Genomic DNA, 57,155 nt, shown 5'->3' with positions numbered 1-57,155 from the left:
CCGCGTCGCGCAGCGTCGGCCCGTCGCCACGGAAGGCGTCGGCCGGCAGCTGGGACAGGACGCGCGCGGCAGCCGCCTCCACCTGCTCGCGCAGGTAGTCCAGGTGGTCGTCCACGGAGAGCAGGGCCCGGGCCGTGTCGCGTACCGACCACACGACGAGCACCACCACGCGCAGTGCCGCGCCCTCCGCGTCGACCACGGCGATCGGCTCGCTGCGCCAGTGCCGCAGCCGTACGTCGATCCGGCGGCGCAGCACGAACGGGCTGATCCAGACCAGTCCGGTGCGCCGCACGCTGCCCCGGTAGCGGCCGAACAGCGAGAGCACCCACGCGGAGCCGGTACGGCCACGGGTGAGCCCGCCGAAGGCCAGCACGGCGACCACCGCGCAGCCGCCGAGCGCGGCCCACTCCCACGGCAGCAGCTGGACCGTGCGCAGCGGCCGGGCCCGCCACAGCAGCGCGGCCGCGGCGCCGAGCGCCGTCAGACCGACGAGGACGGCGCACCAGCCGGGCAGCGCGGGGCCGTTGCGCTCGACGAGCTCGGGCTCGTCGGGCGGCGGACGGTGCGGCAGTTCACGCGCGTCGGCGGTCCGCTGCCGGGACTCCGGCCGCTCGGAGGAGGACCCGGGCCGGGCCGGCCGGGGCACCGCCGGGAGGACCGCCGCCAGGTCCGCCGCCAGGTCCGCCGTCGGGTCCACCGTCAGGTCCGCCGTCAGGGACGTCGTCGTGGGCGACGCCGTGGGTGCCGTCGCGGGCGTCGGGTCGGCGCGGAACAGGTCGTCCATCGGTATGCCGTCGGCGTGGAAGCGCACGCGCACGGGCAGGGGCCGCTTCTGTTGCTCGGTCATCAGGCCCTTCCGGCCGTCACTCGACGAGGCGACGAGGTGACGACGTGTCGGATGATCTTCAGAAACCATCGTCACAGGGGTTAATGTCCGGAATGCCGCGACGAAAGTCCTGAACCGGACGGACTTTGGTCCTCCGGCGCTCCTCCGGCGCCGACTCGGCGGCGGCCCGTTGTCAGTGCCTCCCCCTACCGTTCAGGACATGACGACGAAGACCTATCTGGAGCTGTCGCAGGACGGCGGCGGCGCGCACAAGTTCTACGAAGTGACGGTGGACGGCACGGTGGTGTCGGTCCGTTACGGACGGATCGGCGCGGCCGGACAGACGCAGACCTCGACCTTCCCGACGACCGAGAAGGCCCAGGCCGCGGCGGCGAAGAAGATAGGGGAGAAGGTCCGCAAGGGATACGCGCCGGCGGTCCAGGGTCAGCGCGCGCCGCGCTCGGTCACCCGGCGCGCCGTCACCTCCGCGCCGTCCACCGCCCGCGCCGTCGCGCCCGTCCTGTGGCGCTTCCGCACCGGTTCCGCGGCCTTCGGCATCCACGTCGACGACGAGCGCTGCTGGGTCGGCAACCAGGCGGGCGAGGTCTTCACCCTCGGCCACACCGGCGAGGTCCTGGCCCGTTTCAGCCTGCCCGACGGCGTCAAGTGCCTGGTCGCCGACGACTTCTGGATCTACGCGGGCTGCGACGACGGCCGGGTGTACGACCTGTCGTCCAAGCTGCCCTTCGCCGCCTACGACATCGCCGCCGACGTCGACATCTTCTGGCTCGACATCCACGAGGGCGTGCTCAACGTCGCCGACCGCTCGGGCCGGCTCACCGTCATCGACCACGAGGACGAGCACCAGTGGTCGCGGGGCGGCCGCGGCGAACACGCCTGGATGGTGCGCGCGGACGCCGACGCCGTGTACTACGGCGACAGCCGGGGCGTCACCGCCCACACGCCCGACGGCGGGCAGGAGCTCTGGCACACCGCCACCGAGGGCGGCGTCCTGTTCGGCTGGCAGGAGGACACCGCGGTCTACGCGGGCACCGGCCGCCGCAAGGTGCACCGCCTCGCCAAGAAGGACGGCAGGACGGAGGCGGTGTACGCCTGCGACAGCGTGGTGTACTCGTGCGCCACCTCGCCCGGCGGCCGCTTCGTGTTCGCGGGCGACAGTGCCTCGTCGGTCTACTGCTTCGCCGAGGACGGCACCCGGCTGTGGAAGCTGGGCACCGGCGGCGGTTCGGCGCTCTCCATGCAGTACCGCGACGAGCGCCTGTACCTGGTGACCACGGACGGCTCGCTGCTGTGCGTGGACGCGAGCGAGGCGGCCATCGCCGCCGCCCAGCAGGGCACCGTCCCGGTCGCCCAGGACGTCAAGCTCGCCGCGGCCCTGCCCACGTACGCCCCGGCGACCACGGTCGCCGCCGTCGACGCGGTCAGCACCGTGCCGGCCGGGTCGGTGGTCGTGGAATGCGTCCAGGAAGGCGGCCGGATGCGGGTCCACGTGGTGACCGAAGGCTACGAGCCCGGGTGGAACGTGCAGTTCCCGCGCGCCATCCGGCAGCCGGGCGCCCGCTATGTCGTCGATGCCCTGCACCCGGCGTCCGGCGGCTTCTACCGGGTCCGCGGCGACATCCGGCGGCTGCTGTGAGCGGCGGGTTCGAGGCGGCCACCGGGGACGGGCCGCCGCTGCCCGGATCCGACGCGGAGCAGCGCTCGCGCGAGGTGCGGGCGGCGGTCGAGGGCCTGCGCCAGATCCGGCGCGTGACCGGCCGTCAGGGCGAGGACCCGGCCGCCCGGCCCGCCGAGTGGGAGCGCCGGCAGCCGGTGCGGGCGGTGGCGCTGGTCCTGGAGGCGGCCGGGCAGCCGCCCTCGGCCCTGGACGCCTCCGGCACCCGCGTCGCCACCGGCTATCGCGTGACACCGGGCGACCGCCCCGGCACCGCCGTCGTGGAATGGCTCGGCCCGCCGGGATCCGGTGCCGCCCAGGAGGAGGAAGCCGCCCTCGGCGCCTGCGCGGCGGCCCTGGAGCGGTTCGGCTGGGACGCGCTCCTCTACCGGGGCCCGCGCCGGCACCGCTTCCTGGAGGTCGAGCCGGCGGGCACCCCCTAGAGGGCTTCCGACGGAACAGGGTGGCTGGACAGCCCCTGAAGGGGGCAGGGGAGTGTCCGGTCGGCGTGCGTCAGGCGATCGAGGCGGAGACGATCGCTGCCACGGCCAGGTTGCAGGAGGCCGTCACCCACACCGCCGGGTGCGGCTCCGGGTCGACCAGGGTCGCACCCAGCTTGCCGGGCGTGACGAGGTCGACGACCAGGAAGGCGACGGCCATCAGCACGAGGCCCAGCAGACCGAACGCGGCGGTGGACAGCAGGCCCTTGGCGAAGTCGTCGTAGGTCGTCCAGATCGCCGTGAACACGATGCCGCCTATGCCGAGCAGCGCGGAGCTGAGCAGGATCGACGCGTTGCGGTTGCGGTCCTCCCAGATCTGCCGGCCGAGCTTGCCGGGCGTCAGGATGTCGACGAGGACGATGCCGAGGATCAGCAGGACGACGCCGAGGGCGCCGTACGCGGTGGTCCGGCCGAGACCGTTGACGATGTCGCTCATGGGATGCCGGCTCCGGAAGGAAGTGATCGTGAATGATCGCGGTCAAGGACCGGCAAAATGTAGCGCAGGGTCAGAAGGCCGTGGTCGGCGGGTCGTGGAGGCGCGACCAGTCGGACAGGGCACGCCGGCCGGGCGCGGGCTTGCGCGTTCCCCGGCCGGGCGCGGGCGTGCGCGGTTCCACCGCCCGGTCCGGTCTCAGACGCCGGCCGGGATCCGCTTGGCGCGCGAGCGGACGGTGAAGGCCGTCACGATCTCCGCCACGCCCACGACGAGCAGCCAGATGCCGCCGAGCACGGTGAGCACCCGCACCGACTCCAGCGGCGACTCGATCAGCACCACACCGGCCAGCGCGCTGATGACACCCAGAGCGATCTGCCAGCCGCGGGCCGGCATGTCCGGGTCCGAGGCGGCCGCCACGATCTGGGTGATCCCGCGGAACAGCCAGCCGATGCCGATCCACAGCGCGAGCAGCAGGATCGACTGCGTCGCACCCCGGAAGCAGAACAGGCCGAGCAGGATTCCCAGCGAGCCGCTGATGAACGCCATCACCCGCAGCGAGGTCCGCACGTGCGTGCCGAAGGCGGTGACCAGTTGCAGCGCGCCGCTGACCACCAGATACAGACCGAAGAGCACGCCGACGATGGTCAGCGTGGCCTTCGGCCACACCAGCACGAGCACGCCCAGGACCAGGGAGACGACACCGGCGATCAGCAGCGCCTGCCAGGCCACGCCGGCCAGCAGGCCGAGCGGTCCGGCCGGCACGTCCTCCCGCGCCGGCCGGTCATGAGTCTGCGACATGGTCTTGCTCCACTCCTCTTGTCGCGCCCTCGGACGAGGGCGCCCGGCGGCCCGTCTCCGGGTCGACCACGGCGCTCTCACTCAAGCAGTACGGGACGAACGCCGCAAAAGATGACCTGTATGGACGATCAGCGCATCCGACGGAGCCGTGGTCCGGCGCAGAGTGGAGAGCGACTGTGCAGGGCGCGCGCACCCGCCGCACCCGTATCCGCAACGGGAGACCAACATGACCGCATTCAACCGACGCGACCTCGGGTTGCTCGTCCTCCGGGTCGGCACCGGTGCCGTGCTCGTCGCGCACGGCGCGCAGAAGCTCTTCGGCTGGTTCGGCGGAGGCGGGATCGAGGGCACCACCAAGGCGATGGAGGCCATGGGCTTCCGCCCCGGCCGGCAGAGCGCCGTCGCCGCCGGCCTGGGCGAGGCGGGCGGCGGCGCGCTGCTCGCCCTCGGCCTCGCGACGCCCGCGGCCGGTGCCGCCGCCGCGGGGGCCATGGCCGGCGCGGTCTCCGTACACGCCCCGTCCGGCTTCTTCGCCATGAGCGGTGGCTACGAGTACCCCGCCTTCCTCGGCTTCACCGCGGCCGCCATCGGGGTCACCGGTGCCGGGCGGCTCTCGCTCGACCACGCCACCGGACACGTCCTCGACCGGCCCTGGGTGGTCGCCACCGCCTTCCTCGGCACGGCGCTCGCCGCCGCGGCCGTCGTCGGCCGCCGTGCCGAGGCCATCGCCTCCCCGCAGCCCGACGACTCCTCCGCCGAGGACTCCGGCCGGGCCGAACCCGACGACGAGCCCGAGCCGGAGCACACCAGCGCCCGCGAGAGGGAGAGCTGACACCGTGAAGGCCATGGCCATGCCGGAGTACGGGGGCGCCGACGCCCTCACCCTGATGGAGCTTCCCGATCCCAAGGTCGCCCCCGGCGAGGTCCTGGTGCGCGTCGCGGCTGCCGGCGTCAACCCGGTGGACTGGAAGCTCGCCGCGGGCGGCCTCGACCCCATCATGGTGTCCCACTTCCCGATGATCCCCGGCTGGGACATCGCCGGTGTGGTCGAGCGCAACGGGCTCGACTCCACCGAGTTCGCCCCCGGCGACGAGGTCATCGGCTACATCCGCAAGGACAGCGCCGAGCACGGGGGTTACGCGGAGCAGGTCGCCGCCCAGGTCCGCATGCTCGCCCGCAAGCCCCGCGCGCTCAGCTGGGCCCAGGCCGCGGGCCTCCCGCTCGCCGGGCTCACCGCCCTGCAGTCCGCCGACCGGGTCGGGGCGGGCGCCGGGGACACCGTCCTGGTGCACGCGGCGGCCGGTGGCGTGGGTTCGCTCGCCGTCCAGATCCTGACCGCCCGCGGCGCCCGGGTCATCGGCACCGCGAGCCCCGCCAACCACGACTTCCTGCGCGGTCTCGGCGCCGACCCCGTCGCGTACGGCCCGGGCCTCGCCGACCGGGTCCGGGCCCTGGCCCCCGACGGCGTCGACGCCGCGCTCGACTTCGTCGGCGGCGAGTCCGTCGACGTCTCCCTCGACCTGCTGCGTTCCCCGGACCGGCTCGCCTCCGTCACCGACCACCGGGCCGCGGCCCTCGGCGGCCACTACGTCTGGGTGCGGCCCGACGGCGCCGGCCTCACGACGCTCGCGGCGCTCGCCGACGAGGGCCGGCTCACCGTCTTCGTCGAGAAGGTGCTGCCGCTGCCGGATGCCGCGGAGGCCTGGCGCCTCAACAGCGAAGGGCACACGAGGGGCAAGCTGGTGCTCTCGGTCGGCGACGGGTCCTGAGGAGCCCGACACCTGAATACTGTGCGGGAAGATCCGGAGCCGATCCGGCGCTACGGGGAGAGCAGGGGGAACCGCGCATGCGGGTACGCGAGGCACGCGAGGGACGCGACGAGCGCGAGGGACGCGACGGAAGGGACCGGTGCCGGTCATGAAGATCGATCTCACGGACACCAACTCCAGCAAGATCAACAAGGCGATCCTGGAGGCCCGCCGCGCCGTCGGTACGCCCGCCGTCGGGATGGTCCTCACGCTGGTGATCGTCACCGACGAGGAGCACGCGTACGACTCGGTGAAGGCCGCCAACGAGGCCGCGCGCGAGCATCCTTCGCGCACCCTCGTCGTCATCAAGCGGCACGCCCGTTCCCCCCGCGCCCGCAACGAGCCCCGGCTCGACGCCGAGGTCCGGGTCGGCACCGACGCCGGAGCCGGCGAGACGGTGCTGCTCAGGATGCACGGAGAAGTGGCGCGCCGCGCCGACTCCGTCGTCCTGCCACTGCTCCTGCCGGACGCGCCCGTCGTCGTCTGGTGGCCGGTCGACGCACCCGAGGTCCCCTCCAAGGACCCGCTGGGCGCGCTCGCGCAGCGCCGGATCACCGACACGTACGCCGTCGAGGACCCGATCGGCGCGCTCGCGGCCCGCGCCGCCTCGTACGCGCCGGGCGACACCGACCTCGCCTGGACCCGGCTCACGCCCTGGCGCTCCCTGCTGGCCGCCGCGCTCGACCAGGCCAGGACGACGGTGACCTCGGCCGCCGTCGAGAGCGAGGCGGAGAACCCCAGCGCGGAACTCCTCGCCCGCTGGTTCGGCGACCGTCTCGACGTCCCCGTGGAGCGGGTCGTCACCGACGGGCCCGTCGTCACGGCCGTCCGGATGGGCACGCCCGACGGCGAGATCCGCATCGACCGCCCCGACGGCCCGGTGGCCCATCTGTCCATCCCGGGCCAGCCGACGCGCGTGATGGCCCTCAAGGTCCGCACCACGGCCGAGCTCATCGCCGAGGAACTGCGCCGCCTCGACCCGGACGAGGCCTACGCGGCGGCTCTCCGGTACGGGCGGTAGGCGGCGGCGGGGACGGCGAGCCCGCTACGGGAGCGCCGTCCCCGGTTGCGTGCGGCCCGCTGCGGGAACGCCGTCCTCCGGCTCCGTGAGCCCGCCGCGGGAACGCCGCCCTCCGTCTCCGTGCGGTCCGCTTCAGTCCACGCGCCGGAAGACCATCACGAAGTCCGCCATCTCCCGCACCCGGGGCAGCTCCGGGTCCGGCAGGGCGCGCAGCCGTGCGCAGGCCTCCGCCACCAGGTCCAGGTCCTCCTCACGGACCTGCCAGGCGCCGGTGAAGAGCCGGCCGCCCCCGATCGAGCGGGCCATCTGGTCCGGTGACACGCGGAAGACGGCGGGACGTTCGCTCGCCCTGCCCTCGTAGCGCAGCCCGTGCGCGGCGGCGATCGGTTCGAGCAGTCCGGGAGCGTCCTGGCGGGTGCCCCCGGGATCCAGGCGGTCCTCGAGCTCGCCCACGATCCGGCCGATGTCGTCCGTGGGGCGCATGCCACGGGCCGGTATCACCAGATAGCGGCCGCCGGGCCGCAGCACCCGCGCCACCTCGGCGAACACCGCGCGCGGGTCGGGTCCCGCGTGCAGCAGCCAGGTGGACACCGCCTGCGTCACCGACGCCGTGCGGACCGGCAGCCGGCCCGCGTCGCCCACCGCCACCCGGGCGCCGAGCCGTTCGCGGGCCCGTGCCAGCATCCCGGGGGACAGGTCGACCCCGAACACCCGGTGGCCGCGCGCGGTGAGCTCGGCCGCCACGATGCCGGTGCCGACGCCGATGTCGAGGACCGCGGCGGCCGGGTCGAGCAGCGGGGCCAGCTGGTCGGCGAAGCCGGCCGCCCGGGCGGTGCCGCCGCGGGAGGCGTCGTAGTCGGGCGCGATGGCGTCGAACGCGGCGGTGCCGCCCGCGGCCGGTGCCCCGCTCACGCCTGCCCGCTCGTCGGCACAGGGCTGAAGCTGACCGGCAGCGTCGCCATGCCGCGCAGGATGCCCTCGCGCCGGGTCAGGTCCTCGTCCGGGTCGGTGAGCCGCAGGTCGGGGAAGCGCCGCAGCAGGGTGCCGAGGGCGATCCTGGCTTCGGCGCGGGCCAGCGGCGCACCGAGACAGAAGTGAACGCCGTGGCCGAAAGCGAGCTGTTGCGGCATCTCGCGTCGGGCCACGTCGAGGATGTCGGGCCGGTCGAAGCGGGCCGGGTCGCGGTTGGCGGCGGCGAGCCCGATGATGATCATCTCGCCGGCCGGGATGGAGACGCCGCCGATCTCGTAGTCGTCGACCGTGAAGCGGGCGACGCCGCGACTCACCGGACCCTCGTAGCGCAGCAGTTCCTCGATCGCGCCGGGCAGCAGGCCCGGGTCGTCGCGGAGCGCCGCGAACTGCTCGGGGTGGCGCAGCAGCGCGTGGACGCCGTTGGCGATCAGGCTCGCCGTGGTCTCGTGTCCGGCGAGCGTCAACAGGATGGCCATGGCGGTCAGTTCGCGGTCGCTGATCCGCTCCTCGGCCTGGGCGGCGCACAGCGCGCTCAGCAGGTCGTCGCGCGGCTCCTTCTTCCGCGCGGCGATCAACGGCTCGTAGAACTCGGTGAGTTCGGCGCGCGCCCTGGCTCCCTTCGCCAGTCGCTCCGGGGTGTTCGGCGGCATGATCAGGCCCACCGCGAGCCGGGCGAAGTCCGGCTGCCCCTCGGCGGGTATGCCGATCAGCTCGCTGAGCACGGCCATCGGCAGCGGCAGGGCGAACTCGGCCACCAGATCGGCCGTTCCGCGTCCGGCGAAGGCGTCGAGGTGGGCGTCGGTGAGCGCCTGGATCCGGGGCGTCAGCTCCTCGATCCGGCGGGCCGTGAACGCCCTGGACACCAGGTTGCGCAGCCGGGTGTGGTCCGAGCCGTCCGCCACCAGCATGCTGGCCATCAGCACGTTGGTGCGCTCCTGGTGGGCCATCTCCTCGGCGAGGCCGTTGACCCCGGCCGGGCTGCTGCTGAGCCGCGGGTCGGTCAGTGCGGCCACGGCCTCGTCGTAGCCGGTGACCATCCACACTTCAAGGGTGGGATTCAGCCGGACCCGCTGCACGACACCGTGCTCCCGGATCCGTTCGAACAGCGGGTAGGGATCGGGCTGTTGGGCGACATTCAGCGGCACGTCGTGAACGATGGTCCGGCTCTGATCCGACATCCGTCACTCCCCGTGATCATGAGAAAGATCTGTGGCAGGTAGTCATACCAGCCACGGAAGTTGCGTGGTAGCGTCACCGGCGATCAGCACGGAGGATTGTCCGCGGAACGGCGTCGCCCACCGGTGAAACGTTTGTCCCGCACAGCTCAACCGACAGCATTTACGGCCTCAACCAGGCCTTACTGCGCAGGGGGAGACGTTTCGTGGCACAGGTCGACCAGACGGTGGACGCCGATCCGATACGCGGACTGGCCCGCCCCGGGGTACTCGGGAACCCGTACCCGGCATATGCCCGACTGCGCGAAACCACCCCCGTGTTCTGGCACGAACTCCTCGGCTCCTGGGTCCTCACCCGCCACGCCGACTGCCTCGCCGTCCTCACCGACAGCACCCGCTTCGCCTCCGACTGGCGCCGCGCCGGCGAGGACATCCCCGCACCGCTCCTGAGCGTCCAGACCCTCGACCCGCCCGAGCACACCGCCATCCGCCACCTGCTGCTCGACGGCTTCCGCGCCCAGGACCGCCACGCCCTGCACGAGCGGCTCGACCACCAGGTCCGCGAACTCCTCGCCGAGCTGTCCCGGCGCCCCTCCTTCGACCTCGTCGGCGAACTCGCCGAACCGCTGGCGCTCCGCTTCGTCACCGCCTTCCTCGGCGTGCCCGCACCCGACCTGGCCTGGTTCGTGCCCATGTCCCGCACCGTCGTCGACGGCATGGACGCCGGCCTGTGGCCCGAGAAGCACGAACCGGCCGTCGCCGCCCGCGCCGAACTCGCCGAGTACGCCGGCGGCTGGCTCGCCGACCCGCCCGAGGACGGCCTCATCGCCTACGTCGCCGCGCACGCCGACGCCAGCGGCGTCGACCCGGCCGTCCTGCGCAACAGCCTGCGCGCCGTCCTCCACGCGGGATACGAGTCGGCCTCCCGCCTCCTCGGCAACGCCGCCGCGGCCCTGCTCACCACACCCGGCGCCCTCGCCGCCTTCCGCACCGCGGGACCGGCCACCGGCGTGGACGAACTCGTCCGCTACGACGCACCCGTCCAGGCCGACGCCCGGGTCTGCGTCACCGACACCGAGATCGGCGGCGTCACCGTCAAGGCGGGCGACCCGGTGACCCTGCTCCTCGGCGCGGCCAACCGCGACCCGCTCCGCTTCGCCCACCCCACCGAGCTGCGACTCGACCGCGCGCCCAACCCGCACCTCGGGTTCGGCCGCGGGGCCCACGCCTGCCTGGGCGCGTCCATGGCGATCCGGCTCGCCGGATCGGTCCTCGGGACCCTCGCCACGGACCACCCCGGCGCACGGGCGGTCGCGGAACCACGCCACCGGCGCAACCTCACCCTGCGCGGACTCGACCGCTTCGAGGTGACGCTGCGCCCCGCCACGGGGGAGGAGGTACGGCCATGAAGTACTGGCACTGAGCCCGATGAGGCCGAGGTGACTGCCCGCCCTTCACCGGGGGAGGAGGTACGGCCATGAAGTACTGGCACTGAGACTGAGCACCGCGAGGCCCGCCCGCACGGCCGGCCCCGCGCCGTGAACCACGGCCCCCGCGCCCACCGAGGTGCGGGGGCCCTCGCGCCGTGTCACCGGCCCGGCCGGTAGTAGGCCTCCACGGGGGCGCGTGCCTCGTCGGGGAGGGCGGGGCCCTCCTGCGGCACCGTCGGCCAGGCCCCCGACGGCGGGTTGAGGGCGACGAGCTGCTCGGTGGAGAGGGCGTAGACGACCCGGCCGATGCCGGAACGGACGATGCCGCCGTCGCACATGCCGCACGGCTGGCAGCTGGTGTACAGGGTGGTGCGGGCCGCCGTGTCCGGATCGAGTTCGCGGGCCGCCCAGCGGGCGAGCTTCAGCTCCGGATGTGCCGTGATGTCGTCGTCCCGCCGGACCGTGTTGTGCGCTTCCGCGAGGACCGTGCCGTCCGGTCCCGCCAGCAGCGAACCGTACGGCGCGTCGCCGAGGGCGACGGCGTGGGCGGCGATCGCGAGGGCGCGCCGCAGCAGGGTCTCGTCGGCTTCGGTGATCACGATCGGTCTCTCCAGTGCGTGGCGACGGTGGTGAGGGCCTGCCATGCCGCGTCGGGACGGCGGGTCTCCTCAGGGTCTCCGTGGTAGGGGTCGAGTACGACGGTGTCCGCGCCCAGCCGACGGAGCTGGTCGAGATCGTCGAGGATCTGCTCCAGGGTGCCGACGCCGGCGGGGCGGTCCGGTGCGTCGACCGGTGTGCCGGTCAGCCGCAGGGCGATGCGGGGCGCGAACGCCGGCAGCGCGTGGCTCCGCAGGACCGCGCGCATCTGCGGGAGGGACAGCCGCAGCGGATGCCAGGCGTCGCCGAACCGGACGGCGCGGCGGAGGGCCGCCTCGCTGTGGCCGCCGATCCAGACCGGGATCGGGGCGGTGTCGTCGCCGCCCCGGGGCGGCGCGTGCCAGGTCTCCCGGAGCGTGGCCAGGTACTGGTCGGTCAGCCGGCCGCGGGCGCCGAACGGCACACCGAGCGCGTCGAACTCCTGCCGGGCCCATCCGACTCCCACTCCGAGGACGAATCGGCCGCCGCTGAGGTCGTGGAGGTTGGCGGCCATCCGGGCCACCAGCATCGGGTGCCGGTAGGGCAGGACGAGGACGGTCGTGCCCAGCCGTAGGCCGGTGGTGAGGCCGGCCAGCCAGGACAGCGTGGTGAACGGCTCGTAGAACGGCTCCGGGTAGCGGTCCGCCACGTCAGGGGTGACGGCCACGTGGTCCGACACCATGAGGATCCCGAAGCCGAGTCCCTCGGTGATCCGTGCCCATTCGCGGAGGACTCCGGGATCGGTCCCGGGACCGAAATTCGGTACGTTGACGCCGAGTTGCATGGCCCGAGGCTATCCCGGCGATCACAACACCATGAAGAGCCACTTCCCGGTGCCGACGGCGTTCTTCCGTGGAATTGCTGGTAGTTTCGCGTGATGACCGCGAATCTGGACGACGTCGACTGGGCGATCATCGAACAGCTGCAACGGGAGGCCCGCCTCTCCCTCAGCGAGCTGGGGCGGCGCGTCAACCTCGGCCCCTCGGCCACCACGGAACGCGTGCGGAACCTGGAGGCGCTGGGAGTCATCACCGGCTACCACGCCCAGGTCGACCTGACGAAGGTCGGCTACCCCGTCCTCGCCGTCGTCCGCCTGAAGTACCCGGGCAACCGCCACCAGCCCTTGCGCCGCCTGCTCGCCGAGCGGCGGGAGATCCTGGAGTGCCTGCGCACGACCGGCGACGACTGCTACACCCTCAAATTGGCCGCGACCTCCATGGAGCACCTGGAGACGCTCATGGACGAACTCGCCGGCTTCGGCAGCACGACCACGAGCGTCGTCTACAGCCAGACCCTGCCCTACCGCGGACCCCACCGCCCCTGACCGGCAGCCGACCCGCCGCGGTCCGGCCGACCCACGCAAACGCGCCGGGCCACGCGAAGCCCGCCGAGAGGCCACGGACCACGGACCCTATCCGGGCAGCAGCCGCACCCGCCCTTCCGGCAGCTTGGCCCACCAGTGGCCGTACCGCCCGTACAGCCGCGGCTCGCGCGCGGCGAGCAGCGCGTACAGCGCCCGCGCCTCCTCGGCGAGCGCCTCCCACACGGGCTCCGGCAGACCGTGGAACGCCGTCGCCTCGATCCCGCCCTCGACGGGCCGCCACACGCCCGCGACCCGGCCGTCCACCAACAGGGTCGGCAGCACGTCGCCGTTGATCCTCGTCACCACGCGCCGGTACTCGGACGGGATCACCCGGCTCCGGTCCGCGTACGCGAGGAGCACGCTGTCCCACATGCCGAGGAGGCGCGGCGGCGCCGGCGTGTCACCGGCCGGCCGCTCCGCGCCCACCAGGTCGAACAGCTCCGCGCCGTCCGGCCCTTCGAGCCGCTCCACGACTCCGCCGACGCCGTCGAGCTCGCGCAGCGCCCGGCGGACCGGCGTCCGCTGCACCATGGCGAACTGTGCCACGTCCGCCACCGACGCCGGCCCGAAGCCCGCCAGGTAGCGCAGCACGAGCTCCCGCAGGGCCTCCGGCACGGCCTCGCGGCCCGCCGGCAGAAAGCCCGTACCCGCCGTCACGTACGAAGGCCGGTCGCCGAACGACCAGGGCCCGCCGGTCGGATGGTGGTGCAGCGGCGCGTACCCGCGCAGCCCCCACCAGGCGCCGTCCCGGGCCTCCGCCCCCACCCGCTCCTCCAGCCAGCCCTTCATCTCCGCGCTGCTGCGCGGCACTTCGGCGAAGGCGAGGAACCCGGGCAACAGCTCCTCGGCGTCGGCCGGCGTGAGGCCGGCTTCCGCGAACCGGAAACCGAGCCGTGAGCCGTACAGCGTCTGCTGCATCGCCCGCCGGAACACCCCGTAGTCCTCGGCGTGCACCGCGTGCAGCGTGATCCGCATCAGGGTCGCCTTCACCACCTCGCGGCGGGCGAGGACCGCGTCCATCTCGGCGGGGTCGAAGCCGGCGAGCCGGTTCCACAGGGCCACGTACGGCGAACCGGGCTGCTGCGCCTGCAGCGCGACGACCCGCCGCACCCCGTCGGCGACGCCCAACGGCGCGCGCTCCAGGAGCAGCTGGCGGTGCAGGGTGGCCCGGTTGAGCTCGCGTGCGGTGATCTTCACGCCTCGTATTGTCCCGGGCCGGAGGAGAGGGATGAGAAGGTGGGGCTCGGGGACGGAAGGGGCGAGGGGGAGGGCGCGTGACGGAGCTCGACGAGTTCGTCAAGGAGGAACTGGCCCGGCACGACTGGACCGCGCTGGCCTGCGGCTGCGGCGACGACGCCGGGCACATGCCGCTGCTGTTCGAGGCGATCCTGACGGCCGGGACGGAGAATGAGCTGCGAGGGTACGACCTCGACGGGCACGTCGTATGGGACGGCGACGTCTTCGCGTGCACCCCGGCGGCCGTCGGCGTCGTCATGGCCGCGCTCTCCGGCGAGCCGTCGGCCCTCGCGCGGGACGGACTCGTCTACGCGCTGTGGCGGATCGCCACCGCCGAGTTCGCCCCGCCGGAGATCACCGACCGCGTCCGTGCCGCCGTCACCGAAGGCCTCTGGCCGCTCGTGCGGATCGGGCTCGACGGGCGCCCGCACGTCGCCGACTCCGTCGCCACCGTCATCGATCGGCTCGACATCGACGGCGAGCGCGCCCGGCACTACCGGCGGCTGCTCGACGAGCGCGCCGCCTCCAAGGGCAGACGCTGGAAGTCACGGGCCTGACCGGCCGACGCGCCACGCCCGGCCAACCCTTCGCTCCTCCGTTTCCGCAGCTCGTACGCTCGCTACGCGCGTCACCGAGGCACACCCGCTACGCCCCGCACCACGGCACCGACCACCTCACCAACAACCTCACCCTCCACCACAGCCACCACCGCGCAATCCACCTCACCAACCACCTCACCATCCACCACAGCGACCACCCGCACCGACTCATTCGCATCCAGGGGGAACCTCACCATGGCGAAAATCCTCGTCGCCGCCACACCCGTCTCCGGTCACCACGGCCCGCTGCTCCGCATCGCGAGCCACCTCTCCTCGGCCGGCCACGAGGTCGTCTTCCTCGGCGGCGCCCGCTTCGCCGACGACGTACGGGCCGCCGGGCCCGAGTTCCGCGCCCTGCCGCCCGAGGCGGACTACGACGACCGGGACTTCTCGGCCCGGTTCCCCGAGCGCGCGAGCGTCCCGGCCGGGCCCGCGCAGACCATGTGGGACGTCATGCACGTCTTCGGCAACCCGACGCCCCATCAGCACCGCGCCCTCCAGGAGATCCTGGACGGTTTCCCGGCCACGGCCGTCCTCTACGACAACCTCTTCTTCGGCGGCGTCGCCCTCTCCCTCGGCTCGGCCCCGGACCGCCGGCCCGCCACGTACAGCGTCGGCATCTCGCCGCTCGGCGTGGAGAGCCGGGACACCGCGCCGCACGTGCTCGGCCTGCTGCCGCCCGTCGACGACGCCCAGCGGGCGGAGTACGCGGCCATCGCCGCCCGCATGGCCGAGCAGCGCGCCCCGCTCGTCGGCCATCTGCGCTCCTGCTTCGCCGCGGCCGGAGTGACCCTGCCCGAGGGCCCGCTGGGCCGTACGCTCACCGACTCGGCCGACACCTTCCTCCAACTGACCGTCCCCGGCTTCGAGTACCCGCGCAGCGACCAGCCCGCCGGCGTCCGGTTCGTCGGCGCCATCCCGATCCCCGCCACCGCCGGCCAGGAGCCGCCCGCCTGGTGGCCCGAACTCGAGCGGGCCCGGGCGGCGGGCCGGCGGATCGTGGTGACCACCCAGGGCACGCTCGCCAACACCGACCTCGAACGGCTCGTCGTCCCGACCGTCCGCGCGCTCGCCGACCGCGAGGACGTCCTCGTCGTGGCCGCCACCGGACGGCCGGACGCCGCCGAGCGGATCGCCGCGCACCTGGACACCGTGCCCGGCAACGCGATCGTCGCCGGCTTCGTGCCCTTCGCCGACCTCCTCCCGCTCGCCGACCTCCTCGTCACCAACGGCGGTTACGGCGGCACCCAGGCCGCCCTCGCCCACGGCGTCCCACTCGTCGTCGGCGGCGACAGCGAGGACAAGCCCGAGGTCGCGGCCCGCGTCGAATGGAGCGGCAGCGGCCTCAACCTCCGTACCGGCGACCCCTCCGACGACCGGCTCCGTGCCGCCGTCGACACCGTGCTCGGCACGCCGTCGTACCGGGAGCGGGCCGCCGCCCTCGCCAAGGAGTACGCGGCGCACGACGCGCTCGCCCTCATCGAGGGGATGGTCGGCGGAGCCGACCGGCACTGACGGGCGCGGGCGCGGGGGCGGCGCGTGCAGGTGGCGGGGCGACGGCCGTGCGGCCTCGGACCGCAAGCATCCCGCCAGGCCGCCCAAGGGAGTTGGCCCAGATTGGCCGAGACCTGACGGTCCGCCCAAGGCGGCTTGCTCCGGCGCCGCCGTACCGGTCAGGATCACCCGGTACACCATGTCGAACGGGGGAGCAATGAAGCCTCGCCTGGTCTTCGTCCACGGCATCGGCGCTCCCCGCGACGCCGCCGCCGAACTGGACGAATGGCTGCGCGCGGTCGCCGCGGGCGCCCGCGCGGCCGGCCACTCCGCCCAGGTCTCCGCCCTCACCGGCGGCTGGGCGGCGGACGCCCGCTTCGCGTACTACGGCGACCTGTTCCGTACCGCCGAGGCGCAGGGCGGCGGAGCCGCGCCCGGAGGGCCCGCCGGCACCACGCGGGAGCAGGACGACGAGCTGCTCGCCGCCCTGCTCCTCGAAGCCGTCGACGAACGGCTCGCTGACCCGTCCCCGCCGAGCCCCGCCGAAGCCGACGCGCTGCGCGCCGCCCGCGTCCGGCTCGCCCCGCCCGCCGGGGCGCAGGGCGCGGGCGCACCCGCACGACGCGTGGTCAACGCCGTCACCAGCCTGCTCGCCGTACCGGGTCTGCGCTCGCTCGGCGGCTGGCTCACCGCCCGCGTCACCGCGGGCATGCTCGGCCAGGTCGCCCGCTACCTCAACCGGGGCGAGCCCGACGGTGGCACCACCCTCGACCAGCGGATCCGCGCCCGGGTCGCCGCGAGCCTCGACCCCGAAGGACCCAACGTCGTCGTCGCCCACTCCCTCGGCACCGTCGTCGCCCTGGAGACGCTGCACGAACACGCCGCCGACGTGCCGCTGCTCGTCACGCTCGGCTCGCCGCTCGGCATCCGCACCGCCGTCATGCCACGGGTCCGCCCGCACCCGCTCGGCACTCCCGGCACCGTCGGGCGCTGGCTCAACTTCTGGGACCGCGACGACCTCGTGGCCGCCCGGCCCCGCCTGGAGGACTTCGTCCGGCCGAACGCCGCCGCCGTCGTCCCCGCCAGCCGCCGCGTCGACTCCGACGGTGCCTGGGTGCACCCGGCCGCCAAGTACCTGGCGCAGCCGGCCGTCGCCGGGCCGCTCGTCGAGGCGCTCACCACCCTCGCGGAGCGATGAGCACACCGCGGCACGTGCTGGTGATCGGGGCCCAGTGCCCCGGTCTCGGCGTGCTCGCCGGCCTCGAACCGGCTGCCCACGCCCTGCACGACACCCTCGTCTCACCGTGGGCCGGCGCCTGCGCCAAGGACCCGGCGCACGGCCCGACCCTGCTGTACGGGCCCGGGCTCACCCAGGACGCCGTCGAGAAGGCGGTACGGCGGGCCGGCCGCGCCGCCGCCGAGGCCGGGGCGGTCCTGGTCCTCGCCTTCCTGGGCCACGGGATGGCCGCCGGCACCCAGCTCTACTACATGGCGGGGGACTCGCGCGCCGAGGACCCGCTGAGCGCCGTCGACGTCGGCTCACTGCTCGGCGGGCTGCTCGACACCACGGGCCTCGACGGGCTCGTCGCCCTCGTCGACACCTGCCACGCCGGCAACGCCCTCCCCGACCTGCCGTCCCTCGCCAACGGCATCCGGCGCGGCGACACGCGCCTGTCGCTGCTGATGGGCGCCGCCGCCGACGAGGAGGCGTACGCGCTGCGGTTCAGCACCACCGTCGTCAAGGTGCTCCAGGAAGGCGTCGCGGACGCCGGGGAGATCCTGACCGGCGCGGCGGTCGCCCAGGCCGTACGACTCGACGGCGGAGCCGTCGGCCAGAACGTCCACTACGTCGACTACGACGGCGCCGCGTTCGCGGCCGGGCCGCTGTGGCTCGCCCGTAACGCCCGGCACGCCGCCGCGGTCGCCGGCTCCCCGCTCGGTCCCATCGCCCGCGCCGAACTCGCCCACGCTTTCAGGTCGTTGGCGTACACGGGCCCCGACGATCACCTGGGCCAGGCCGATCCCGTGGGCGAGGGCAGCGATCCCGCGGGCCAGAGCGATCCCGCGGGCGCGAGTCATGCGAGCGGGCAGGGCGTTCTCGCGGGAGCGGGCGGCTCCACGGGCGCGTGCGACGGTCTTCCGGGCGCGGCCGGCTTCACGGGCGGCCACCCGGGCGGGGGTTTTCCGGGCGCGGCCGGCCACCCGGGCGGTGGTCTTCCGGGTGCGGCCGGCCACCCGGGCGGCGCCACCGGTGGCACGGGGCCGGCCAGCTGCCTCCCGCTCGCCGACACCGTGGTCCATCCGCGCGACCTGGACGCCCTGCGGGTCCGACTGCCCGAGCTGCCCGGTCCCGAACGCCACTGGGCGCGCGGGGTCCTCGACGCCCTGCGCGACGCCGCGCGCACCCTCGCCCTGCTCGACGCCTGGCCCGGCGCCGACCTCACCACCACGCTGCTGCGCCGTACCCTCGCCGCCGTCGAGACCGCCGGCGCACCCGCGGCGACCGCGCTCCCGGACTCCACCGGCACCGAACTCCTCCGCGACGCCGTCGAACACCTGCTGCTGCGCGCCCCGCGCGCCGGACGCAGCCGCACCGCCCCGCTCGCCGCCTTCGTCGCCCGCCTCGCCCGGGACACCGGCGTCGAGCCGCAGGACCCGGCGCTGCGGGCCTGGGCGAAGGACACCGGGGCCGTCATCGACCTCAACGACGCCTTCGCGCGGCTCGCCGAACGCACCGCGGAGCTACGGCTCCGGCTCGTCGTCAGCCTCCACTCCGCGATCGGCGACGAATGGCCCGAGACCCTCGAGGCCTGGCTCCTGGACGACGGGAACGTGCGGCACCGCGAGGAGTTCGCCTGCGCGGACCAGGACCGCGCCGGGACCGAGCGCGCCCTCGTCGCCGTGCTGCGCTGGGCCTCCCGGCAGGCCCGCGCGCTCGACGCGCCGCTGCGCCGGGTGGAGATCGCCGCGCCCGCCCCGCTGCTCGCCACCTGGCGGCCCGAAGAGGCCGAGTTCGGCATGCGGCTCGGCGCCCTGTACGACGTCGTGCTGCGCTGGAGCGACCGGATACGGCCGCCCGACCACCTGTTCTGGATCAACGACCACGCCCGCGACATCCTCAAGGCCATCGACGAGCACGGCGAGGGCAGCCGCGTCGACTGGTTCGGCGAGGACGACACCCGCCGCGCGGCCGAACTGCGCGCCCGCCTGATGAGCGCGCCCCGCACCCGCGCCGTCGCCCTCGCCCACCGGCCGGCCCAGCTCACGGGCCTGATGGAGACCCTGCTCGCCTCCTCGCCCATCGTCCTGTGGCCCGGCGACGAGCAGGCCGACGCGACGGGCGACGAGCCCGTGCCCGTCCGCGTGCGCCGCTCCGTCGACGCCCACTGGCACCTGCTGCCCGGCGAGTTCAGCCGCGCCTACCGCGAGAAGTGGAGCGCCTGCGCCACGCCCGGAGGACAGCGGCCCGCGCCCGACGGCGCCGCCGGACCGCATCACCTCGCCGGCCTCCGTACCGTCTGGGACGGACCCGAGTGGCTGGACTTCTGCACCTGGTTCGACCGCGAGGACCACGCACAGCACCCGGAGGAACACGCATGACCTGGCAGCCCTACTACGCGGGCCACGGCAACCCGCCCGCGTCCGCCGAGGACCGCGTCGCGCTGCCCGCGGCCCCGCCGTGGCGCGAGTTCCCGCGCCGCCCGCTGCACCGCCAGTTCGTCCCGCCGGCCGGGCTCGTCGAGGCCGTCAACGCCGCCCTCGCCCTGCGCCGCCCGCTCCTCGTCACGGGCCCCGCCGGCTCCGGCAAGTCCACGGTCATCGAACAGGTCGCCGCCGAACTCGACCTCGGCACCGTGCTGCGCTGGCACATCACCTCCCGCAGCGGCCTCACCGACGCCCTGTACCGCTACGACGCCCTCGGCCGCATCCACGCCCAGCGCCTCCAGGGCCCCGCGGGCGGCGACGACATCGCGCCCTTCCTGCGCATGGGACCGCTCGGCACCGCCCTGCTGCCCGCCGACCGGCCCCGCGCCCTGCTCGTCGACGAGATCGACAAGAGCGACCTCGACCTGCCGAGCGACCTCCTCGACGTCCTCGAACGCGGCGAGTTCGAGATCCCCGAACTCGCCCGCTACGGCACCGACGTCGTCGCCGTCCGCGAATGGCAGGGCGACCGGCACCACGAGATCCACCGCGGACGGGTGCAGTGCACCGAGTTCCCCTTCATCGTCATGACCAGCAACGGCGAACGCGACTTCCCCGCCGCCTTCCTCCGCCGCTGCGTCCGCTTCACCATGCCCCTGCCCACCCCCGAGACCCTGCTGCGCATCGTCGAGGCCCACATGGGCGCGGGCACCGCCGGGACCCCGGAGGCCGGCCGGCTCGTCCGCACCTTCCTCGACCGCCTCGGCGCGGGGGAAAGCCTCGCCGTCGACCAGCTCCTCAACGCCGTACACCTGCTCTCCGGCACCGACGCACCCGACGAGGCACGACGCCGGGCCGTCGAGGACCTCATCCTGCGCGAGCTCTCGCATGCCTGATCCGCTGCCCCGGCTGCTCTCCGCGCTGCGCACCGCCGTCCCCGAACTGGACGGCACCGCGCTCGCCGAGGCGCTGTGGCTGGCCGCCCACCGGGCCGCCGGCCCCGACGGTGCCGCACCCCGGCCCGTACGGGACGCCGCCGGCCCCGCCCACGACGGGCCGGAACGGACGGCCCCCGAACCGCCCGCCCCCAGCTCCCGCGACGACCGGCCCGCGGCACCCGCCGCACCGCAGCCGCCGCCGGCCGCCGACGCCACGACCGCCACCCGCCCCCTCCACGAACGCCTCCCCGGCAGTGCCACCCCGGTCCCCGGCCGGGCCGTCGCCGCCCCCCACACCGGCGGCCTGCCACGCGCCCTGGAACTCACCCGCGCCCTGCGCCCCTGGAAACGGCGCTGGCCCGAAGGCCGCGGCCGCACCCTCGACATCGACGCCACCGTGGACGGCTACGCCCGCAGCGGCGAACTGCTCCCGGTGCTCAAGGCCGCGCCCGAGCGCTGGTTCGACCTCGTCCTGGTCGTCGACCGCTCACCCGGCATGCGGGTCTGGGCCGAGACCGTCACCGAGTTCACGACCGTCCTCGACCGCCTCGGCGCCTTCCGTACCCTCCAGGTCACCGACCTCACGTTCGACGCGGCCGGCGAACCGCGCGCACCCGGCCCGCTGCGCGCCGCCGACGGCCGCCGGCTGGTCGTCGTGATCTCCGACTGCATGGCCGGCGCCTGGCGCCGGCCCGAGGTCTGGCACCTGCTCCGACAGTGGGCCGGCGCCCAGCCCACCGCCCTCCTCAACCCGCTGCCCACGAAACTGTGGCGGCACGGCGGCCTCAACCTGCCCACCACCCGCTTCACACCGGCCGCACCCGGCACCCACCGCAGCCGCGTGCCGGTCGAGCCGCCGCTCCTGGCCCCGGGAAGCGAGACCGCGGGAGCCGACGGCGACTGGCTGCCCGTCCCCGTCCTCTCCCTGACCCCGCACTCCCTCGGCCGCTGGTCCGACACGCTGATGCGGGGCGACCCGGCAGGCTGCACGGCCGTCCTCGTCCCGCCCACCGGCCGCACCGCCCCGGGCCCGGCCCGCCCCACGGCGGCCCCGCTCCCGCCGGCCGAACTCACCCGCCGCTTCCTGCGCACCGCGTCCCCGCGCGCGGCCCGGCTCACCGTCCTCTGCGCCCCCTTCGACCGGCTGAGCCTGCGCCTGCTGCACCTCGTGCGCGCCAGGTTCGTCCCGGACGCGACGGTGGCCGACGTGGCCGAGGCCGTCACCAGCGGCGTCTTCGCCGTCACGGAGGAGCGCGGCGGCACCGTCGAGCTGGCGCTGCCGCCGGAGGCCCGGGAGGTCCTGCGCGAACACCTCCCGGCCCACGAGGTGTGGGCCCTCCACCAGGCACTCGACGACCACATCGCCTCCCGCGGCACTGGCCGAACCCGGCTGCCGTCGGTCGCCTACGACGGGCGGGGCCCGCAGGCCCTGGCGGCGGAGAAGGAGGCCTTCGCACGGGCGTCGCGCCGGACGCTGGAGCTGCTGGGGCTGGCCGAGCCGGAGGCCGAGCCGGCCGACGGCGCGGACGCGGCGGGGGCGGGCGTGGCGGGGGCGGACGCGGCGGGGGCGGGCGTGGCGGACCTGCCGCCGGCGCCGGAGCCGTACGTGGGCCACGGCGACCTGCTCGAATCCGTCGCCCAGGCCATCGCCGAGGACCGGCGGCGGCTCGTACGGATCACCGTCGAACAGACCATCGCCGGCGCGGGACGCACGGCCTTCGCCCTGACCCTGGCCCATCGCGTGCGCGCGCAGTTCCCCGACGGCGTCTTCTTCGTGCCGTTCCGGGCGTCCGGCCGGCGCCCCGTGCCATGGGGAACGGCACTGCTCGGTCTCCTCGCCGACCTGGGCGGCGACCCGGACACGGTGACCCGCGACGACCCGCCCGAGTGCCTGGCCGCCGTCGCCGCCGCACTGCGGGGACGACGCGTACTCCTCGTCCTCGACCAGGCGGAGAACGAGGAGTACGTCGGCATGCTCGCGGCCCGCCTGCCGGAAGGCTGTGCCGTGTTCGTGACGGCCCGCGGACGTCCGACCGTCGACCTGCCGGACCAGCTGGTGGTCGAGCTGCCGCCCCTGGAAGGCGAGGACGCCTCCCGGCTGTTGCGGGCGGCGGGCGCGAGGACGGGGGAGCCGGTACGGCGGGGCCTGTGGTGGCCGCTGTCCCTGCGTATCCTCGGCTCGGCGATGGGATCGCCTGACCTGGACGTCGCCGCAGAGGCGGTGCTCTTCATCGCCCACCAGACGGTATCGGCCGAACGGCCCGGACACCCCGCCGGCGTACGCCGGCCCCAGGCGGATCCCGCCGCTGCCGTACGCCGCTGGCTCGAAAGCTTCGACGGCGGGCGCGCCCTGACCCTGTTCCGCCTCGCGGAGGTAACGGAGGGGGAATTCACCTTCGAGGAGGCCCGGGCCGTCCTGCCGGGAGATGCCTCCGTCACGTCCCAGGAGCTCGAAGCGCTGGTCCGCCAAGGTCTCCTGGAGCACGCGCGGCGCGGCCGGTACGTCCTTCCTTCGGTCGTCTACGACGAGGTTGTGAGGTTGGCTGCCTACGACGAACGGCGCAAGATCGCCCGCGCGCGCATCGGAGCCTTCCACCGGCAGGCCGCCGCCGCGCTGTACCGCGAGCGGCATCCCGACAGCGCGCTGCCGGACATCCTCGGCGTCGAGCCGGTGCCGGCCGCCGATCCCGACGCGTGGGTCGCCAACGCCCTCGAACACCCGGCCCTCGACGCCGACACCTTGCTGCTTCTCCGCGACCTGGGAGCCTCTCTCCTCCACCGCAACCGCTTCGCGGGCGCCGCGATCAGACTCGCCAGGGTCGGCGGGGCCCGCCTCACAGGAACCGCCGCGAGGGCACTGCTCGCGCTCGTGCACGCCCGTCAGCTTGCGGGGGAGCCGGAGGGCGCGTGGAGGCTGCTCCACCAGGTGAGTGCCGACGTCCTGGAAGCCGACGAGCGGATCCACGGCCTGGCCGCGCTGCTCCACGCCCAACTCGCGCTCGCCGTAAGGCCTGACATGGCGCGGGAGGCCGTCGACTGGGCCAAGGACGCGGTGGAACGCTTCGACGGCACCGCCTCGGCGGAGTACCGCGAGGCGCTCCAGTGTCTCGAACAGGCACTGGCGGCGACCGGAGCGCACCGCGAACGCCTGGAAGTCCAGCGGAAGTTGCTCCTCGCCCTTCCGGAGCAGTGCACCGTCGACGCGGCGCGACTGCACCTCCGCACCGCCGACGCCATGCTCCGCCTCGGCCGTCCCGAGGACGCCCGGACCTCGATCGACCGTGCCCTGACACTGCTCGACACCACCGACGATCCCGCCACCCGGGAGGCGGCACGGGAGCTGCTCAGCTCTCTGCGCGCCCCGCGCGACCGCATCGTCATCGCCGTCCGGGCCGCCACCCCCGTCGCTCTGCTCGCCCCGGCGGTCGCGGCGCTGATCGCGGACCTCGACTACGTCGGGTCCGCCGGCTTCGAGTCCCACGCCTTCGGCGACGAACTCGTGCTGCTCGTCGACGGCTCCGTCCCGATCGCCCGGCTCGTCCAGGCGCTCGCCGAGCGGCTGCCGCTACGCCTCGAGCGCGCCGCCGTGCGCCTCGCCGTCCACCGGGGACCCGTCGTCGCCGAGGCCGCCGGCGACGTGGGCGTCGAGTACACGCGCATGATGCTCCGCTCCGCGGAGTTCGACAAGGTGCGCGCCAACTACCCGGACGACGTGGTGCTGTGCGTGTCGCCCGAGGCGTTCGCGGGCCTCTCGGACGAGGCGTACGGGGGCGAGCTGGCAGAGTCGTACCTGCCGCGCGAGGTCCACAGCGCCTCGGGCGAGGTGGTGTGCGTCATCCTCACGCCGCTCGTCGACCTCTCCGCGTACGACGCCGACATCCTCGGCCTCGCCCGGGTGTTCAACAACCTCGACCCTGGGGGCGGAACTCTGTCCGGCATCCTCCGGGACGCCCTCGACACCGTCCTCGACCCGCGTGCCACGGGACGCTTCGACCCGGCGGAACTCGACGACCGGGAACGCGCGCGCGTCGTCGGCGAGATCGAGCAGGCCCTCGAAGCGAGCGTCTTCCCCTTCAGAAGCCGCCCCACCGACGGCCCCACCGGCGGCCCGACCGGCGGCCTGATCTGGGAACGACCGCAGGGAGCGGTCCCGTTCACCGTCTCCGTGTCGCTTGAGGGCCGCCGCCGGCCCACCGCGGCCGCCCGGCCCGACGGGACGATGTCGCTGTTCCTGCACGCGGAGGACGCGCGCGCCCGGTGGTCGGCGTGGCTGGTACGGGGACGGAACGAGGCCGGGGCACCAGGGGCCGTCGCCTGGCTGCACCGCGACGCCCCCTTCCCCGAGAACGTCCTCCTCACCCTCACGGCATGGACCCGCGAGGCCGTCCTGTCCCAGCCGGACGACGTGGGCCGGGTGGCCGAGCTCTTCCGCCGGGTCAGGTTCCGGACCGTGCCCGGCACCGCCCTGCGGCCCCTCATCCACGACCGGCGTCGCCGGCACCAGGTCCTCGACCCGGTGGTACGGCTCGCGGGCGCGGCGCTGCGCGAGGACGGCGTGCTGCTCCTCGCGGGCAACGCGCGCGGCCGCGCGATGGCCGAGACACTGCGCCTGCCCGTACCGGACGCCGGCTCGTACGTCAGCGCGGCGCTCACCCGCCGCCGCTCCGAGCACGGCGCCCGTCCGTCCGTGGTCGTCGACGGAGCGGCCTGGGTGGTGGCCCGCGCCGAGGACGCCACGACGCCCCTCCCGCCCGGCTTCCCGGGCCTGCGCATGCGCTGACCGACAACGGAAGCGGAACCAGAACCGGAACCGGCACCGGAACCCCGGCCCGGTCCGGACGAATGATTCCGCCCGGACCGGTCACACGCCGGACGAAGCGCCCCTCGCGACGGCAGGAGGTCACCATGAGCAACCCCCAGGGACGTGAACAGCGGCGCAGCGGCCGGGGCGCCGCCACACCGCAGGACAGCGCGGCGCTCAAGGCCCGCCAGTCGGAGGAACAGCGCCGCGGCGCCGGCAGGCCGCACGGCACCGACAAGGGCGAACGCGGCGGTGGCGAGGGCGGCGGAACGCCTCCCGACCAGGCGAAGTCCCTTCCCGACCAGGAGGAGCCCCGCGCGAAGCAGAGGACACGCGGGAAGAAGAGCTGAGCACGACCACCCTCATCCTCACCGACCGCCCTCACCGGGCACTCCGGGGCCACCGGCAGCCGCCGGTGGCCCCGGCCGTGCCGCTCACGCGTCCGGGCTGCCGTCCGGGTCCAGGGCCGGGTCCGGGCCCCGGTCCAGGCCCAGCTCCGCGGGATCGCGCCGTTCCAGCGGCCGCAGCGCCGGGCCCTGGAGGACCTCGCCGCCGATGCCGAAGCGGGAGCCGTGGCAGGGGCATTCCCAGGTCCGCTCGCCGTTGTTGAAGGCGACGACGCAGCCCATGTGGGTGCAGACGGCCGAGAGGGCGTGCAGCTCTCCCTGGTCGTCACGATGGACGGCGCAGGGCCCGCCCCCCGCCCGGACCACGGTGCCCTCGCCCGGCCGCAGCTCGTCGACGGGACCGTTCGAACCGCGCCCCAGCGTGTCCAGGCGGTCCTTGACGAAGTGCCTGCCGGTGTCCCACTGTGCCTTGAGGAAGGTGGACGCCGACCCGACGACGGCACCGGCGCGGCCGGGGTCGTAGAGTGCGGCCCACGGGTCCTCGGTCTCCGTGACCAGGGAGGCGATCAGCCGTCCGGCCAGGACCCCGCCGGTCATGCCCCATCCGGCGAAGCCGGTGGCGACGTAGGTGTTCCCGCCGCCGGCGCGCATGCGGCCGATGACGGGGAGGCCGTCGGTGGCGCTGTTGTCCTGTGCCGCCCACCGGTGGCTCACCTCGAACCCGGGGAAGCGCTCCTGCGCCCAGGACCGCAGCCGGGCGTACCCGGCTTCCGTGTCCTCGCCGGTACCGGGGGCGAAGGCCTCTCCGGTGACGATCAGGAGCCGGCCGCCGTCGCCGAGCGGAGTCGTGCGGACGGACCGCTTGCCGCCCTCCCTGGTGATGTACATGCCCTGCGGGTCCTGGTCCGGGGGCAGGGGGCCCGCGATCACCAGGTCGCGGTGCTGGGTGAGCCGGGTGGCGAGACGGGCGTGGTCGAAGACCGGGTGATGGGTGGCCACGACCACGTGACGGGCGGACACCCCGGCGCCGGTGGCGGTGGTGAGACGACGGGGAGCGCCCCCGTGCGCCTCGGTGACCCGCGTGTGCTCGTGGATGCGGCCGCCGCGCTCGACGAGGTCCTCCACGACCCCGCGCAGGTACGCGAGGGGGTGGAACTGGGCCTGGTTCTCCACCCGGACGGCGCCCGCGACGGGGTACGGCAGGCCGGTCTCGGTGACGAAGGAGGCGTCGAGCCCCGCCGCCCGGGCGGCCTCGGCCTCGGCGCGCAGCGCTTCGACCCCCTCGGGGTCCTCGCAGTAGGTGAGGGCCGGCCGGCGCTCCAGGTCGCAGTCGGTGCCGAGTTCCCGGGCCACGTCGACGACGTGCTCCAGCGCGGCGCTCTGGGACTCCGCGTAGAGGCGGGCGGCGTCCTCCCCGCGCTGGGTGCGCAGCGTGTCGTAGACGGTGGTGTGCAGGGCGGTGACCTTGCCGGTGGTGTGGCCCGTCACGCCTGAGGCGAGCCGGTCCGCCTCCAGCAGGACGACGTCGAGACCGGCGCGGGCGAGCTCCCAGGCCGTGCTGATCCCGGCGATCCCGCCGCCGACGACGGCCACGTCCGCCTCGGCGTCGGTGGTCAGGGGAGCGAACGAGGGCAGGCCGGCCGTCTGCATCCAGTAGGACCGGTTCTGGTCGTGGATCGGCTTCATGTCCCGCGACTGCCCCCGAAGCGGGCCACGATGCACGCGATCGGCCCGGAGCCCCGCACCGCCGGGGGACACGCCTCACTGCCGTTCGGACCGTCGGCGGGGTCAGACGGCGAGGTCGGACGGCGAGGTCGGACGGCGGGGTCAGACGGCGAGGTCGCACGGCGAGGTCAGAGGGCGAGGTCAGACGGCGGCCATGCGCCCGGCCATCTCCTCGACCCCGCCCAGCAGAGCCGGATCCTGCCGCAGGATCCGCTCGTGCAGGGTGCGCAGAGCGGGTCCGGGGTCCGCGCCCATCGCCCCGGCGATCCGGCGCCTGGCCTCCTCGTAGGCGAGCAGCGCGTCGGAGGAGCGCCCGGCCCGGTACAGCGCCAGCATCAGCAGTGCCGCCGGCCGCTCCCGCAGCGGATGCGCCGCGACGAGCCTGACCAGTTCGTGGACGCACTCCTCGTACCGGCCCAGGGCGATCCCGCCCTCCAGCCGTGCCTCCAGGACGAGCATCCGCTTCTCCGCCCACCGTCGCCGCTCGGCCTCCAGGTACGGTCCTGCGAGCCCTTCCGCGTACTCGCCGCGCCACAACGCCTCCGCCGCGCCCGCCAGTTCACCCGCCCGGTGCAGATCCCCCCTGTCGCGTGCCGCCACGGCGGCCCGCACCAGTTCCCGCCGGTCGTGCAGGTCGTCGGCCCGGGCGCCGGACAGCCGGTAGCCGCTGCCCGTCCACACCAGCTCGGGCCCGGTCCCGCGCAGGGCGCGGCGCAGCCCGGAGACGTACTTCTGGACGAGGTTCCTCACGTGCGCGGGCGGCTCGGCGCCCCAGACGGCGTCGACGAGGCCTCCGAACGACATCGACTTCCCGTCGAGGTGCAGGAGTACGGCGAGCACGGTCCGCTGCATCGGCGGCCCGAGCGGGATCTCCTCCTCCGCGCGCAAGGCCCGCAGAGGTCCGAGGAGTTCGAAGCGGATCGTGTCGGCCATGCGTCGAGCGTAACCCGCGCGCCCGAACGCCCGGCGGAACACCCGGTGGAGCATCCGGCGGGACACCCGGTGCAGCATCCGGCGGGACACCCGGCGGAGGATCCGGCGGGCCTTCCAGCGAGACTTCCAGCGGGTCTTCCAGTGGGCCTTCCAGCGGTCGGTCAGTACGCCGTCCGAGCGTGGCCTCATGCAGCAAGAACCGCCTCCGAACCCCGGCCCCCTCACCCGTCTCGGCGCCCTCGCCGTGCGCCGCAGCCGTGCCGTGCTCGTCACCGCCCTGCTCCTCTTCCTCGGCCTCGGCTTCTACGGCGCGGGCGCCCAGGCCGATCTCGACCTGGCCCGCTGGGACGCCCCCGGCACCGAGTCCGTCGAGGCGGCCCGCGTCCTGCGCGAAGACTTCACCACCGGCAACCCCAACCTCGCGCTCCTCGTCACCGCCCGGGGCGGCGACGTCGACGCCCCGGCCACCGGCCGTGCCGCGCGTGCTCTCGCCGCCGAGGTCGCCGCATTGCCGCACGTCACCGACATCCGTGCGTACTGGCAGGACCGGAGCCCCGCCCTGCGGTCGAAGGACGGCAGGCGTGCCCTGATCCTCGTCCGCCTCGAAGGAACCGCCACCGAGACCCGCGCCCAACTCGCCACGCTGTCGCCGCTCCTGACCCGCACCACACCCGAACTCACCGTCCAGGTCGGCGGACAGGAGGAGATCTCCCGCCAGGTCGGCGAGCAGGCGCGCGCCGATTTCCTCACCGCCGAGGTGATCGTCCTGCCGGCCGTCGTCCTGCTCCTGATCCTCGTCTACCGCCGGACCGCCGCCGCGCTGATCACCGTCGGCACCGGGCTGCTCGCCGTCGTCGGCACCCTCGCCGGACTGCGCCTGCTGGCGCGGTTCACGGAGGTCTCCACGTTCGCCGCCAACATCGCGCTCGTTCTGGGGCTCGGCCTGGGCATCGACTACAGCCTCTTCCTCATCACCCGTTACCGCGAGGAACGCACCGCCGGCCGTCCTCAGCCCGAAGCCGTCGTGCGGGCCACGGCAGCGGCCGGGCGCACCGTCGTGTTCAGCGGTGTCACCGTGGCCGCCTCGCTCTCGGCCCTGCTCGTCTTCCCCTTCTTCTTCCTCAGCTCCTTCGCCTACGCGGGCATCCTCGTCGTCCTCACGGCGGTCGGCGGCGCAGTGCTCGTGCTGCCCGCCGCCCTCGCCCGCTGGGGCCACCGCATGGAACGCGCGACGCCGCCCGCCGCGAGCGGCCTGTGGCACCGCACGGCCCTGCGGGCCCTGCGCCGCCCCGCCCTCAGCGGCGCCGCCGTCCTCGGCGTCCTGCTGCTGGCCGGCTCGCCGCTCCTCGGCCTGCGCTTCGGGCTGCCGGACGAACGGACCCTGCCGGCCGGCGCCCCGGCCCGTACGACCTCGGAGATCGTCCACCGGGAGTTCGCCGCCGAGCCGACCGACACCGTCCAGGTCGTCGTCCGCGCGCCCGTGGACCGGCGCGCGCTCGCCTCGTACGCCTCCGACCTCGCCCGCGTCCCGGGCGTCTTCCGGGTCGAGCCGCCCACGTACGGGAAGAGCGGCGCGGCGCTGCTCGCCGTCGTCCCCACCCAGCAGGCGATGTACGGAGACGTGCCGGCGTTCGTCGAACGCGTCCGCACCACCGACGGGCCGCCGGGCGTCCTGGTCGGCGGCTATCCCGCCGAGACCACCGACTTCCGCGCCACCCTGCTCGACCGGCTGCCGCTCGTCGTCGGCCTGATCCTGGCCGCGACGTTCGTCATCCTGTTCCTTCTCACCGGCAGCGTGCTGCTGCCCGCCAAGGCGACCGTCCTGAACCTGCTGAGCCTGTCGGTCATGTTCGGATGCCTCGTGTACGTCTTCCAGGACGGCCACTTCGCCTCGGTGCTGGGTTTCACCCCCACCGGCTCGATCGAACCGAGCATTCCGGTGCTGATGTTCTGTGTCGTCTACGGCCTGTCCATGGACTACGAGGTGTTCATGCTGGCTCGCATCAAGGAGGAGTACGAGCGGACCGGCGACACCGAGCGGGCCGTCGTCACCGGCATCCGTCGCAGCGCCCCGCTGATCACCGCAGCCGCCGGCATCCTCGCGCTGAGCTTCGCCGTGTACGCGACCGGCGGCGTCGTCTTCCTCAAGGAGCTGGGCGTCGGTACGGCGCTGGCGGTCCTGGTCGACGCGACCCTGATCCGCGTCATCCTCCTGCCGGTCACGATGCGCCTCGCGGGCCGCGCCAACTGGTGGGCGCCGGGACCGCTGCGCCGGCTCCACCGCCGCTTCGGGCTGAGCGAGGAGCCGCGGAGGCCGCACGACGAGCCGTCCAATTCCGTGTACAAGTGCGTTGCCAGCTAGTAGTGTTGACCGCGTTCACAGCAAGATGTGGGAAATTAGCCTGTCAACACTTGGGGGGTCAGGTGTTCCATCACCTGCGCACGACCAGCCGTACCAGCCGAACCCACCGGACCGGCCGCACCAGCAGCACCCGGCGTACCGCCACCGCGGCGGCGATCGCCGCCGTCCTCGCCGCGGGAACGGCCGTCGTGCTGCCGGCCACGGCTCACGCGGCCGAGTCGGCCGAGGTCCTCGTACCCGCGCCGGACGCGTACGGCGACGGCGTCGAGACCTTGCTGGCGACCGGCGGCCAGGGCGTCCTGCACCGCGAAGGCGGCGGCTACCTCTGGACCAACACGTACAACAGGGCCACCAAGCCCCTCCCGGAGCTCGACGGCGTACCGGAGGACGCGATCGTCCGGGGCCACGACGAGTTCAACCGCGTCGTCCACCTCAGGCCGCGCGCGGACGGAGGCACGGACGTCGTGCGGGTCGGCATCGAGGACCCCGGCTTCACCAACACCGTCACCGTGCCCGCCGGTTACCTCAACCCGCGGGTCGCCAACGGCTGGGTGCTGGCCACCGTGGACCTGGGCGACGGCCGCTACCAGCTGCGCGTGGCGCGCGGCGGCGCCCCGGCGAACGACCCCGTCGTCCAGCTCCCCGCGGGAGCCACCACCGGCGCCGAGCCCGTGCTGCTCGGCGCCCACTCCAACCGGCTCCTGATCGGCTACCGCACCGCCGACGGCACTCCGGGGTACGGCATCCTCACCGCGTACAACGGCACCGTCGAGCCGCTGCCCGTGACCGGCGAGGCGAGCAGCTTCCGGATCACGCAGGAGACCGTCAGCTGGTTCACCCGCAGCGGGGAGCCGGGCGTGCGGGTCATGGACCGCGCCGACATGGCGGCCGCCCCCCGCGTCGTACCGCTCGCCACGCGATCGGCCGACAGCGAGGTCACGTCCTTCGTCGTGGGCGGCAACGTGCTCTGGCGCGAGGGCGACGGCGGGCCGCTGCGCCTCACCCCCTTCGCCGGGGCGGAGACCGGGCGGACGCTGCTGAGCGAGGTCGAGACGACGTTCCTGCGCTCCGAGGGCGGGGGTTCGCTCGTCGCGCTCGGCAAGGACGCCGAAGGCAGGCGCGCCATCCACCACTTCAGCGTGGACGGTTCCGGACTCGTCTTCGACCTGCTCCTGCGTGACGTACCCCGGGCCAAGACGGCGGACGGCCACATCCAGGCGCTGAGCCTGGACCGCGGGCGCCTCCGGTACGTCAACTCCCTGGCCGGCAAGGAGACCCTGCACGGCACGGGCGTCGGAGCCGGACTCGACCCGGTGAAGGGGGCGGCGCTCGCCGACCTCCCCGGCACGGCGGCGGGCCGCTTCGCCGACGGAACCGACGAGGGCCTGGCCCGCCTCGTCCAGGACCCGGACACGGGCGCCGACGTGCTCGTGACCGGCGACGACCCGGAGCACCCGGCGGACAGCTTCACCCTGCCGGGCAAGGGCGGCCGGATCGTCGACACGGCACCGGAGTTCGTCCTGTACGAGGCGGCCGGACGCCAGTACGTCGTGGACACCGCACGCGACGTCGTCGTCCGCGAACAGCGCGCGCAGGCCGCCGTACTGGAGCAGAAGTGGCTGCTCAAGCCGGCCCTGAGCAACCCGGGCACGGTGAAGGTGATCAACCTGCTCACCGGCAACGTGACCGACACCGTCGCGCTGGGCACCCCGTGCGTCCCGGACGAACTCCAGCGCAGCGGCAGCCTCCTCTACTGGAGCTGCGCCTCCCAGGACGCGGCGGGAGTGCGCGACCTGGCGACCGGGCACACCTACCCCGCCCCGGCCTCGGGCGTCCTCCTGGGCGACCGCTTCCTCGCGCACCGCGACGGGTCCGGCGACCTGCGCCTCACCGCGCTGCGAGGCGACGGCACCACGGCCGACCTGGGCACCGTCACCGGCCTGAAGCAGCCCGCGGACGGGGACGGGCGCGGCACCACCTGGACCCTGGACCCGGGGGCCGGGAAGCTCGCCTGGGTCGGCGCGGACGACACCGTCCACGTCACCGCGCCGCAGCGGGAAGTCTCCCCGCTGCGCGTCGCCCGGACCGCGGCACCTCGCACACTGGTCCAGGAGGGTGGCGCCGGGTGGGCCGCCGCGTGGTGGCTCTCCAAGCCCGCGGCGTCCTGGCGGGTGACGCTCACCTACCGCGAGACCGGTGAGGTGGTGCGCACCTGGACGGGCGGAGAAACCCTCAGCGCCGTACGCGTCTCCTGGGACGGCACCTCCGACGCGGGCACCCCGGTGGCGACCGGCGCCTACACCTGGCGGCTGACCTCCGCCGCCTCGGACGGCGTCGGAGCACAGACGACGGCCTCGGGCGTCGTACGGGTCGACTGACCGAGAGGACCGGGTGCCGGCCCGGCGCCTTGCCCGACGCCGTGTCGGGCAAGGCGCCGGATCCGCCCCGTAGCGGCGGTCATGGCGGCCGTCATGCCCCTTCAGGCGGTCGGCACTCCTGGCCGGCCTCGGTCCCTGCGGTGTCGCGGTGGGACGGATTCCAGAGCCGGTCGGCCTCGCCACGGGCGAGGTGGTCCTCGTAGATCCGCACCTTGTACCGCATCACGTCCAGCGTCTCCTGCAGTTCCCGGATCTGCGCCTCCACGTGGTCTGCGTGCCGGCGCAGCACCTCAAGGCGCTCGTGCTCGTTTCCCGGGCCGCGGCGGACCAGGTCGATGTACTGGCGGATCATGGCCAGCGACATGCCGGAGGAGCGCAGCCTGGTGCAGATCGCCAGCCACTCCAGGTCTTCCTCGTGATAGATCCGGCGGCCGTTGGACAGGCGGCGTACCGGGTTGGCGAACAGGCCCTCGCGCTCGTAGAAGCGCAGTGCGTGCACGCTCAGCCCACTGCGCCGCGCCACCTCGCCGATGCTCAGGTCCCTCAACGCCCTCCCCCTCACACAGTTGTTGATCTCGACACGACTCTAGGTTCTAGCGTCGTTGTCGTCGGCCACAGGGGCCATCGGACAACGGCGGTAGGGGAGAGAACATGGGCGTGTGGTTCGTCACCGGTGCCTCGCGCGGGCTCGGCGCGGAGATCACTCGTGAGGCGCTGGACCGCGGACATCGCGTGGTGGTCACGGCGAGGGACCGGTCCGCCGTGCTGCGCGCGTACCCGCGGAAGCCGGACGGACTGCTGGCGGTGAACGCGGACGTCACCGAACCGGAGCAGCTGGCCGCGGCGGTGGAGGCGGGCCTGGCGGAGTTCGGCCGGATCGACGTCGTGGTCAACAACGCCGGGTACGGCCTCGTGGGCGCGGTCGAGGAGACCTCCGACGAGGCGGCCCGGGCACTGTTCGACGTCAACGTCTTCGGCGTGCTCAACACCCTGCGGGCGACCCTCCCGACCCTGCGGGCCCAGCGATCCGGACACATCCTGAACATCGGCTCCGTCGGCGGCTTCGCCACCGCGCCGGCGGTGGGTCTGTACGGCGCCTCGAAGTTCGCCCTGGAGGGCATCTCCGAGGCACTGCACGGCGAACTGGCACCGCTCGGGGTGCGCGTCACGATCGTGGAGCCGGGCGGCCTTCGCACCGACTTCCTCCACGACTCCAGCCTTCGCGTCGAACCGGCCGCCATCGCCGACTACGCCGCCGGCGCGGGACCGGTGCGGGAGGCACTGGCCCACAACGACGGCCGCCAGCCGGGTGACCCGGTGAAGGCGGCCAAGGCCGTCGTCGACCTCACCGAGGCCGCCGAGCCGCCGCTGCGCCTGCAGCTGGGCGCGGACGCGGTCGAACGCGTCGAGGCGAAGCTGGAGCTCGTGCGGCGCGAACTCGACCGATGGCGTCACGTGGCCCTGTCCACCGCTCTCACCGTCTGAGACGCGGCGGACTTCCGCGCCGCCGTCCGTGGCCTCGCAGGCCGGCTGTGCGCCGGCCGCCGGGCTTTGCGGAAGAACGCGCACCGCGACCCGAAGCGCCAGGTGGCGGCCCGCTCACCGCAGGTGATTCTCTCCGACCGTAGGGAATGATCTCCCCGGGGGCGAGCAGTTGCCCGCGTTCGGGTGAGGCGCCGGCGCCGTACGGGTTCGACGCGAGCCGGGCCGGCAGCCGGAGGGGGCGCGCGGAGGCCGTCGTGCTGCCGCGGGCCGCGGCCTGTTGTGCGGTGCTTGTCCACTCTTCGGGCGATAATGGGCGTACCACCCTCTGTCGTGCTCTCAAGCAGAGCGTCCTCCGGCAGGGGGTGGGCACTGCGGTGTGGGAGGAGGAGCCATGCTCATCAGGCACGTGAGGGAAGACGGGCTGCTGCACATGGCGTTGGTGCGTGATCTGGACATCCCCAGCCGCGCGGCGGCGGTGATGCACATCGAGCAGCTCCTCTTCAGCCATCGCCCGCGGCACGTCCGGCTGCAGCTGCCGACCGCCGATCCGTCCCCGGCCTCCCTCAGCGCGCTCGCCCGCACCCGCCGGCTCTGCGAGGGCCTGGGGATCTCCCTGACGGTCGTCGGCCCGGCGATCGCTGCGCCGCCCAGGCCCGCGGCGGCATGAATCGCCGGGCGGCGCGCCGTGTGCCGTCTCGCAGAGTCCGGCGGAAGAGGGCGGCGGGCTTGTAGCCGCCGTCAGCGCGCGCCGGGGACGCGGACGGCGAGCAGGGCGACGTCGTCGTCGTTGTCCGACGGGCGGACCTCGTCGATGAGCCGTTCGCAGATCACGCCGAGACTGTGGTGGGCCAGAGCCCCGGCATGGCGGCGGAGCCGGGCGAGGCCGGGCTCGACGCCGAGGGCGCGGGACTCGATGAGACCGTCGGTGTAGAGCAGCAGCGTCGAACCGGGAGGCAGCAGGACGGAGCCCCGCCCCCGGGTCACGGGAGTCCCGATGCCGAGCAGCACGCTCCCTGTGGTGTGCAGGTATTCGGCGCGTCCGTCGGCGGCGATCAGCAGGGGCGGCGGGTGGCCGGCGTTGGTCCACTCCCAGGTCCAGCCGGCCTGCCCGGTGGAGGAGAGGCGGCCCAGCACGAGGGTGGCGGTCGACAGGTCGGTGGTGCGGGCCATCACCTGGTCGAGCCGGCCGACCGCACTGGGCGGGTCGGGCTCGGACCATGCCAGGGCGTGGAGCATGTTGCGCAACTGCGCCATGCGGGCGGCCGCTTCGAGGTCGTGCCCGGCCACGTCGCCGATGACCAGACCGGTGGTGTCGTCGGGGAGCGTGAACGCGTCGTACCAGTCGCCGCCGACCTGCGAGGCGTCCGGGGCGGACAGATAGCTCGCGTGGAGTTCGACCCCCGGCACCTCGGGCAGGCGGGGCAGCAGGTGGCGCTGCATCGTCTCGGAGACCCGGCGCTGGCGCTGGTAGAGGCGGGCGTTGGAGAGGGCGACACCGGCGCGTCGTGCGATGTCCTCCAGCAGCGCCAGGTCGCGGCCGGTGAACGGTACGAGGTTGGTGCCGCGCCCCAGCGTGAGCGCGCCGAGCACCTCGCGGGGGCCGCGGATGGGGGCGATGACGGCCGAGTGCATGCGGGTGGCGGCGAACAGCTCGTGCTGGACGACGGCGATGCCGGAGTCGGGCTCGCCCTGGTAGACCTCCGGCCCGGCCAGGGAAGCGCCGCTGCCCCGCAGGGCCCGCGACAGCGGCAGCCGGGACTGGGCCGTGACGGCGGGGATCGGCCCTTCGAGCTCCGGGTGCCGGACGAGGCGGCCGGCCTGGTGCTCGACCACGTGGCTGCGCCGGATGTCGCCGCTGTCGGCCTTCAGGTCGACCACCATCCAGTCGGCCAGCCGGGGGAGGACCAGACGCGCCAGCCGGTCGACCGTCTCCTCCTCGTTCATCGTCGAGGTCAGCGAGGTGGTGGTCTCCGCGAGCAGGGCGAGACGGTCGAACTCCTGCAACGTGCCCTGGGTGCCCGTCGACACGTCGACCGGGCCGGGGTGGAACAGCACCAGGGTGCCCGCGCCGTTGCCGACCGGGTAGGGGGTGGCGGTCCAGTGGACCGGCAGCAGCAGGCCGTCGCCGCGCAGGAAGCACACGCCCGCCCCGCTGCCGGCCGCCTGGGACAGGACCGCGTCCATGATCGGGCACAGCGCCCGGGGGCGGACGTGCCCGTCGGGGTCGCGGTGCAGCAGCTCGTGGTGGTCGTGCCCGACCGCCGCCTCAGGGGTGAGGCGCAGCAGCGCCAGGCCGCAGTGGTTGACCGAGACGATCCGCCCGGCCTCGTCCACCACGTAGCCGCCGAGGTCTCCGACGACGGGCGCCCCGCCTGGCAGCGTGGCCGACCCCGGGTCCTGCCCTCGCATGCGGTTGCACCCTTCCGCGTCGTGTCGAACAGGGGCGGCAAGCCGTCCCGACGGATCACGCGGCTCGCGCCGCGACCCTCCACCTACCCAGCCGGACGACGAACTCACCAGGCGCCGGGATGATCCCGGCACCCGCGTCGCTCCCCGACCGGACGAGCAGGATAGCCCTCGACGAACGGACCGTCCGCGAAGGCCACGACGCCAGGACCCGGCTGCGGTCCCGGTGCGACGCCTGCTGTGCCATCGCCGGATCGGACGACGGCCTGCCGGCGGGCGTGGGCATCGGCGGAGGCGCTGCCGGCGCCGGCCGGCCGGGCGGCGGTGCGGTGTTCTGCACGGGTGGCCGCACGGGGTGCGGTCCGGAAAAACGTTCGCGGCCCAAGGGCGCTGAGCCGAGACTGAGGGGCGATCACATCGGACAGGAAGAGTGGCCCAGCGCTGACGTACAACCTTGACACCCTGCCCTTCCCCGCCAACCGTGTGCCTCCGGTCACCTACGACGGCATTCGGGACTGGGAGGACCTGGACCCTGCCCGCCGCCCGTTCGTCTGGGACGAGGACGAGGAAGCCCGTCTCCGCTCTCTCGTCCGCGAGTGGGTGCCACCCGTGCTCTCCGGCATGGCCGGCTGGTGGGCGGGCGAACGCTGGTGTGAATGGCAGGTGGACGCCGTCATTCGGGAGCGGTACGGCACCTGGGCCTGGGGATGGCGCTGGTGCTACCGCGACGGCGGGCCGATCGGTAGCTGGGTCAGCGGGCCGAGCTGTGTGACGACCCCCGACGAGACCGCGGAACGCGTCGTGTCCGCGCTGTTGGAGTGGCGGGAGTGGTTGGAGCGAACGGCACAGCGCTTCGCCGAACTGGCGCCGCCGCCGCATGCCTCACCCGAGGACCGCAGCTGGCACCTGGAGCGAGCCTGCGTCCGTCTCGTGACCCACGCGCTGGACTCGGGCGCGGAGGGCGGCTGGTACGGACAGGCTTCGATCGTCCTCACCTGGTTTCTCAGCAGTACCGGCATGGACCGAGCCGAAGCGGCGCGAGCGGTGGAGAGCGCGATCGGTGGCCGTTTCAGGAGCTGGGTCACCCCGGAACCGACGCTGATCGAATCCGTCGGTGACGACCTGGCCGTCGGTCTCACCGGCCACGCCCCGTACCGGGACCACCGTGAGAGGGCGGCGCTGGAGGAACTCCATGACCGCTGCTGACAGCCTTGCGGTCTGGCGGCGGGTGCGGCGTGAGGTCGACTGGCAGCGCGCACCCGCCCTGCAGCGGGTTCCGCCCGACCGCGACGGGTTCCGATCCTGGTGCGAGGGGCCGGTGCGTCGGCGCGACCCGGTGCGTGCCGAGCGCCTGCTCGCCGCGTACACCGCGGCCCGGGAGGATGCCGCACGTCGCACCCCGCTGGACTTCGCTCTGCTGGCCCGTTGGCAGCGCGAAGTCCTCGCCGCGCCGGTGGCACCGTTCCGCGTGAGCGACGCCTACGCGAAGGCCGGCCGCGAGCGCTACGGTCTGACGCCTGACACGCAGGCCGCTTTCGATTCCTGCCTGCGCGAGACGAACGACCGGGACGTGCCGCTGGCGGCTCGCGCGGCCCGCGCCTACCTCGACGTGGCGTTCTTCCACCCCTTCACCGACGGCAATGCCCGCGCCGCGCTGTTGACCCTGGTCCATGTCCTGGCCCGGGAGGACGTCGTCCTTCCCGAGGTAGGCCCTCTCCAGACCACCCGCTACGCGGACGACCCGGCCGGTGCCGCCGACCTTGCCGCTCTCATCGGGGTGCTCAGCCGCCGCCGACCCCGGGACCGCGTGTGAACTCCGCGGAAGGGACGAGCCGTCCTCAGCCCGCCATGCCCGCCGGCCGACTGCTTACGCGTGCAGGGACGGGCGTGAGGGACAGGCACGGGAGCTGCCGCGCGGGCTGATCACCGCAGGCTGGCGCCCTGGGCGCGCAGTTCCTCCTGGACCGCGCGGACAGGGACGTCGCGGGGCAGGCCGCCGGTGGTGGACGCGAGGGCCGCGCAGACACCGGCGGCCTGTCCGGTGGCCATCGAGATGGGCATCACGCGGTACGAGGAGTGGGCGACGTGGTCGCCGGAGATGCACCGGCCGGCGACCAGGATCCTGTCCAGGCCCCGGGGCATCAGACACCGCAGGGGGATGTCGTACGACTCTCCGCGCGGCAGCCGCCGCAGCACGGTGCCGCGGCCGCTCGGGTTGTGGATGTCCACCGGGTAGGCGCCCCGGGCGACGGCGTCGTCGAACTTGCGCGCGCCCAGCACGTCCTCGCCCGTGAGCTCGTACTCGCCCATGATCCGGCGGGTCTCGCGGACCCCGACCTGCACGCCGCTCTGCGCCACGTACGCCCGTTCGAAACCGGGTACGCGGCTGCGCAGGAAGCGGGAGATCTGCTCCATCTGGCGGTGGGCGGTGAACTCGGCGCGGGTGAGGTCCCAGACGCTGGTGCCCAGCACCTCCGTGACGCGGGTGGAGTTGACCGCGACCTCGCCCTCGTTCGGGGTGGCGAAGAAGAGGATGTCCTCGCGGGGCAGGTCCAGCTCGCCGGCGTCGGTGGCCGCCCGGACGAGGTCCCACAGGCCGTGCACGCCCTTCCACTGGTCCGGGTGGGTGCGGGCGTACCCGGCGAACTCCTCCTGGTCGAAACGCACCATCCGGAACATCAGCGTCATGGGCTGCGTCCAGCCGTCCTCGGGACGGCCGATCTCGTACTCCGCCCCGGCCGCGGCGGCGATGTCACCGTCGCCGGTGCAGTCGACGATCACGTCGGCGTCGATGACGACCGGCCCCGACTTCGTCTCGAACACCGCACGGGCGCGGTCGGGAAGCGGGACGACCCCGGAGGCGAAGGCATGGAGCAGGGTCCGCACCTCGTGCTTCTCCAGCAGGTCGTACACGACCAGCTTGAACAGCTCCGCGTCGAACGGCACCGTGTAGCCGGTCTCGACCGAAGGGCGGATCGCCGCTCCGGCGTGCACCAACTGGTCGAGCAGCATCCACAGGACACCTCCCACGACCGGTTCGCCCTCGCCGTGGTCGGGCGGCAGCAGGCGGGCGGTGTCTCCCGCGACGGCCTGCTTGACCTCGTTGTGGAAGCTCATCAGCGGCATCACGAGCGCGGCGGTGGCGTTGCCGCCGAGGAATCCGTACCGCTCCACCAGGATGACCTGGGCGCCCGCGTTGGCGGCGCCGATGGCCGCGCCGATGCCCGCCGGCCCGCCGCCGACGACCAGCACCTGCGTGCCGCCCCCGTGCAGTGCCTGCCGCGCGGGCAGCTCCACGTGCCGGGGTACGCGAGGCGCGATCAGATAGGTCACGGGTCCTCCTGGGGCCGGGACGGGCGGGGATCAGCCGACGGGCGCCGTGTCGGCCGGCCGGCCGGACAGCGCGGGCGGCGGGGCGATGGTCTCCAGATAGGTCAGGAAGTGCTCGGCGGTCCGGTCGGCCCGCATCCGCATGGCCGCCGTCCGGGCGGCGGTCTCGGCCCGCCGCGCGGAACGCTCGTCCCACAGCCGGTCCACCTCGGCGAGCAGCAGGCCGACGTTCTCCCTCGCCACCCCGCGCAGGGCGGGCGCGCCGATCTGCTGGGCGAAGTCGAAGACCTTCCCCGCGTACGGCAGGGGCAGCAGCGGGACGCCGGCGAGCGCGGCGAAGATGAGGAAGTGCAGCCGCATCCCGATGGCCAGGTCCAGCTGCTTGACGATGTCGAGGACCTGCTGCGGGCGGGAGGCGCCGCGCAGCACCGTGCAGGCACCGGCGTCGGCCATGTGCGACGCCACGGCGTGGGCGTGGCGGACGTCGTCACGCTCCATGGGAACGAACACGACGTGGGCGTCCAGCCGGTTGACGAGGAAGTCGCCGACGTGGGCGAGGAGCTGGTGGTAGCCGTTCTCGTCGAGGTGCGAGGCGGCCCGCCCCGGCTCGCGCACGCTCATGCCCACCAGACGCACCCCGCGCGGCACGGCCTCGGCCCTCAGCAGCTCCTCCCCGCCGTCACCGGGCCGCAGCAGCAGGGCGGGATCGGCGGTCACCGTGATGGGCCGCTCGAGACCCGCCTCCTCCAGGACGAGCTTCGACTCCTCGTCACGGACCGTCACCGCGGCCGCGTGGGTGAGGGTCGAGCGCACCCAGTCGCAGTCGACCTCGTCGGTGAGCGGGCCGGCGCCCACGGCGTACGTGAAGACGGGTACGCGGTGGCCCTGGGCGGTGCGCACCAACCGGAGGTACCGGCGGGCCTCCGTGTCGTACAGGATGCCCCCGCCGCCGAGGATCAGGACGTCGAGCCCCCGCATGTGCTCGGACGTCCGCTCCCGGCTCACGCCCTCCCAGCCGACCACGTCGACGTCCGGACGGACGCCCCGGCTGTAGTCCGGGTCACGGGAGAACACCACGATGCGGGCGTCCGGCCGCGCGCCCTGCACGCGGTCCAGCATGGCGGTGAGGATCGCCTCGTCACCCACGTTCCTGCCGCCGTAGGACCCCAGCACCCCTACGGTCACACCCTTGCGGTCGCCCATGGTCACCTCTCGTGATCTCCAGCAGGCGCGGTCACCTCCTACCAGTTCACCCCAAAAGGGAATCTCCGCATCTCGGCGCGGTGCGAGCCGGCGGCCGGACGCCGGGACGGCGCGCGTACGTGGAGGTCACGGGGAAGGCGATCCGCCCGGCGCCCCATGAGGCGCCGGGCCGCGGTCCCCGCGTCGCACGGGGCGAGGCGTTTCACGTCGCCGGCGTTTCACGACGCCGGGCGGGGCGACGTGCTCAGCGGGCCTTCGGCGTGAAGCCCTTCGCCGCCTCGGAGACGAACGGCTCACGGACGGTCCGCATGCCGCCGGGGACGGACTTGTCCGGCTGGAGGATGACGGACTCCCGTGAGGACGGGGCCTTCGGGTCGCTGAAGTCGTGCGCCCCGAATCCGGCGTCGTACGCGTTCAGGGTCAGCAGGGCCTTGTCGATGCCTTCGCGGGTGAGGTCCTTGGCGTCGCAGGCCTTCTTCAGCGCCTCGCCGAAGACGCCGGCCGCCGTCCAGCCGGCCACGATGCCGTTGTCGAGGCTGTCGTTCGGGTACGCGGCCTTGTAGTCGGCGACGAGCTTCTTCGCGGCCGGGGTGTCGGCGCCGATCGGAAGGCTCGGAGACGCGAACCAGTACATCTTCTCCAGCGCCGGTCCGGCCTGGGTGCCCAGCAGCTGAGGGGCGAAGGCCGAGTTGTTCCCGATGATCGGCACCAGGAGCTTCGCCGCCGCCGCGACACCGACCAGAGAGGCGGCCTGCCGCGGGCCCGCGCTGATGACGACGGCCTTGACGCCCGCCTGCTTCAACGCCGCCACCTGCGCCGACATGTCGTTGTCGGTGGGCTTGATCTTCTGCTCCACGACCGTCAGCCCCGCCTTTCCGGCCGCGTACGTCGACCCCGCCAGCGCGTTCTCGCCGTAGTCGCCCTCGAAGTAGACGTGGCCCAGCTTGTCGCCCGGCTTCAGTCCCTTCTCCTTCACCAGGAAGTCGACGGCGTTGATCGTCTCGATGTCGTACGTGGAGCCGAGGACACGGATGTACGGGGAGCCGAGCAGCGAGGCCGACCAGGCCTGCGGCAGCACCAGCCCCTTGTCCCGGCCGTCGACGCGCTGCTTCACGGCGGAGACGAACGGAGAACCGATGAACTGCATGTAACCGGCGACCTTCGGCTCCAGCTCGGTGTAGGCGGAGAGCGCCTTCTGCGGGTCGTAGCCGTGGTCGCGGACCGTCAGCTCCAGCTGCCGGCCGCAGATCCCGCCGGCCGCGTTGACCTGCTTCACGTACAGCTGCTGCGCCTGGGTGACGCTCTTGCCGAGCGTGGCGTACACGCCCGTCATGTCGGTGAGCGCACCGACCGCGATGGTCTTGTCGGTGACGCCCGTGCCGGACTTCACCCCGTCTGCTCCGGTGCCCGCCCCGTCGGTGGACGTGGCCTTGGAGCTGCAGCCGGCGGCGGTCAGCGCGACGAGGGCGGCGGCGAGCGCGACGGCCGTCGTTCTCGGGGCCTGGCGTCGGTGGGTCATCGTTCCTCCCCAGAGGAGTGCGAGGGTCGGGCGTTTCGCCCGCGGGGCCGGGCGGCGAGCCGGACCAGGCCGCCGGGCAGGAAGAGCACCACCGCGACGACGGCGGCGCCGTAGAGATAGCGGGCGGCTTCCCCCGGTGCGATCCCGCCCGTGCCGGGGGCGGAGACCAGGGGCAGCGCGTCGCTGTACCGGTTGAGGAGCTGCGGCAGCAGGGAGACGAAGACGCCGCCCACCACCGCCCCGGCGACCGAACCGAGACCGCCGATGACGATCATGGCCAGGTATTCGAGGGAGAGGAGCATGCCGAAGTACTCCGGCACGGTGCGCTGGAAGACCAGGGCGAGCAGGACCCCCGCCAGTCCCGCGTACATGGACGACAGGACGAAGACGGCGGCGCGGTAGCGGGCCACGGGGATGCCCAGGACACCGGCGGCGATCCGGTGGTCCCGGATCGCGTTCATGGCCCGGCCGGGACGGCCGCGGAGGACGCCGCGAGCGAAGAGGACGCCCGCGAGCAGGAGGACGAGACCCAGGTACCAGAGCTTCTCGGCGGCACCGAACGGGACCTGGGCGATCACGAGTTCGCTGTCGTCGAAGGTGAGGCCGAAGAGGTTCAGCGGAGGCACGGCGCGGCCGTTGAAGCCGCCCGTGAGGTCGTGGGCGTTGAACAGGACGTGCTGTCCGATGAAGATCAGCGCGAGGGTCGCGATGCCGAGGTAGGCGCCCCGCAGCCGGCCGGCGATGGGGCTGAACAGACCGCCGGCCGCACCCGCGAGGGCGACGGCGAGGACGGCGGCGAGCCAGCCGGGCAGGCCCAGCCCCGTCAGCCCGTCCGTCCCGTCGCCGGCGAAGGCGCAGTAGCCGTACGCGCCGACGGCGAGGAAGAAGGCGTGGCCCATCGAGAGCTGGCCGGTGGCTCCGGTCAGCAGGTTGATGCCGATGGCGCCGATCGCGGCCGCCATGGCGAAGAGCCCCGCCTGGAGCCAGAACCGGTCCAGGTAGAAGGGGAAGGCGACGAGCACGAGCCCGGCGGCGGCCCACCCGTGGACACGGAACCGGGCGAGGGCGGCCGCTCCACGGCGGGGAAGCGTGTCAGACACGGGACAGCTCCTTCGTGCCGAAGAGGCCTGCGGGGCGGAGGAGCAGGACCGCGACCATCACCAGGTACGGGGCGAGGTCGCCGATGCCGCGGCCGAGGAAGGTCAGATCGCCCTGGTAGCCGGTGGCGAGGGACTCGGTGACCCCCACCAGCAGGCCGCCGACGAGGGCGCCGGTGGTGGAGTCGAGCCCGCCCAGGATGGCGGCGGGGAAGGCCTTCATCGCGGCGAGGGAGGTCGTCCGCTCCAGGCCCGGGGTCGGGAAGACGGTGAGGAAGAGCGCGGCGACGGCCGCGAGGCCGCCGGCCACCGCCCAGGCGCCGAGCGAGACCCGGCCGAGCCGGATGCCCATGAGGGCGGCGGTCTCCTGGTTCTCGGCCGCGGCGCGCATGGCGACGCCCCAGGAGGTGTGGCGGAAGGCGAGCAGGAAGGCGGTGATGAGCAGTCCGGCGGTGAGGAAGGCCGCGATGCGGGTCTGCGCCAGGGTGACCGGGCCGATGGTGACGACCGCGTCGCCCCACGGGTCGCCGGGCGACAGGATGTCGGTGCCGATGCGGCGGGTCAGTTCGGTGGCCAGGAGGATGTCGACGCCGATGGTGACGATGGCGAGGACGCTCTGGTCGGAGCCGCGGTAGCGGCGCATGACGAGGAACTCGACGGCGGCGCCGACCAGGGCCGCGCCGCCGATCCCGGCCAGCAGCGCCGGCCAGAAACCGATGCTCTCGTGGAGCACGGCGGTCACGTAGCCGCCCGCGAGCAGAAGGGAGGCGTGGGCGAAGTTGACGACCTCGGTGGCGCGGAAGATCACCACGAACCCGAGGGCGATGAGGGCGTAGACGGAACCCAACGAGACGCCGTTGAGCAGGAGTTCGAGAAAGGTGGTCACCCGGCGGTCTCCTCTCCGAGGTAGGCGCGGACGACCGCGGGGTCGTTCTGGACGTCGCCGGGAGCGCCGTCGGCGATCCGGCGGCCGAAGTCGAGGACGGTGACGGCGTCGGCCAGCCGCATCACCACTCCCATGTCGTGCTCGACGAGAACGACGGAGATCCCGAGGCTGTCGCGGACACCGGCGATGACGGCGGCGGTACGGCGGCGCTCGTCGGCGGTCATCCCGGCCACGGGTTCGTCGAGGAGCAGCAGCGTGGGCTCCATGCAGAGGGCGCGCGCCAGTTCGGCGAGCTTCTGCTGCCCGTAGGGGAGGGATCCGGCGGGCTGCGCGAGCTGCTTCTCCAGGCCGACGAAGGCGGCGATCTCGCGGACGCGGGCGCGGTGGCGGGCTTCCTCGCGGGCGGCGGAGGGCAGCCGGAGCCCGGCGGCGAGGAAACCCGTACGGGTCAGCCGGTGACGGCCGAGCATCAGGCTGTCCTCGACGGTGGCGCGCGGCGGGAGCGCGAGGTTCTGGAAGATGCGGGCGACGCCGAGCCCGGCGATCTTGTGCGGAGGCAGGGAGGTGAGTTCGTGCGGGCCGAGCCGGACGCTTCCCGAGGTCGCCCGGTAGACGCCGGAGAGCACGTTGAAGCAGGTGGACTTGCCGGCTCCGTTGGGGCCGATGACGGCGTGCACGGTGCCGGGACGCACGGTGAACGACACCGCGTCGAGGGCGGTGAGTCCGGCGAAGCGGACGGTGACGTCACGGACGTCGAGGGCGGGGACGGAGGCGGAAACCTTCAACGAGGCGGGCCTTTCCGGGACGGGGACCTCGGGGGAGGCGGGTACGGCCGACCGTCGGGGCGCGGGGGCTTCGACGGACGGGGCGTACGCCGTGGCGGCGGCTTGCACGGGGCGGGTGTACGCCGTGGCGGAGGGCTCCACGGGCCGGGCGTCGGCGGCGGCGGGGGCTTCCCTGGGCCGGGCGTCCGGCGCGGCTGGGGCTTTCACGGACCGGGCGTCCGGCGCTGTGTCCTCGTCCGCTTCGGCGGGCGGCTTCGCCGGACCACCGGCGGCCGGGCCGGGTTCGCTCATCGGTTGTCCTCCCAGCGCGCCAGGACGGGGTGCGCGACGGCGGTGTCCGACGCGACCGCGTCCGCGGTCTCGTCGACGACGCCCAGATAGCGCCGCCGCACCTCGTCGGAGGCGGCGAGTTCGGCGGCCGGGCCGGAGAGGGAGACCTCGCCGACCTCCAGGACGTACGCCAGGTCGGCGAGCCGCAGCGCGAGCGCCGCGTTCTGCTCGACGAGGAGGACGGCGGTGCCCTGGGCGTTGATCTCCCGGATCGTGTCGGCGATCCGGGCCGCCATGAGCGGGGCGAGGCCCAGCGAGGGCTCGTCCAGGAGGAGCAGCTTCGGCGCGGCCATCAGCGCGCGTCCGACGGCGAGCATCTGCTGTTCGCCGCCGGACAGCAGTCCGGCGCGCTGGCGGGACCGGTCGGCGAGCACGGGGAAGAGTTCGTGGACCCGTCGCAGGGCCGACGCCCTCGCCCTCCGGTCTCCCCGCGCGCCCAGCGCCCCCGCCCGCAGGTTGTCCTCCACGGTCATCCGGGCGAAGACCTGCCGCCCCTCCGGCACCTGGGAGATCCCGGCGGCGACGACGCGGTCCGGCGGGAGCGCGCCGATCGGCCGCCCACCGAAGGCGACGGTGCCGGAGGTGACGGCCCCGCCGTGGAACGACAGCGTGCGCGAGACAGCCCTCAGCAGAGTGGACTTCCCCGCGCCGTTGCCGCCGAGAACGGTGACGACGGCGCCCTCCGGCACGGTGAGCGACACCCGCCTCAGGGCGCGTACCGGTCCGTAGCCCGCCGACAGGTCCGTGACCTCGAGGGCGAGTCCGGTCCCTCCCATGGTTCCCCTTCCGTGGCCCGTTCAGTGGCGATCACCCCAGCACCGCGGTGGCCGCCCGTCCACGTGCGGCGGCCGAAACGCTGCCGGTGACCAGCGGGCCGCGGCACGGGTTGTGCACGCGCACAACACCGCGTGTCAGGGGCCTGTCGGGAAGGAGGACGGGGTGGCATCCTCCGGGCATGGGACGGCACAGACCACGGACCGGCGATGACTGGAAGCTGCTGGCCGAGGCGTGTACGGCGCTTCTGGAGCGGCTGCCCGAGCTGGTGGACGAGCACCTGAGGGAACTGCACGCGTACGAACCGGCGTACGGCCGGATCGTGCCGTACGACCAGCACTGGCGTGAGGCCCACGAGGCGCTGCGGATCGGGATCGAGATGATCTCGGCACCGCGGGACTCACCGCGGCGGGACCTGGAACACGCCGACGAGCTGGGGCGGCGGCGTGCCGAGCAGGGGATGCCGCTGGAGCTGCTGGTGCACGCCTACCGGCACGCCGGTCATCTGGTGTGGGAGGCGCTGGTCGAGGACGCGGCGGCGTTCCCGGCGAGACTGGCGGTGCTGACCCAGTCGGCGACCATGGTGTGGCAGGCGGTGGACGCGCAGGCGGACACCGCGTCGGAGGCGTACCGGGCGACGGAGCGGGAGCTGCGGCGGCGTACCGACGAGCAGCTCCAGGCCCTGCTCGACGCGCTGCTGCAGGGCCGGTGTTCGCCGGAGGTGACCTCGCGGGCTGCGGCCGGCCTGGATCTGCCGGAGCACGGCCGGTACGCGGTGGTGGTGCTGCGGCACGACCGGCGGGAGGCCCCCGAGCCCTTCCACCGGCGGGTGCAGGGGGCGGGTGCGCGGTTCCTGTGGCGGATGGGCGCGGACTGCGAGATCGGGGTGGTGTCGCTGGCGGAGGGCATCGGTCTGGACGCGCTGTCCGAACTGCTCGACGGACGCTGCCCGGGACCCGGAGGGATCAGCCCGGTGGTGACGGGTCTTGCGGAGCTGGGGCGAGCACGCAGGCTCGCGGAGCTGGCGCTGCGGACCAGCCCGCCGGACTCGCGGCAGATCGTCCGGCTGGACCGCCGGATGGCGGGCGCCCTGGTGGTCGGCCAGCCGGAGCTGGCCGGTCTGCTGGTGACGGACGTCCTGGGCGGCCTGCTGGAACTGGACCCGGCCGACCGCGCGATCCTGCTGGAGACACTGGACGTCTGGCTGGAGTGCGAGGGCTCGGCGGGCCGGGCGGCGGCCCGGCTCTACTGCCACCGCAACACGGTCTTCAACCGGCTGCGCCGCCTGGAGCAGTTGACGTCCCGGTCCCTGTCCCGGCCGAGGGACCTCACGGAGATGACGCTGGCCCTGGACGCCTTCCGTCTGACGGCCTCGTGCTGAAGCAGGCGGCGACGATCTGAGCGACGGCGGCTCGCCGCCTGCGCCGGGCTGCCTACGCGTGCGGTCGGACCGGTCGCGGCGACGGCGGCGTGACGGCGCGGGCGGCGGGGTGTGGGCACGGGGACGGCCGGGGTGAGGGCGCGCGGACGGCCGGGTGAGGGCCGGTGAGGACGCGGCGACGGCGGCGTGTCGGCGGCCGAGGCCGAGGCAGGTGCCCCGCGGCCGGCCGGCCGGCGGCGGGACCGGACAGCCCGCCCGCCGCACCCGCGAGAACCGGTGCTCCCGGGAGCCGGCCCCCGTCACCGCTCGGAGCGGCGGCCGTCCCCCGTGGTGCGGGACAGGAGCCCCGAGAGTTCGACGCGCGAACGGACTCCCAGCCGGGCGAAGACGTTCCGCAGATGGTGGTCGACCGTGCGGGGGCTCAGCGACAGCCGGTCGGCGATCTCGTGGTTCGTCGCCCCCGCCGCCACCAGGCCGGCGATGCGCTGCTGCTGAGGGGTCAGCTCGCCCACCGCACCGGGGACGGCCCTCCTGCCCACCGGACCTCCGGTCGCGCGCAGTTCGGCCCGCGCCTGGTCCGCCCACACCCCGGCCGCCGCTCGCTCGAAGGTGACCAGCGCGTCGCTGAGCGGGCCCCGGGCCTCGACCAGACGCCTGCGGCGGCGCAGCCACTTCCCGTACGCGAGGAGCGTCCGGGCCCGTTCGAAGTCGTTGCCGCTCTCCTCGTGCTGCCGCATCGCCTCCCGGTACCAGTCCGCCGGGTCGCCCCCGCCGGCCAGCAGGGCCCGGCAGCGGGCCAGCTGGCCGGGCGCCTGGGGGTCGAGGCCGAGCCCGGCCCAGACCGCGAACTCCTCGGCCGCCCTGCCGGCCTCGGCCTCCCGGCCCGCCGCGCAGGCGGCCTCGACGAAGCACGGGACGACGAGCATCCGCAGGGCGAAGTGACCGCCGCGCGGCCCCCTCCCGACGAGGGGAGCGAGACGCGCCGCGGCCTGCGCCGCGAGCCCGCCCGCCAGTTCGGCCCGGGCGATCGACCACTCGGCGAGCGTCGTCGCCTGGACGAGGCCGTGCGCCCGGGCGGTCCCGAGCGCGCGGCCCGCGTGCTCCATGACGGCCGGGGCGTCGCCCCGGACGGAGGCCGCCAGGGCGAGGACCGCGTGCTGGTGGGCGGCCGCGTTGCGCTGCCCGGTGGACTCCGCCGTACGGAGGCCCTCCCTGGCATGCGCGGCGGCACGCTCGTGCTGTCCGGCCCGCAACTCGGCGTAGGCCAGGTGCTCCAGGACCCGGGGCAGCAGCACGGCCCCGGCCGTGCCGCGCATCGTGGCCAGGGCGCGGGCATGGACGCGTACGGCGGCGGGCGCGTCGCCCAGGACCAGGGCGGCGGCGCCCGCGCGCAACAGGCGGCGCGGCTCGTCGGACGCGCCGTCGCGGGCCACGACCCGGGCCAGCGGCGCACGCGCCTCCTCCAGCCGCACCGCGAGCGCGGCGCACATTCCGTCGCGGAAGTCCCGCTCCACCGCGTCGGCGCCGGCGTAGGCGTCGGAGCCGGTGAGGGATCCGGTGCGTTCGCCGCCGAAGCCGCTCCCGCCGAGCGCGAGCGCGCAGGCCTCAGGGTCCCCGGCCGCCCACGCCGCCTCCATGGCGTGGAACCGCGCGTCCGACGCCTCCTCCGGTGCCCCCTCGCGCAGCAACGAGGCGGCGAGGAGCAGCAACTGATGGGCGTCCCCGACCGGCCCGTCGCCCAATGCGGCCAGCCCGCGCGCGAGTTCGGCCCTTCCCCGCACCACACCGGGCAGCGCCCGTACGGCCTCCGGCCCCCGCGCCCCGCCGGCCGGCTCGCCCACGCCTGCCGGCGCCCGGAACCGAACGGACCGGTGGCCGGCGTCGCGGGCCGGACCGGCTGCTGCCGGGGTTGCGGCGACGTCCGCCGGCGCGGATTCCCCCGACGCTACGGGATCACCGGGATGCGGTACACGCGTCGGCGCCGCACCCCGCCCCTTCGTGGCTTCGTCCCCGCCCGCCGCACCCCGCCCCTTCGTGGCTCCGGGCGGGGCGAAGAGGGCGGACAGCTCCCGGCGTCGAGACGGCGGCAGGGTACCCAGGACCGCGCGCCGCAGGAAGGGGTCGTCGAACCGGAGTGCCTCCCGGGTCCCGCGCAGGAGCCCGTCGGCGACCAGCCGGTCGAGTGCCTCGGGCGACGCGCGTACGGCACGGGCCACCGCCAGGACCGCGTCCGCGCCGACCGGGCGCAGGGCGCCGGGCCCCCCGGCCCCAGGGCCGGCCCGCCCGGCGTCGGGATGCGGCTCGCCGGCGACGGCCACCAGGGTCAGCACCCGCCCGCACTCCGCCGGCAGGGAGTCGAGGAGTCCTCGGTACACCTCGGCCAGGGAGGCGTCGTCGGTGGCCGGGCCCGAGGAGGCGTCTCCGCCCAACGGCTCGGCGCAGGCGCGGGCGGCCGTCGCGGTCAGGACACCGGGATGGCCCGCGGCCTCGTCCAGCAGCCGTGTGCGGAAGGACGCCGTCAGGGGCACCCGGCACACGTCGTCGAGCAGGTTCCGCGCGCCCTCGCGGCTCAGCCGCCCGAGGGACAGCAGCCGGGCACCCGGCACATCGGGGGGCCGGTGGTAGGCGGCGAACGAGACGACCCACGCCCACGGCCCGGTGTTCGCACGCCAGGCCGCGTCGAGCGCGGTGCGCGAATGCGCGTCCCAGAGGTGGTGGTCGTCCAGGCAGAGCAGCAGCGGCGTGCCGGGACACAGGGCCGCCAGGGCGCCGGGCACGCCGCCCGGGCCACGGGCCGCCCGCAGGGCACGGCGCGCGGCCGAGGGGGTGGGCGCGAGGGCGGACACGAGGGCGCGTATCCCGCTCCAGGGAACGCGGTTGCCGCCAGGCGCGGCCACCCGGTGGGCCCGGATGCGGGAGTCCCGTACGGCCTGGTCCAGCAGTGCGGTACGTCCGGTGCCCGGGCCTCCGGTGAGCAGCAGGACGGCGCCCTTCCCCTCGGCGGCCCGCGCCGACAGCTCCGCCACGGCGGCGAGTTCGGACGCACGGTCGTACAGCCGCGGAGCAGCGGCGACCCTCGACGCTCCACTCACGCCGTCACGGTACTGGCCGGTAAGGAGTGAGGAAAGAGGGAGGCGTTGGGTCGGGGCCCACACCTCGGGCCCGCCCGCTGTGCACGCGGACAACCGGAGCCGTCCGGGGCGGGCGCCCCCGGGAGAGCGGCCTTCGCGGGGGCATCGGGAGCCGAACGCGGCCGGACGGCTGGTCCCGAGGTCCCCGCCGCACCCGTGGCGAGGACCTCGGGCTCGTCAGGAGCCGAGGGGGCAGGTGCCGCGGTACTCCTCGATCGTCAGGCTCGGCCGTGGCAGGGGGCAGAGGAACTGGTCGTAACGGGTGTCGTCGTCGATGAACCGCTTCAACCAGGAGATGCTGTACTTCGCGATCGTCGTGTCGGAGCTGTTCGGGGTGAAGTGGGTGGCCCCGTTGAGCTCCAGGTACGCCTTGTCCAGGGAGGCCGGCAGGCTCTCGTAGAACGGCTCCGAGTGGGTGGCGACCGGGGCGATGGTGTCGCCGTCGGCGCCCACGATCAGGGTCGGGGTGCTGATCTCGGGCCAGGTCTTGTCGGTGTTCCAGGCGGTGAGCGGGATGGCGGCCTTGAGCGAGGGCCGGCTCTTCGCGGCTTCCAGGGTGCCTCCGCCGCCCATCGAATGGCCCATGACACCCAGCCGCGAGGCGTCGACGCGGTCTCGCACAGAGCTGCGCTGGGTCAGGTGGTCGAGTGCCGCGAGGAGCTGGCGGCCCCGGCTGTCCGGCTGGTCCAGCGTGGTGAGGGTGTCGATCGTGAAGACGACGAAGCCCTGCGAGGCGAGCCGCGGTCCGAGCCACGCGATCGAGGACTCGTACGCGGTGAAGCCGGGGGAGATCACCACGGCACCGAACCTGCCCTCGCTCGTCGAGGTGGGGTAGTAGATGGTGCCGCCGCCGAACCCGATGGCGGCGAGGGAGGAGACGCTGGTCTGGGAGACCGCGTACGGACCGCGGACCGCCTCGATGGAGGCCACGGTCGGCGCGGGGCCGCGCTGATAGGGATTGTCCGCGGCGGTGGCGGCGGTGGCGGCGGGCGCCACCAGGAAGGCCAGGGATGACAGGGCTGCGGCGGCAGCGATGCGTCGTTTCACGACGGAGTCGTCCTCTCGAGTCGTGTGCCGTCATGGCATGGGCTGCGCGACGCCGACCGCGGGCCGGCCGGCGCACCGGTACGGACCGGCCCCGTCACTGTCGGGGCGACGCGGGAGGAAGACATCGGCGAAATGACCGGCCACCCGGTCCCGCCGTGCGCCCTCGCTGCGAGAGGTGGTCATCGACGCGGCCGCGCCGGATGCCGACGGACGAAGAGGGCACGTCCTCGGCGTGGTCGCGTCCCCGCCGGGGCACACTGGCGGCGTGCGCATCGTGATGATGACGGCGGGGTCGCGCGGCGACGTCGCGCCGTACACGGGTCTGGGCGCCGGTCTCGTACGGGCCGGACACGAGGTGACCCTGGCCACGCACGGGGTGTTCGAGCCGCTGGTGGCGGGGTCCGGGGTGCGGTTCCGTCCGTTGCCGGTGGACCCGCGCGCCGAGCTGCACTCCGCGCGGGGCCGGCGGCTGCACGACGCGAGGTCCGGCGCCGGCAAACTCGTACGCCTCGTGTCGATGGCCCGCCGCGCGGTCGACGAGATGACGGCGGCGCTCGTGGAAGCGGCGCGCGAGGGAGAGGTGCTCCTCGTCGGCGGGGCGCTGGGGCCGCTCGGATACGCCCTCGCCGACGGCCTGTCGGTGCCCGCGCTGGGACTGCACCTCCAGCCGCTGCATCCGACCGGGGAGTTTCCCGCCCCCATACTGGGGACCCGGTCCCTGGGCGCGGCGGGGAACCGGCTGAGCGGACGGGCCGTCATGACGTCGGTGGAGCTGATGTTCTCCGACGCCGTGCGGTCCCTGCCCCGGCGGTACGGGCTCGTGGCGGCGGGCCGCTCCCGGGGCCGACGCGTGCGGCCGGTGCTCCACGGCTACAGCGAACTCGTGGTCCCCCGGCCCCGGGACTGGCCCGCCGGGCTGGAGGTGTCGGGGTACTGGTGGCCGCACGAGGCGCCCGGCGGACGGCTGCCCGGAGAACTGGAGGACTTCCTCGCCGCCGGGCCTCCGCCGGTCTTCGTCGGTCTGGGCAGCGCGACCGTGCCCGATCCCGAGCGGGTGAGCCGCGCGATCGTCACCGCCCTGCGGGCGGCGAAGGTGCGCGGGATCGTGCAGAGCGGCTGGGCGGGCCTCGACGCCCAGGGGGACGACGTCCTGACCGTCGGCGAGGTGCCGCATTCCCTGCTGTTCCCCAGGACGGCCGCGGTCGTCCACCACGCGGGAGCGGGCACGACCGGCGCCGTCCTGCGGGCCGGAGTGCCCTCCGTCCCGGTGCCGGTCCAGTTCGACGCGGCGTTCTGGGCGTCCCGGCTGACCGCGCTGGGCACCTCGCCCGGGGCGGTGCCGCTGCGCCGCCTGACCGCCGGGTCCCTGGCCGCCGCCCTGCGCCGGGCGACGCGGGACGGCTCGCACGCCGCCCGCGCCCGCGCGCTGGCCGACGGCCTCGCCGCGGAGGACGGCGTCGCACCGGTGCTGGCCGCGCTCGCCCGGCTGTCCGGCTGACCGGGTGCCACCGGCGGGGCGCGGGGCCGCCGCGCCGGTGCGTGCGGCCGGCGCGACGGGGTAGCCGCATGCGGAACCACCCGGAGCCGTACGCGCGCGGAGGGAGACACCATGTCCCTGGAGCCCGGATCCCGGCGGGCGTCACCCGGCGACGACGGCGCGGACGGGTGCCGGCTGCTGCTGGTGCGCCATGCGAAGGCGGTGCCCAAGGACCGGCCGGTCGACGACTTCGACCGCGAACTGAGCAAGCGGGGCAGGAAGGACGCGCCCCGCACCGGGCGCTGGCTCGCGGACTACGACCCAAGGCCCGACTTCGTGCTCTGCTCTCCGTCGCTCAGGACCCGCCAGACCTGGCGGCTCGCGGCCTCCGAGCTGGACGACCCGCCGCCCGTCGTCTACGACGAGCGCCTCTACAACACGCCGCCGAGCAAGCTGGTCTCCCTACTGGCGGAGCGGGGCCCGGGCCTGCGTGCCGTGGTCCTCGTCGGCCACAACCCGGGGATCCACGAGCTGGCCGCCGGTCTGTGCGGGAGCGGCCCCGCGGACCTGCTGGAGCGGGTGAGGGAGGGCTTCCCGACCTCGGGAGTGGTGGTGATCGAGGTGCCCGGCGGCTGGGAGCGGCTGTCCCCCGGCAGCGGAAGGGTGACCGCCTGCTGGTCACCGGCCGACTGATCCCGGGGCCGGCCGCTCGGCGACGGCTGACGGGTACGCGGGCGCCGGCGGGTTCACCGGCCCGGCGGTTCACCGGCGCCCGGGGGTTCACCGGCCTCGGGGGTTCACCAGCGCCCCGGGGTTTCACCGGCCTCGGGGGTTCACCAGCGCCCGGGGTGCCATTCGGCGAGGAGGGTGGTGGCGTCGTCGCTGAGGCGCTGGTCCTGGTGCACGAGGATGTGCTGGATCAGGCGCCGCAGCGCCTCGGGCGCGGGCAGACCCTCGGTGAGGGCACGGACGACGATGTCGGCCAGGCGCCGCTCGCCGAACAGCTCTCCGGTGGCGGAGCGCGCGTCGGTGACGCCGTCGGTGAAGAGCAGCAGCCGGTCGCCGGGCTGGAGCTGGGCCGTGTGGACGGGTGGGGGACCGACGTCGTAGCCGGTCAGGCCGAGGGGCGGATGGGGGGTTCTGTCGAGCGCGCCGGTCACGATCCGCCGGTCGCGGATCAGCAGCGGGGCGGGGTGGCCGCAGTTGATCCACTCCAGTCGCCCGCTGCTGGTGTCGAGGTCGCCGATCACGCAGGTCAGCAACCGCTCCGGGATCCAGCGCTCCAGGGTGCGGTCGATCTCCGCCGCGATGTCGGCGAGGCCGCCGCCGACGTGCCGCGTGGCGCGGCAGGCGGCCAGCGCCGCGGCGCTGCAGCCGCCGGACGCGAGGTCGTGGCCCATGGCGTCCAGCAGCGTCAGGTGCAGGACGTCCCCCGCCAGGCTGTGGTCGAACGCGTCCCCGCCGACGTCGTACGCGGGCTCCAGGACGGCGCTGGAGGTCACCGCCGCCGTGCCGATGGTCCGGGGCGGCATGAAGGCCCACAGCAGCTCCGCCTGCAGGCTCATCGGCCGGGTGCGCATGGTCCGGGTCAGGACGTCGCTGAACGGCTGCTTGGTGGCCAGGATCATGGCGACCAGGCCGGCGAGGGCCTCGCACCGGTGCCGGAGTGACGCGTCGATCTCCGGCGCGGTGACCCGCAGGACGCCCATCCGGCCGATGCCGTCGACGACCGGGAACCATCCCGTACGCTCCCCGCCGCCGGAGTCCGGCCGGCTCAGCCGCACGGACTCGGTGCGGTACGCGTGTCCCGCGAGCGAGTTGTCGACGGGCAGCGTCTCCGGGTCCCCGGTCCGGTCGCCGTCCGTGAGCGGGGATGCCTGCTCGGGGTCCGGGAGCGCCACCAGACCCTGCTGCTGCAGGTCGGCCACGTAGACCCGGGCCCCGGTCAGCCCCAGCCGCCGTCCGGCGTCCGCCACGAGCAGGGGGATCGCGCGGGGCGCGAGCCGGTGGGACGCGGCCAGCATGTCCGCCAGGACCGCGCCCAGGGTGTCGCCGTCCACAGCACCGCCCTTCGCCGCCGGTCACCGGCGGACCCCGGTGACCCTCCCATCATGCGCCGGTGCGCGGTCGGGGGCCGTCCCGCAGGCCGGGGCGACGCGGAGGGTCCCGGTCCGAACGTCTCCGGCGACGGCGGAGTGATCCCCGGAGACCCGGGTACGCGGACGCTGTCCGACCCGCGGGGGAGGAGCGGCCGGCCGTGGATCCGTCGGCGACGTGTTCGTCCCTGGCGCCCACGGTCACCGAAGAGGACGGTCGTGACCGGCTCCGAGGCGGTCCGCACGTCCGGCGCCGCGCCCTGCGGGAACACAGCGACAGAGGAGTGACAGCGATGACCGACCATCTGTGGTCCTTCAGCACCGAGTCCGGCCACCTGGCGGGTACCGACCTCACCGGCTGGCGCGTCGAGGCCTCCGACGGGCACATCGGCAAGGTGGACAAGCACTCCGACGAGGTGGACGACTCCTACCTGGTCGTCGACACGGGCGTCTGGATCTTCGGCAAGGAGGTGCTCATCCCGGCGCGGGCGGTGACCCGCGTCGACCTGGAGGAGCAGACCCTCCACCTCGCCCTGTCGAAGGAACAGGTGAAGGACTCGCCCGAGTTCGTCTCCGACAAGCACCTCGCGGACCGCCAGTACCGCGAGGAGATCGGCCAGTACTACCGCATGTCCTGGCCCTTCGGGGGAGGCGCGGGCGGCCTGTGACGGGCCGCCGGTCCAGCGCGAGGTGGCCGGCGACGTCGAGCGGTTCACGTCGCGCATCGAGGAGTGCGGCGGCCTCCGGACGGGCGGCCGGCGCGGATCGGTCCGAGGATCCGGCGCCGGCGTGCCCTTGGCAGGGGTGACAGGAGTCGAACCTGCGGCATCCGGTTTTGGAGACCGGCGCTCTGGCCATCTGAGCTACACCCCTTCGGTGTGAGGGAAGCGTGCCATGCCGACGGGAGGCGGCGCCACCGGATATCGCGCCGGGGAACGGGTCACCACCACGCGCGCCGGCACCCGCCGGAAACCGGAAGGCATGGATCCCGGTCGGCGGGGCAGGCGGGTGTCGAGCGATGGGACACGCTCACGCCGGACGATCCACGGTTTCCCCCTGCCGTGGGTCGGCGGCACCAGCGAGCGGCCCGCACCTCGCGGAGGTGCGGGC

At 74.4% G+C, this 57,155-nt stretch carries 46 protein-coding genes and 1 tRNA gene (1 of these 47 running past the window's edge); 24 read left to right on the top strand and 23 right to left on the bottom strand.

Translation table 11 applies throughout. The features are described from left to right. Positions 1–847, bottom strand: the 5' portion of a protein-coding gene (locus ACFWJO_RS17750) for an SPFH domain-containing protein (RefSeq protein WP_386866061.1). It extends 326 nt beyond the left edge of the window; the window shows 847 of its 1,173 coding nt (coding positions 1–847); its start codon is at positions 845–847; its stop codon lies off the left edge, out of view. 199 nt (positions 848–1,046) lie between these two features. Here ACFWJO_RS17750 and ACFWJO_RS17745 point away from each other — a divergent pair, with 199 nt between their 5' ends. Together ACFWJO_RS17745 and ACFWJO_RS17740 are read left to right on the top strand one after the other, a co-directional pair. Next, a complete protein-coding gene (locus ACFWJO_RS17745) occupies positions 1,047–2,483 on the top strand; it encodes a WGR domain-containing protein (protein ID WP_386866059.1) in 1,437 nt (478 codons plus the stop codon). Continuing rightward, positions 2,480–2,944 carry a hypothetical protein gene (locus ACFWJO_RS17740; RefSeq protein WP_386866057.1) on the top strand — a complete coding sequence of 155 codons (465 nt, stop codon included), beginning with the start codon at positions 2,480–2,482 and terminating at the stop codon, positions 2,942–2,944. The genes ACFWJO_RS17745 and ACFWJO_RS17740 overlap by 4 nt, the downstream gene beginning before the upstream one ends. 70 nt (positions 2,945–3,014) lie before the next feature. Here ACFWJO_RS17740 and ACFWJO_RS17735 read toward each other — a convergent pair whose 3' ends face one another. Together ACFWJO_RS17735 and ACFWJO_RS17730 are read right to left on the bottom strand one after the other, a co-directional pair. Continuing rightward, a complete protein-coding gene (locus ACFWJO_RS17735) occupies positions 3,015–3,437 on the bottom strand; it encodes a DUF350 domain-containing protein (RefSeq protein WP_361575902.1) in 423 nt (140 codons plus the stop codon). A gap of 195 nt (positions 3,438–3,632) precedes the next feature. Beyond that, positions 3,633–4,235, bottom strand: coding sequence for an HdeD family acid-resistance protein (locus tag ACFWJO_RS17730; protein ID WP_386866055.1), 603 nt, complete (start codon positions 4,233–4,235; stop codon positions 3,633–3,635). Positions 4,236–4,461: 226 nt separating this feature from the next. Between ACFWJO_RS17730 and ACFWJO_RS17725 the strand changes: the two genes are divergently transcribed. The 3 genes from ACFWJO_RS17725 (at position 4,462) to opcA (ending at position 7,064) form a co-directional block, all read left to right on the top strand. Further along, a complete protein-coding gene (locus ACFWJO_RS17725) occupies positions 4,462–5,067 on the top strand; it encodes a DoxX family protein (protein WP_386866054.1) in 606 nt (201 codons plus the stop codon). A gap of 13 nt (positions 5,068–5,080) precedes the next feature. Then, positions 5,081–6,004, top strand: a complete 924-nt coding sequence (locus ACFWJO_RS17720; protein WP_386866052.1) for an NADP-dependent oxidoreductase — start codon at positions 5,081–5,083, stop codon at positions 6,002–6,004. Between the two features lie 148 nt (positions 6,005–6,152). Continuing rightward, on the top strand, positions 6,153–7,064 hold the full coding sequence (gene opcA, locus ACFWJO_RS17715) for a glucose-6-phosphate dehydrogenase assembly protein OpcA (protein WP_386866050.1): 912 nt from the start codon (positions 6,153–6,155) through the stop codon (positions 7,062–7,064). A 132-nt stretch (positions 7,065–7,196) separates the two neighbouring features. Here opcA and ACFWJO_RS17710 read toward each other — a convergent pair whose 3' ends face one another. Together ACFWJO_RS17710 and ACFWJO_RS17705 are read right to left on the bottom strand one after the other, a co-directional pair. After that, positions 7,197–7,976: a class I SAM-dependent methyltransferase gene (locus tag ACFWJO_RS17710; protein ID WP_386866048.1), complete on the bottom strand. Its 780-nt coding sequence runs from the start codon at positions 7,974–7,976 to the stop codon at positions 7,197–7,199. After that, positions 7,973–9,214, bottom strand: coding sequence for a cytochrome P450 (locus ACFWJO_RS17705; RefSeq protein ID WP_386866046.1), 1,242 nt, complete (start codon positions 9,212–9,214; stop codon positions 7,973–7,975). The genes ACFWJO_RS17710 and ACFWJO_RS17705 overlap by 4 nt, the downstream gene beginning before the upstream one ends. Before the next feature lie 203 nt (positions 9,215–9,417). On the opposite strand from ACFWJO_RS17705, the gene ACFWJO_RS17700 reads away from it, so the two are divergent. Then, positions 9,418–10,620 carry a cytochrome P450 gene (locus tag ACFWJO_RS17700; RefSeq protein WP_386866044.1) on the top strand — a complete coding sequence of 401 codons (1,203 nt, stop codon included), beginning with the start codon at positions 9,418–9,420 and terminating at the stop codon, positions 10,618–10,620. Positions 10,621–10,799: 179 nt separating this feature from the next. On the opposite strand, the gene ACFWJO_RS17695 is transcribed toward ACFWJO_RS17700, so the two are convergent. Then, positions 10,800–11,240 carry a nucleoside deaminase gene (locus tag ACFWJO_RS17695; protein WP_386866042.1) on the bottom strand — a complete coding sequence of 147 codons (441 nt, stop codon included), beginning with the start codon at positions 11,238–11,240 and terminating at the stop codon, positions 10,800–10,802. Continuing rightward, on the bottom strand, positions 11,237–12,061 hold the full coding sequence (locus ACFWJO_RS17690; protein ID WP_386866040.1) for an LLM class flavin-dependent oxidoreductase: 825 nt from the start codon (positions 12,059–12,061) through the stop codon (positions 11,237–11,239). Before ACFWJO_RS17690 ends, ACFWJO_RS17695 begins: the two co-directional genes overlap by 4 nt. 93 nt (positions 12,062–12,154) lie before the next feature. Between ACFWJO_RS17690 and ACFWJO_RS17685 the strand changes: the two genes are divergently transcribed. Then, positions 12,155–12,601, top strand: a complete 447-nt coding sequence (locus tag ACFWJO_RS17685) for an Lrp/AsnC family transcriptional regulator (RefSeq protein WP_386866038.1) — start codon at positions 12,155–12,157, stop codon at positions 12,599–12,601. A gap of 87 nt (positions 12,602–12,688) precedes the next feature. Here the strand turns inward: ACFWJO_RS17685 and ACFWJO_RS17680 are convergent, their stop codons facing one another. Next, positions 12,689–13,837, bottom strand: coding sequence for a winged helix DNA-binding domain-containing protein (locus ACFWJO_RS17680; protein ID WP_386866036.1), 1,149 nt, complete (start codon positions 13,835–13,837; stop codon positions 12,689–12,691). 77 nt (positions 13,838–13,914) lie between these two features. Here ACFWJO_RS17680 and ACFWJO_RS17675 point away from each other — a divergent pair, with 77 nt between their 5' ends. The 7 genes from ACFWJO_RS17675 to ACFWJO_RS17645 all read left to right on the top strand — a co-directional run bounded on the left by ACFWJO_RS17675 (position 13,915) and on the right by ACFWJO_RS17645 (position 25,703). Then, a complete protein-coding gene (locus tag ACFWJO_RS17675) occupies positions 13,915–14,433 on the top strand; it encodes a hypothetical protein (RefSeq protein ID WP_386866034.1) in 519 nt (172 codons plus the stop codon). Positions 14,434–14,670: 237 nt separating this feature from the next. Continuing rightward, a complete protein-coding gene (locus tag ACFWJO_RS17670) occupies positions 14,671–15,990 on the top strand; it encodes a glycosyltransferase (RefSeq protein WP_386866032.1) in 1,320 nt (439 codons plus the stop codon). Between the two features lie 196 nt (positions 15,991–16,186). After that, the gene (locus ACFWJO_RS17665) at positions 16,187–17,167 is read left to right on the top strand and encodes an alpha/beta hydrolase (protein ID WP_386866030.1); all 981 of its coding nucleotides are present in this window, start codon (positions 16,187–16,189) and stop codon (positions 17,165–17,167) included. Continuing rightward, positions 17,164–19,569: a hypothetical protein gene (locus ACFWJO_RS17660; protein ID WP_386866028.1), complete on the top strand. Its 2,406-nt coding sequence runs from the start codon at positions 17,164–17,166 to the stop codon at positions 19,567–19,569. The genes ACFWJO_RS17665 and ACFWJO_RS17660 overlap by 4 nt, the downstream gene beginning before the upstream one ends. Then, positions 19,566–20,510, top strand: coding sequence for an AAA family ATPase (locus ACFWJO_RS17655; RefSeq protein WP_386866026.1), 945 nt, complete (start codon positions 19,566–19,568; stop codon positions 20,508–20,510). Before ACFWJO_RS17660 ends, ACFWJO_RS17655 begins: the two co-directional genes overlap by 4 nt. Further along, positions 20,503–25,332, top strand: a complete 4,830-nt coding sequence (locus ACFWJO_RS17650; protein WP_386866024.1) for a NaeI family type II restriction endonuclease — start codon at positions 20,503–20,505, stop codon at positions 25,330–25,332. The genes ACFWJO_RS17655 and ACFWJO_RS17650 overlap by 8 nt, the downstream gene beginning before the upstream one ends. 125 nt (positions 25,333–25,457) lie before the next feature. Next, the gene (locus ACFWJO_RS17645) at positions 25,458–25,703 is read left to right on the top strand and encodes a hypothetical protein (protein WP_386866023.1); all 246 of its coding nucleotides are present in this window, start codon (positions 25,458–25,460) and stop codon (positions 25,701–25,703) included. Positions 25,704–25,787: 84 nt separating this feature from the next. Here ACFWJO_RS17645 and ACFWJO_RS17640 read toward each other — a convergent pair whose 3' ends face one another. Then, positions 25,788–27,386: an FAD-dependent oxidoreductase gene (locus ACFWJO_RS17640; RefSeq protein ID WP_386866021.1), complete on the bottom strand. Its 1,599-nt coding sequence runs from the start codon at positions 27,384–27,386 to the stop codon at positions 25,788–25,790. Between the two features lie 180 nt (positions 27,387–27,566). Then, entirely contained in the window at positions 27,567–28,547 is a 981-nt protein-coding gene (locus ACFWJO_RS17635) for a BTAD domain-containing putative transcriptional regulator (protein WP_386866019.1), read from the bottom strand. On the opposite strand from ACFWJO_RS17635, the gene ACFWJO_RS17630 reads away from it, so the two are divergent. Then, positions 28,546–30,720, top strand: a complete 2,175-nt coding sequence (locus tag ACFWJO_RS17630) for an MMPL family transporter (protein WP_386866017.1) — start codon at positions 28,546–28,548, stop codon at positions 30,718–30,720. The genes ACFWJO_RS17635 and ACFWJO_RS17630 overlap by 2 nt on opposite strands. 50 nt (positions 30,721–30,770) lie before the next feature. Further along, positions 30,771–33,098, top strand: a complete 2,328-nt coding sequence (locus tag ACFWJO_RS17625) for a FlgD immunoglobulin-like domain containing protein (protein ID WP_386866015.1) — start codon at positions 30,771–30,773, stop codon at positions 33,096–33,098. A gap of 91 nt (positions 33,099–33,189) precedes the next feature. On the opposite strand, the gene ACFWJO_RS17620 is transcribed toward ACFWJO_RS17625, so the two are convergent. After that, entirely contained in the window at positions 33,190–33,645 is a 456-nt protein-coding gene (locus ACFWJO_RS17620; protein WP_386866013.1) for a MerR family transcriptional regulator, read from the bottom strand. A 104-nt stretch (positions 33,646–33,749) separates the two neighbouring features. On the opposite strand from ACFWJO_RS17620, the gene ACFWJO_RS17615 reads away from it, so the two are divergent. Together ACFWJO_RS17615 and ACFWJO_RS17610 are read left to right on the top strand one after the other, a co-directional pair. After that, on the top strand, positions 33,750–34,583 hold the full coding sequence (locus ACFWJO_RS17615) for an oxidoreductase (RefSeq protein WP_386866011.1): 834 nt from the start codon (positions 33,750–33,752) through the stop codon (positions 34,581–34,583). Between the two features lie 391 nt (positions 34,584–34,974). Then, entirely contained in the window at positions 34,975–35,250 is a 276-nt protein-coding gene (locus ACFWJO_RS17610; RefSeq protein WP_386866009.1) for a hypothetical protein, read from the top strand. A 71-nt stretch (positions 35,251–35,321) separates the two neighbouring features. Here the strand turns inward: ACFWJO_RS17610 and ACFWJO_RS17605 are convergent, their stop codons facing one another. Beyond that, positions 35,322–36,992: a SpoIIE family protein phosphatase gene (locus ACFWJO_RS17605; RefSeq protein ID WP_386866007.1), complete on the bottom strand. Its 1,671-nt coding sequence runs from the start codon at positions 36,990–36,992 to the stop codon at positions 35,322–35,324. A gap of 480 nt (positions 36,993–37,472) precedes the next feature. Here ACFWJO_RS17605 and ACFWJO_RS17600 point away from each other — a divergent pair, with 480 nt between their 5' ends. Beyond that, positions 37,473–38,195 carry a hypothetical protein gene (locus tag ACFWJO_RS17600; protein ID WP_386866005.1) on the top strand — a complete coding sequence of 241 codons (723 nt, stop codon included), beginning with the start codon at positions 37,473–37,475 and terminating at the stop codon, positions 38,193–38,195. Next, positions 38,182–38,802, top strand: coding sequence for a Fic family protein (locus ACFWJO_RS17595; RefSeq protein ID WP_386866003.1), 621 nt, complete (start codon positions 38,182–38,184; stop codon positions 38,800–38,802). Before ACFWJO_RS17600 ends, ACFWJO_RS17595 begins: the two co-directional genes overlap by 14 nt. A 110-nt stretch (positions 38,803–38,912) precedes the next feature. Here ACFWJO_RS17595 and ACFWJO_RS17590 read toward each other — a convergent pair whose 3' ends face one another. The 7 genes from ACFWJO_RS17590 to ACFWJO_RS17560 all read right to left on the bottom strand — a co-directional run bounded on the left by ACFWJO_RS17590 (position 38,913) and on the right by ACFWJO_RS17560 (position 46,915). Beyond that, positions 38,913–40,322 carry an FAD-dependent oxidoreductase gene (locus tag ACFWJO_RS17590; protein ID WP_386866001.1) on the bottom strand — a complete coding sequence of 470 codons (1,410 nt, stop codon included), beginning with the start codon at positions 40,320–40,322 and terminating at the stop codon, positions 38,913–38,915. A 30-nt stretch (positions 40,323–40,352) separates the two neighbouring features. Continuing rightward, positions 40,353–41,522, bottom strand: a complete 1,170-nt coding sequence (locus ACFWJO_RS17585; protein ID WP_386865999.1) for a polysaccharide pyruvyl transferase family protein — start codon at positions 41,520–41,522, stop codon at positions 40,353–40,355. A 244-nt stretch (positions 41,523–41,766) separates the two neighbouring features. Next, positions 41,767–43,041 carry an ABC transporter substrate-binding protein gene (locus ACFWJO_RS17580; RefSeq protein WP_386865997.1) on the bottom strand — a complete coding sequence of 425 codons (1,275 nt, stop codon included), beginning with the start codon at positions 43,039–43,041 and terminating at the stop codon, positions 41,767–41,769. Beyond that, complete coding sequence (locus ACFWJO_RS17575; RefSeq protein WP_386865995.1) at positions 43,038–44,141, bottom strand: branched-chain amino acid ABC transporter permease; 1,104 nt, start codon at positions 44,139–44,141, stop codon at positions 43,038–43,040. The genes ACFWJO_RS17580 and ACFWJO_RS17575 overlap by 4 nt, the downstream gene beginning before the upstream one ends. Further along, entirely contained in the window at positions 44,134–45,024 is an 891-nt protein-coding gene (locus ACFWJO_RS17570; RefSeq protein WP_386865994.1) for a branched-chain amino acid ABC transporter permease, read from the bottom strand. Before ACFWJO_RS17570 ends, ACFWJO_RS17575 begins: the two co-directional genes overlap by 8 nt. After that, positions 45,021–45,809: an ABC transporter ATP-binding protein gene (locus ACFWJO_RS17565; RefSeq protein WP_386866197.1), complete on the bottom strand. Its 789-nt coding sequence runs from the start codon at positions 45,807–45,809 to the stop codon at positions 45,021–45,023. The genes ACFWJO_RS17570 and ACFWJO_RS17565 overlap by 4 nt, the downstream gene beginning before the upstream one ends. Before the next feature lie 287 nt (positions 45,810–46,096). Continuing rightward, on the bottom strand, positions 46,097–46,915 hold the full coding sequence (locus ACFWJO_RS17560) for an ABC transporter ATP-binding protein (RefSeq protein WP_386865992.1): 819 nt from the start codon (positions 46,913–46,915) through the stop codon (positions 46,097–46,099). Between the two features lie 179 nt (positions 46,916–47,094). Between ACFWJO_RS17560 and ACFWJO_RS17555 the strand changes: the two genes are divergently transcribed. Continuing rightward, entirely contained in the window at positions 47,095–48,294 is a 1,200-nt protein-coding gene (locus tag ACFWJO_RS17555) for a PucR family transcriptional regulator (RefSeq protein WP_386865991.1), read from the top strand. Positions 48,295–48,593: 299 nt separating this feature from the next. Here ACFWJO_RS17555 and ACFWJO_RS17550 read toward each other — a convergent pair whose 3' ends face one another. Further along, complete coding sequence (locus tag ACFWJO_RS17550) at positions 48,594–51,386, bottom strand: LuxR C-terminal-related transcriptional regulator (protein ID WP_386865990.1); 2,793 nt, start codon at positions 51,384–51,386, stop codon at positions 48,594–48,596. A 216-nt stretch (positions 51,387–51,602) separates the two neighbouring features. Further along, positions 51,603–52,472: an alpha/beta hydrolase family protein gene (locus tag ACFWJO_RS17545; protein WP_386865988.1), complete on the bottom strand. Its 870-nt coding sequence runs from the start codon at positions 52,470–52,472 to the stop codon at positions 51,603–51,605. Positions 52,473–52,737: 265 nt separating this feature from the next. Here ACFWJO_RS17545 and ACFWJO_RS17540 point away from each other — a divergent pair, with 265 nt between their 5' ends. Then, positions 52,738–53,970: a glycosyltransferase gene (locus ACFWJO_RS17540; RefSeq protein ID WP_386865986.1), complete on the top strand. Its 1,233-nt coding sequence runs from the start codon at positions 52,738–52,740 to the stop codon at positions 53,968–53,970. A 111-nt stretch (positions 53,971–54,081) separates the two neighbouring features. After that, positions 54,082–54,642 carry a SixA phosphatase family protein gene (locus ACFWJO_RS17535; protein ID WP_386865984.1) on the top strand — a complete coding sequence of 187 codons (561 nt, stop codon included), beginning with the start codon at positions 54,082–54,084 and terminating at the stop codon, positions 54,640–54,642. Positions 54,643–54,782: 140 nt separating this feature from the next. On the opposite strand, the gene ACFWJO_RS17530 is transcribed toward ACFWJO_RS17535, so the two are convergent. After that, on the bottom strand, positions 54,783–56,009 hold the full coding sequence (locus ACFWJO_RS17530) for a PP2C family protein-serine/threonine phosphatase (RefSeq protein WP_386865982.1): 1,227 nt from the start codon (positions 56,007–56,009) through the stop codon (positions 54,783–54,785). Between the two features lie 329 nt (positions 56,010–56,338). Between ACFWJO_RS17530 and ACFWJO_RS17525 the strand changes: the two genes are divergently transcribed. Continuing rightward, entirely contained in the window at positions 56,339–56,713 is a 375-nt protein-coding gene (locus ACFWJO_RS17525; RefSeq protein WP_386865980.1) for a PRC-barrel domain containing protein, read from the top strand. A gap of 128 nt (positions 56,714–56,841) precedes the next feature. Here the strand turns inward: ACFWJO_RS17525 and ACFWJO_RS17520 are convergent. After that, a tRNA-Trp gene (locus ACFWJO_RS17520) sits at positions 56,842–56,918 on the bottom strand. Positions 56,919–57,155 lie beyond the last annotated feature (237 nt).

Origin of the sequence: Streptomyces sp. NPDC127092 (assembly GCF_042722475.1) — a bacterium.
In the GTDB taxonomy this organism is placed as follows: domain Bacteria; phylum Actinomycetota; class Actinomycetes; order Streptomycetales; family Streptomycetaceae; genus Streptomyces.
Note: the sequence above shows the minus strand (reverse complement) of the source record. Positions and strands in the feature narration are given on the sequence as shown.

Excerpts from the sequence above, each read along its gene's own strand:
- ACFWJO_RS17745 (WP_386866059.1), top strand. The coding sequence starts at position 1,047 with ATGACGACGAAGACCTATCTGGAGCTGTCGCAGGACGGCGGCGGCGCG.
- ACFWJO_RS17735 (WP_361575902.1), bottom strand. The coding sequence starts at position 3,437 with ATGAGCGACATCGTCAACGGTCTCGGCCGGACCACCGCGTACGGCGCC.
- ACFWJO_RS17730 (WP_386866055.1), bottom strand. The coding sequence starts at position 4,235 with ATGTCGCAGACTCATGACCGGCCGGCGCGGGAGGACGTGCCGGCCGGA.
- ACFWJO_RS17725 (WP_386866054.1), top strand. The coding sequence starts at position 4,462 with ATGACCGCATTCAACCGACGCGACCTCGGGTTGCTCGTCCTCCGGGTC.
- ACFWJO_RS17720 (WP_386866052.1), top strand. The coding sequence starts at position 5,081 with ATGGCCATGCCGGAGTACGGGGGCGCCGACGCCCTCACCCTGATGGAG.
- opcA (WP_386866050.1), top strand. The coding sequence starts at position 6,153 with ATGAAGATCGATCTCACGGACACCAACTCCAGCAAGATCAACAAGGCG.
- ACFWJO_RS17705 (WP_386866046.1), bottom strand. The coding sequence starts at position 9,214 with ATGTCGGATCAGAGCCGGACCATCGTTCACGACGTGCCGCTGAATGTC.
- ACFWJO_RS17690 (WP_386866040.1), bottom strand. The coding sequence starts at position 12,061 with ATGCAACTCGGCGTCAACGTACCGAATTTCGGTCCCGGGACCGATCCC.
- ACFWJO_RS17685 (WP_386866038.1), top strand. The coding sequence starts at position 12,155 with ATGACCGCGAATCTGGACGACGTCGACTGGGCGATCATCGAACAGCTG.
- ACFWJO_RS17670 (WP_386866032.1), top strand. The coding sequence starts at position 14,671 with ATGGCGAAAATCCTCGTCGCCGCCACACCCGTCTCCGGTCACCACGGC.
- ACFWJO_RS17665 (WP_386866030.1), top strand. The coding sequence starts at position 16,187 with ATGAAGCCTCGCCTGGTCTTCGTCCACGGCATCGGCGCTCCCCGCGAC.
- ACFWJO_RS17660 (WP_386866028.1), top strand. The coding sequence starts at position 17,164 with ATGAGCACACCGCGGCACGTGCTGGTGATCGGGGCCCAGTGCCCCGGT.
- ACFWJO_RS17655 (WP_386866026.1), top strand. The coding sequence starts at position 19,566 with ATGACCTGGCAGCCCTACTACGCGGGCCACGGCAACCCGCCCGCGTCC.
- ACFWJO_RS17650 (WP_386866024.1), top strand. The coding sequence starts at position 20,503 with ATGCCTGATCCGCTGCCCCGGCTGCTCTCCGCGCTGCGCACCGCCGTC.
- ACFWJO_RS17645 (WP_386866023.1), top strand. The coding sequence starts at position 25,458 with ATGAGCAACCCCCAGGGACGTGAACAGCGGCGCAGCGGCCGGGGCGCC.
- ACFWJO_RS17640 (WP_386866021.1), bottom strand. The coding sequence starts at position 27,386 with ATGAAGCCGATCCACGACCAGAACCGGTCCTACTGGATGCAGACGGCC.
- ACFWJO_RS17630 (WP_386866017.1), top strand. The coding sequence starts at position 28,546 with ATGCAGCAAGAACCGCCTCCGAACCCCGGCCCCCTCACCCGTCTCGGC.
- ACFWJO_RS17635 (WP_386866019.1), bottom strand. The coding sequence starts at position 28,547 with ATGAGGCCACGCTCGGACGGCGTACTGACCGACCGCTGGAAGGCCCAC.
- ACFWJO_RS17615 (WP_386866011.1), top strand. The coding sequence starts at position 33,750 with ATGGGCGTGTGGTTCGTCACCGGTGCCTCGCGCGGGCTCGGCGCGGAG.
- ACFWJO_RS17610 (WP_386866009.1), top strand. The coding sequence starts at position 34,975 with ATGCTCATCAGGCACGTGAGGGAAGACGGGCTGCTGCACATGGCGTTG.
- ACFWJO_RS17605 (WP_386866007.1), bottom strand. The coding sequence starts at position 36,992 with ATGCGAGGGCAGGACCCGGGGTCGGCCACGCTGCCAGGCGGGGCGCCC.
- ACFWJO_RS17595 (WP_386866003.1), top strand. The coding sequence starts at position 38,182 with ATGACCGCTGCTGACAGCCTTGCGGTCTGGCGGCGGGTGCGGCGTGAG.
- ACFWJO_RS17585 (WP_386865999.1), bottom strand. The coding sequence starts at position 41,522 with ATGGGCGACCGCAAGGGTGTGACCGTAGGGGTGCTGGGGTCCTACGGC.
- ACFWJO_RS17580 (WP_386865997.1), bottom strand. The coding sequence starts at position 43,041 with ATGACCCACCGACGCCAGGCCCCGAGAACGACGGCCGTCGCGCTCGCC.
- ACFWJO_RS17560 (WP_386865992.1), bottom strand. The coding sequence starts at position 46,915 with ATGGGAGGGACCGGACTCGCCCTCGAGGTCACGGACCTGTCGGCGGGC.
- ACFWJO_RS17555 (WP_386865991.1), top strand. The coding sequence starts at position 47,095 with ATGGGACGGCACAGACCACGGACCGGCGATGACTGGAAGCTGCTGGCC.
- ACFWJO_RS17535 (WP_386865984.1), top strand. The coding sequence starts at position 54,082 with ATGTCCCTGGAGCCCGGATCCCGGCGGGCGTCACCCGGCGACGACGGC.
- ACFWJO_RS17525 (WP_386865980.1), top strand. The coding sequence starts at position 56,339 with ATGACCGACCATCTGTGGTCCTTCAGCACCGAGTCCGGCCACCTGGCG.